Source organism: Nitrosarchaeum sp. AC2 (assembly GCF_013407385.1).
GTDB classification, from domain to species: Archaea; Thermoproteota; Nitrososphaeria; order Nitrososphaerales; family Nitrosopumilaceae; genus Nitrosarchaeum; species Nitrosarchaeum koreense.
In genome coordinates, this window is the sequence record NZ_CP030847.1 from 625134 (window position 1) to 682804 (window position 57671).

Sequence of the window (57671 nt, forward strand, 5' to 3'; positions counted from 1 at the left end):
AATTGGTATGCAAGGTCCAACTGGTGATAAAGGATTAACAGGTCCAACTGGACCACTTGGTGATAAAGGTCCAATCGGACCACCGGGTCTAATTGGAGAAAAGGGTCCACGAGGTCCTGAAGGTCCTGTTGGAGAAAAAGGTCCACAAGGTCCACAAGGCCCTGCAGGTGCAAAAGGTCTAACCGGTGTACCTGGTCCACAAGGAGAAAAGGGAGAAAAAGGTCCAGTCGGTCTACAAGGTGATAAAGGATTAACCGGTCCAACTGGTCCTGTTGGAGAAAAAGGTCCACAAGGTCCACAAGGTCCACAAGGTGAAAGAGGAGCATCTGGACCTTCTGGTGAAGAAGGCCCACAAGGTCCACAAGGTATTCAAGGTCCACAAGGCGAAAGAGGTCAAACTGGTCCATTAGGTCCACAAGGAGAACGCGGTCCTATAGGCGAGCAAGGTCCAGTTGGTCCTGCAGGACCTAGAGGTCCACCAGGTCCACCTGGAGAAAAAGGTCCAGCTGGTGGAATGTCAATTGAACAAAAGGCTCTGTTCAAAGAACTTTTAGAAATACTAACTACTAAAAATATCATTAGTACTGAGGACCAAATTAAATTAATGAGCTATCTTTACTAATGAATAACAACGTGAAATACCGATGAGTGAAAATCCCGAAAAAATAGAATTTAAGATGTTAGATTACAAACGTCTTGAAAATGATTTTGTATCTTTTGAATTAGAAGATGGAACAATCGTGAAAGTAAAAGTTGATTTAGATAGAGTTGGAATCGCTGTTAACTTTAAAAATCCCGATGGTACTCCTCATTATGCAATTAATACATCAGTAAAGCTTTCGATCACACCTCCTAACAAAACATTTACAGTTCAAAAAAATAATATCAAAGGAAAAAGCTCACAGCCACCAAGTCAAATGTTTTCTTAGAAATCATCGCGTGCCTTGTTAATTATTTCTGTGTTATGCCAAATGATAATTTGAATCGTCTAAATATTTAACTTAATAAGTTCATTAAAACTTTAGAAATCATATGAATATTGGATTGTTCATTATGGTGATGCTTTTGTCAATAACCATATCGACATTTCCAGCATATGCTACTACTTTTCAAGGAAAAATTCTGGAATCCGATTCAGTTACTCTCAAATTTGGAACAAATGTGATAGATTACAAAGGAAATATCATACCCTTTATTGAAAAAGTAGAATTAAAATTAAATTCAGATTCCATTCTAGTCAAAAACCCTGTCTTTAGAATACTGGGAAGTAGTTTTGTCATAAAATCATTTGAAGATAATATCATAATTTATGGAATAAACAAAGACTCTTCGTTTAATTTTCATACTCTGATATTTACTGATAATAACCTAATAAAGATAAACGATAATGCCAAATTTTCAACAGCAGAAATAATTCAAGAACCAACAGCACAGAAAACAAACAATCTTCACATACTTGTACAAAGCTCACTTACCACATTCAATGCTCAAGATTTTGATTTTGATATTAAGGCATTTGATAAATTGCAATATTCCGGAAATGATTTCCAAAACTTTTTTGGAAAAATCGATGGAATAAAAATTACAGCTATAACAAAAAGTCCAGAAGGTAAGGTTCTCAACAACCAAACAGGAATTACAAAATATGGACTCTATGAAGGAAAGATACACGTTCCTGCAAATCTCTGGCCAAGTGGATGGTATACTATAGAGATTTCAGCTGATGGGGATATTGGCTCAGTACAAAAAACAATCAAGTTCTATGTTGCAGGACAAACGCCTCCAAAAGGAGGATCTAATGCCCCGTAGAACATCTGTTGGTCAACAGAATTTATAATTAATTCAAGTTCATTTCAACACTCTCTTGACTTTTTCATTTGTTGCATCTTCAATAGCTGTGACTCGTAGACGTTTTTAGATAATAATACTTATTCCTAAGTTCAGTTTTACACAAAAATCCTGTATGTTAATTATTTTTACTTGATAACAAATGTTTTCTTAGAATTCTACTTTGGGCTTTTTATTCTCTTTTCTGAGTTTTTTAAGAAGCATGGATGTTTTGACTTTTAATTCTAACAATACTTCTTGCATCTCTTCTTTATAGTTCTGTTTGGCATCATCCAAATTAATCCCTTTTAGATAATTACCAAATGATGATTTAACTAATACTGTTCTTTTCTTCATTTTTTGAGACCAATTTGGCACGATCTTATTGACGTATTTTTAGAACTTCTTATGGATTTTTTTGATAATTGTAGGTTTGTTATTAGAAATTAGAAAAAGGAAAACGAATCGTCATCCTATGACGATTGTTAATGTTTTAGACGTTTTATCGTCGTTTTTTTGCTGCGGCTTTTCTTTTTGGAGCTGCTCGTCTTTTTGGAGCTGCTCGTCTTTTTGGAGCTGCTTTCTTTCCTGCAGATTTTTTTACAGATCTACGTTTAGAGGCAGCTTTTCTTTTTGTAGCCATTAATAATTCGGCATTTTCATAGTTTTTCTATAGTATGACTAAATAAAATTACACAAATTGATTACTATTTGTCAACGAAATTTTATTTTAAAAATTATTTTTGATCGGAAAAATTTTTCAAAATCAAATTATTTTTTAAATTTCATTTACCATGTAATTTTTTCTTAATTATTATTACATTTGTATTGTATTTTACGCATAAATGTTGTAGTTTCAAATAAAAATGTCTTTGATTTTATTTTTGTAACGATGTAAGATTATCTTTTTTATTTTATTCGTTGATCTATTTTATTATTAAAAATTAATTCATGCTCCACGTGTTTTAATTATTGTTAATACGTCTTCGTCTTGCACAATGTGATCTAATCCTACTCTTTGTCCACCAAATTTTACGCTTTTCCCCCAAATTAACCCGTATCTGAATTGTCTTTTCATACTTCGATGTAATTTATTACAAATGTCTTCAACTGTGTCACCTTCTCTTGCAATTAGTGGTTCTTTAAAATCTGTTTCACCTCCCTTGGGTCTCATGTATATTCTTATAAAATTGAGTTTGTCATAGATTTTCTCTTTTAGTAACTCAATATTGATATCTGAATTGGCAGACACTTCTATGACTTCTGATTTTATTTTTGTTTTCAGATCTTCTAAAAATTCTCGATCGACAAGATCTATTTTATTTAAAATTGTAAGTGATTTTGAATAACTGATATTACCCGCTATGTGATCCGCAAGCTGCTCTGATGTGATATCTTCTCTAATGACTACTCTTGCGCTAACTATTCCATAAATGTGTAAAATATCTTTAAGATGCTGTTCTGAAATTTTTGTTAGTTTTACCTGTTGTGCAACTGCAATTCCACCCATCGGGGATTTTTCAATTGTAATATTTGGTGGCAACCGATTTAATCTAATTCCTATGCTCCCTAATTCGTTAACCAATACATCTTCGTGAAAAGGCTGAAACACATCTAACATGAGTAAAACTAAATCTGCAGTCCTTGCAACTGATAATATTCTTTTACCTAACCCTTTCCCACTTGATGCGCCTTTGATGATTCCTGGTAAATCTAGAACCTGAATCTTTGCTCCTCTATAATTCATCATTCCAGGAACCACCGTTAAAGTCGTAAATTGGTAAGCTCCAACTGTTGATTTAGCATCTGTTAATTTATTTAGTAATGTGGATTTTCCAACACTTGGTAATCCAATAAACACAACTGTTGCATCTCCAGACCTCCTTACATCAAATCCGTCAGTTTTTACACCACTTTTTTGAATTTCTCTATCTTCTTGCTCTCGTTTTAGCTTTGCAATTTTTGCTTTTAGTATCCCTATATGGTGATTGGTAGCTTTGTTGATCTGAGTTTTTGCCATTTCATCTTGAATGGCTTTAATTTTTTCAGGAATTCCCAAATCTAATCACTCCTTTGTCTGTTCTTTTCAAATAAAATCCTATGATTTTTCTTTATTATCTCTATTCTTGTGATTGGAATGGTTTGAAAATTATTTGATTCTTTAATAAATTCAGGCAAAGTGGTTTCTTTAATTTTTTTAAAATCTCTGTAAAGTACTGTGTATTTTTTTGCATCATCTGCAAATCTTGCCTTGCTAAAAATTTCTTCAATCACTCCTTTTTTTGCCATCTTTCTTACTTATTTTCATTATATTGTATTGTGATTCTTAAATTGTATTTGAAATCCTGTTTTTAATCAATTACGTCGGTATTTATCCCTGATAATCGTAAAGATGCGACTTGGTTACTTGCGATAAATGTTATCATGAACATCATGATCAATGCATGGAAAAAGCTGGAATGTTCAAGTGTGATTGCAAATGTGTTGCATCTTGATTTTTTACCCTCTAAAATTTCCTTAAATCGTGATTCTTTGCTTTAAATAACAATACATTCTAAGTAAATCATGCCTCAACTACAAATTACTGCAGAAACAATGACTAGAATGAAGACAATCACTGGAATTAGCCATGTCCGCGATGGGGATTTTATGGTTAATGAGTTGATCGATATTTTAGAACAAAAAATTCGAGAACGCCAATAATTGAAATTTCTAGACTTTGCAATTCTAAAAGATGAAAAATAATTGTAAAAAAATCAATTATTCTTTATAGTGAACTAATAATGTGTCTTTCATTACTGGATGAACTGATATTATGTTTTCACCTTTTTCAGCTAGAAATTCATTAACTACGTCTTGAAGGAATACTCCTTGAGCTAAGTTCCCTGCTTCAAAATATTGTATCTTGTGAATCATTGATTAATTATCTCTAAAGTTGCTATTAACTATTCAAATTTCATATTGGAAACTAACAATAAATAACAAGGAAATGTATCTATTTTGTGCTAGCTGTAATACTAATTCCATTAATGATATCTGCAGTTGTTGGAATTATTGGTTACTTGACATATCGCTTAATAGTCTTTGATTTATGGTGTAATCACTCTGTTAATTCAACCTTAAAAAAATACAGTATCAAAAAAACCCAATATCAAATAATAAAAGAATTCTATGACAACAAAGGAGAATCAATTTCTGAAAAAAAAATATCTCAACTAGCTAAACAGTATAGGCAAAAAGAACCTGAGCAGTTTCTAGCAATGTATGATTCTATAAGAGATAAATTAGAAAAATAAAATTATTTGTGATTATCTGGTTGGAATTTGGATAAATGGTGTTCCGCCTTCTCCTACTACAAGTGGTAGTTTACCATCCCATGCTTGAACTTTGAGCCATTCTAGATAATTTGGATTCTGAGCTAATGCTTCATTGATTATTTTGATTGCTTCAGCCTCTCCTGCTGCTTCAGCCACGTTTGCTGCTGCTATTCCTTTTGCTTGTTGTTCCTGTTGTCTTGCTTCCACTTCTATTCTTCTAAGGTCATTTTCAGCCTTCAGAGCTTTTTGCTCAGCCTCTACTTTGGATTCAATAGCCTGTGAGAATAACGGTGAAAATTGAAAATCTGTAATGGATATGGCATCCGTCAATATGTTGTATGGAGTTAGACGAGCTGTTATCTCAGTTTCTATATCTGCCTTCACAAGAGGTCTTTTTGTAATTAATTCTTCTGCATTATACTTTGCAGTAATTTGTTTTACTACTTCTTCTACTGCTGGTTGAATGATTCTTCCTTCATAATCCAATCCAACTTCTTGATACAATACATTTACAGAGTTTGGAGCTGCTCTGTAATTGACAGTGACCTCAGTTGACACTGTTTGAAGATCTCTTGAAGCGCCAGATGTGGCTTTTACAAACTTGAGTGTTCTAACTTCCATGTTTACCACTTTATCTTGAAATGGAACTACAAAATGGAGTCCTTCTTGTAATGGTGGAACAGATGTATCTACTGCACTCCAATGTAGTAAGACTCCTCTATTTCCTGACTCTACAATTTGTACTGATGCAGCAGATATGGCTGCAATAATGACAAGTGCGATAATGCCTAAAATTGCTAATTTTACTTTTCCAAAATTTACATTCATTTTTGGTTGCTGATATTTTGACAACCCTTTCTATTACATTTCACTATACATATACCATGTTAATTCGATTTTTTTAAATATTATTTTGAATTTTTATTTTTATTATTTTGATAAAAAGGCAATGATGAAATAGTTACAAAATACATCGTATAGTATGGCCGAAGATGGATTTATCTGGATTTATCTGATATTTTTCTTGATCCCTCTGGCTAGAATTATCCCACGTTTGATAAAAAAATGGAAAAAACAGTCTGGTGATATGCCTCAACAATATGATTCTCAATATCATGTCTCAAATGATATTGTTTCTGAGTCCCATTCAAAAAAATCTGAAATACCTTCTAAAATTGACTCTAAACCAAAGACTACCGAGATGTTGGTATTGGGTCAACTTACTCGTGGTACAAATAATTTTGATTCTCTTCAAAAAATATTGGGAATTGATACTGATACTCTGAATTCTGTTTTAGAAGATCTGGAAAAAAATGGATTGATGCAAGTTGATCAAAAACAAGGGTTATTTGGTCAAAAAATTGAGTTGCACCCTACTGAAAAAGGAATAAAAAAATTCTATTCTTGATTACATTTTGAACTAGTACATAGAATCATAGCAAATATTATTCGGTTCTAAAAATCACTTATATGAAAACTAAAACATTTGCAGTGGACATTGATGGCACAATCACTGAAAATGGTGTTGGACGAATTAATTTAGATGCTCTTGCCGCTTTAAGACATTTGACAAATATCGGTCATAATGTGATCTTTGTTACTGGAAGATCTTCTGTAGAAGCATACTTACTGTCTGTCTTTGGCGGTACTACAAAAATTGCTGTAGGTGAAAATGGTGGATGTATCACAGTTGACACAAATGAGCATATTTTACTTGGGAACATGCAACAATGTCAACATGCCCTTAACATTATTCAAAAAGAAATTGCCAACGTTTCAGAAAAACCGGTATTTCCGAGAATGACTGAAGTTGTATTGGAGAGAACATTTGATTTGGAACTAGCAAAACAAGTGGTATTGGAAAAAAAATTGGACGTTTTGCTATCTGATAGTCAATACGCATTTCATATCAATTCTATAGGAATCGACAAGGGAACTGGATTTCAAAATGTTATGAAACGATTATCCATTTCTCGTGATGATGTAATATCTATAGGTGATAGTGCTACTGACATCCCTTTATTCAAAATAGCAAAAACAAGCATAGCCTTGGGAAATTCATCAGAATATGTAAAATCTCAGGCAACAATGACTACAAACGCTAAATCTGGAGACGGAGTTATAGAAGCATTAGATAAATTAGCACCCAAATTATCTGAGGTATAGTATTGTCCTTCAAATCATTAATTGATGAAATTGAAAATAATCTTCATAAAATATTAGAAGATATGTCGGTATCTGATATCTCATTTACTGTAGAACCTGCAAAACCCGGCTTTGGAGATGTGAGTTCAAATATCTCCTTTTTACTTGCCAAATCTCTAAAGAAAAGCCCAAAAGAGATTGTAAATCTAATGTCTGAAAAATATCGGCAATCTCAAAACATACTTGTATCAAAAGTTGAACCACATCCAACTGGATATCTCAACTTTTTTGCTGACTGGGAAAAACTAAATCAATTAATTTTATCAGAATCTAACTTGAATGAATTTGGCTCCATAGATTTAGGTCATAATTCTGAAATTGTTGTAGAACATACTAGTGTTAATCCAAATAAAGCTCTTCACATAGGTCATATTCGTAATATTGTTCTTGGCGATACCGTTGCCAGAATTTTAAAAAAATCAAATTACAAAGTTAATGTTCTAAACTACGTTGATGATTCTGGCTTGCAAGTAGCTGATATTATTGTAGGTTTTAAGCATCTTGGATTTGCTCAACAATCTCCAACTGGAAAAAAGTTTGATCATTATTGTGGTGATGATGTTTATGTTAAAACTACTGAAAAATATGAGCAAGATCCTAATTTTGAAGAGATTCGAAAAAATACTCTCAAAGAACTAGAGGATGGTGCATCTGAAACTGCTAAATTTGCAGATACGATAACAAGACGTGTTTTAGAAAATCAGCTTGAAACCTGCTGGAATTTAGGAGTTTATTATGACTGTCTTAATTTTGAATCTCAGATAATTCGTTCAGGGTTATGGAGTAAAATATTTGAAAAACTCAAAGAAATGAACTTGGTAGAATTTGAAAATGATGGTAAGAATGCTGGCTGCTGGATTATTCGTGGTGAAAATAACGAGGAAGACAAAGTAATCGTTAGAAGTAATGGAACTGCGACTTACATTGCAAAAGACATCCCATACGCTGCATGGAAATTGGGATTGATAGACGACCCATTTTCATACAAGAAATATGAAAAAACTCAACCTGGAAATAAAATACTTTGGCAAACAACCTTGACAGCAACTAATGAGCTAAAACAAGACTTTACTGGTAATAAGGTAATCACAGTAATTGATTCAAGGCAAGCCAGACTTCAAAAAATTATTACTGGACTAATGTCAAAATTCAAATCTACTAACGATGCATACGTTCATCTTGGTTACGAATCCGTAACTCTTAGTTCTGATACTGCACAAACTTTGGGATTAGATACAGATGGCAAACAAACTCAAATGTCTGGACGAAAAGGTCTCTATGTTAATGCGGATTCTGTTTATGACTTGTTAAAAAACAAAACAATTGAGGAAACCAAAAAAAGACATCCTGAAATGTCTAACTCTGAAATTGAACAAATTGCTCATTATGTTTCTGTTGGAACATTACGTTATGAGATGATTAAACAGGATCTTGATAAAATGATTACATTTGATTTAACAAAATCATTAAGCTTAGAAGGTGATACAGCTCCATACATCCAATATACTCACGCAAGAGCATCAAGAATAATTGAAAAATCTGCTAGGAATCCCTCTATTGATGTTGACTTTTCTTTGTTAAACGATGCTTCTGAATTATCTTTGATCAAAATAATTGGTTTGTTTGAAATCTATGTTTTAGATGCTGCAAAAAATCTGTCTCCAAAAGTTATTGCAAGATACTGTCATGATTTAGCAGTGGCGTTTAATTCCTTTTATGAGCATGTTAAAGTGCTTGAATTAGGTGATGAGAATCTAGAAAACTCTAGACTGTGTCTTGTACATTCATTTAAGATAACTTTGGAAAAAGCACTTGAATTACTTGGCATTACAGCACCTGATAAAATGTGATTAAAAATTTAATAAAAAAATGATTTAGTGGCTATGTCCACAGCCACAAGAATCATGACCTCCATGTCCTTCAGATGCTTGTCCTGCACATCTGGAACATTTGTCTGAACCTGTTGGTGAGAAAAATCCTATCCCACATGATACGCATTTCATATTTGCCATAATGAATTCACAAAACTGCTGTATTTATTGAATACTGATGATGTTTTTAATGGACATTTTGATTCTGATCATGGATTAATTGTGGTAGGAATTGAAAACGAACTTATAAAATTACAACTATCTCCTTCATTTGTTGGTTCGGTAAGAGGTAAAAAGAATCTCAAGGAGTAATCTCCAGGTTCGCCATTAAATGCAAATTCCCCTGTCCAGCCTGTCTGTTCTCCGATCTCACCTATTGGTTGATTCGTAAATTCAAAAGAACCAAATTCATTTCCAGAATTCATTTGAATCAAGTCATCTCCACTACTTGGAAATGAAAAATATTCTGCTACTGTAGTAATTACAACTGGATTGATCTTCTTATCTGGATCATATTTTTTGAACCATTTATTGGTAGCTGTAAACTCTTCATCAAAAAATACTATTGATAGATTTTCTTGAGTTGAAAATCCTATCTTCATTGATGCATCATCATGAATTACTCCGTTAACACATTCTCCAGTGATCTTGATCTTAACCTGTTTTGGTTTGTTTGCTTTATCTACATCAACTAATTTCAAATATACGTCTGGTATGCCATCAAAATTAAAATCTCCTTTCCCTTCAAATTCTATCATTTTCATTTTTTTTACATTAGGATCTTTTAGTGACTGTTTAATTAGATCCCATGACTTTAGAAATTTTTTCATTGCTTTATCATAATCGCTATTATCCAAAAATTCATCTCCTTGCTCAAAATTTTGTATTGCTTTATCTAGTTTTTTTAATCCCTTTTCACTCATAATTATTTCTTGAATGCTGGTAATTGCATTATCTACTAGTATCTTATCGATTTCTGCAATCTTTAGGTTGATCATAAAAATTTCATTTTTGATGATGGATGATTCTTTTTTATCTTCTAAAATGCTATCTAGTTTGTTAATCGAATTTTTATCTAAATTTAGAACTTTTTCTCCTTCTTTGATATTTAATTCTGAACCATTTTTCCAATATTTTTCATCAAGACTCTCGTTTATTTTTTGAATTGCATCATCGATATGTTTTTTAGATTTTTTAGAAATGGCATGGTTATTTTTTAAATCTTCTAAACTCTCTACAATGTTTTGTTTTTCTTGTTTTAGATCTAATCCATAAACATCATCATTATTCAAAGAATATGAAAATGAAATTAACATCATTGATAAGAAAACTACGATAGCTTTTTTCACTCTGTTCCTATGCTTTGCCTCTTTTTAATGATTATCCCATTAGATACTGTGTTTTACTTTTAGTTCAAGCAGTAGATTCTTATCTAAAATTTTCAGGAAAACTATATGGCAAAAATTAAGCAAAACTCTTACGTGTTGTTTTACTTTAACCACTCAAAAAAATGGCTTGTTAAAATTTCCAAAAAAGACTCACTTCATACTCATATAGGTGTGATAAAACATGCTGATGCTATTGGAAAAGAGTATGGCTCTAGACTAGTCACTAACAAAGACAAGTACGTCTATCTAATTGAACCCACAATGTATGACTATGTCATGAAAATTCAGCATGGCACACAAATAGTATATCCTAAAGACATTGGCTACATTATTGCAAGAGCTGGAATTGGTAGCGGTCAAAAAATTCTCGAGATTGGTACTGGCAGCGGTTCACTTACTTCCTTTATTGCAAGTATTGTAAAACCTAGGGGGCATGTCTATACTTTTGACGTTGATGATAATTTTATGAAAATAGCTGAAAAAAATATCAAAAAAGCAGGAATGTCAAAGTATGTCACTCAGCAAAAACTTGATTTGAAAACTTCAAAGAAACTTCCTGTCGAAGAAGCTGATGTGGCTTTAATTGATCTTGGGGATCCTTGGACTGTTCTGCCGCAAGTTCGTAAAATGCTTAAAGGAAGTGGCGCTATCTTTGCAATTTGTCCTACCATGAATCAACTTGAAAAATTAACTATCGCCCTAGTTGAAAATGAATTTACTGACATTGAATCCACCGAACACATCATAAGAACAATCGAAGCACGTGAAGGAAAAACTAGACATTCATTCCAAGGTATTGGTCATACAACGTACCTATGTTATGCCCGAAAGGCATTTTTTGGTAGAGGCTCAAAGAAAAAATCTGATTCTTTTGTTGAATCTGAGACTGTCTCTGACGTTGAATCTGATGCTGAATCCACCTAATTTGCATATTTTTAGATTAAAACAAGATTTATTCCTCTATCTCTAGAATACTTGGTATTGGTTAGAAAATTAATTACTGCTACTCAAGTTAAAAAATTCATCCCTGCAAGAAAAGCAAAATCTCGTAAAGGTGATAATGGAACTGTTTTAGTTATTGGAGGCAGCTACATCTATCATGGCGCACCAATTCTGTCATCAATTGCAGCATTGCGGTGTGGAGTTGATCTAGTATACACATCAGTTCCAAAAGTAAATGTAACTCCCACTAGAGCGATATCTCCAAATCTGATTGTAATTCCTCTAGTTGATCAAAAATTAACTCGAGGGGCTGTTAACAAACTTCTTGGTGCATTACCTCACAAATTAGATTCTGCAACAATTGGAATGGGACTAGCAGTTCAAGAACGTGGGTCTTTGTTGCTTTTGATAAAGTCTCTTTTAGATAGAGATGTTCGACTTTCATTGGATGCAAGTGCACTTGTTCCTGAAGTATTGCCACTATTGTCTGACAAAAATGTTGTAGTGACTCCGCATGCTGGTGAATTTAAGCGATTATTTGGGATTGCTCCATCTGATTCTAAAAAGGAAAGAATCAACCTAGTTGAAAAAAATGCTAAGGATAATGGAATTGTTGTGTTGCTTAAAGGTGCAACTGATATAATTTCTGATGGTACTACGACATATCTTAATGAGAAAAAAACTCCTGGAATGACTGTAGGTGGAACTGGAGATGTCTTGTCTGGATTAGTGGCTGGAATGCTCTCAAAGAATCGTAATGCATTAGAGTCTGCAGTTGCTGCAACTTTTATCAATGGATTGGCAGGCAAAGCAACTCAAAAGAAATTTGGGTTGCATATGACCTCTATGGATCTATTAGATGAGCTTGCAAATGCAATGAAGCCCTTTGATAGAATTGTGTGAGTAAAATGAATGCCTTAAAGCACATTGATAGTCATATGCCACGATTAGTCTCTGAATTACAAACACTAATTCAGCAACCAAGTGTTTCTGCAAAAAATGAGGGAATTGAAGAATGCGCACAATTAGTCAAAAAAATACTAGAAAAGTCTGGAATCAAATCTGAAATCTTGAGACTGAAAAATGTGGCACCCTTGGTATATGGTGAAGTAAAATCAAAGAAAAATCCAAACAAGACTTTGATGTTTTACAATCATTACGATGTTCAACCAGTAGAGCCATTTGATTTGTGGGATGATCCTCCATTCAGTGGAAAAATAAAAGGAAACAAAATTTTTGGAAGGGGTTCATCTGATGATAAAGGCGAATTAATCACTCGAATAAAGGCAGTTGAAGCATCTCTAAAAACTACCGGTGATGTTCCATGCAATATTAAATTTGTAATCGAAGGTGAGGAAGAAACAGGAAGTGCACACATTGATGATTATCTAAAAAAATACCAAAAGAAATTTTCATGTGATGGTGTAATTTGGGAATTTGGTTATGTTGATTCACAAAATAGACCAATTATCGGTCTTGGGATGAAAGGATTATTGTACGTTGAACTGTCTGTAAAAGAATCAATTCGTGATGCACATTCCAGTTTGGCAGTATTGATAAAAAATCCAGCATGGCGATTAATTGAAGCTGTTCAAACATTGAGAGATTCTGATGGAAAAATTCTCATTAAAGACTGGTATAAAGAAACAACCCCTCTATCTAAACAAGATTTGGAGATAATATCAAAAGAGCCATTTGACGAACAATCTTTCAAAAAAGAATTTGGAGTGAAATCATTTGTAGGAAATCTAAAGGGATTGAATGCAAAAAAAGCCCTTGTTGGTGGCGCTACTTGCAATATTGCTGGATTTGTTTCAGGATATACGGGAGATGGTGCAAAAACAGTTCTTCCTGGTACTGCTTTAGTGAAAATTGATTTTAGACTGGTTCCTAAAATGGATCCAAAAAAACAGGTTCTTAGACTAAAAAAACACTTGAAATCAAAAGGATTTGGAGATGTATCTGTCAAAATTTATCATGGTGAAGCTGCTGCCCGAACAAATCCTATTGATCCGTTTGTAACTAAAGTAAAAGAAGCAGCTGATCAATCTTTTGGAAAATCAATCATTAATGTTTCAAATGCTGGCACTGGTCCCATGCATTCTTTTGTAAATGTATTACATGCGCCATGCATCTCTATTGGCAGTACCTACATGTTTGCTCGTATCCACTCTCCAAATGAATTTACTAGAATCGATTTACTGAAAAAAACTACAAAATGCATTTATCTTATTATGGAAAAATTTGGAAAAGACTAGTGTAAGCATCTAGGTAATTTTTTGATAACATGTGCCAGTGATATTCTTCCCGGACCTGCTGTGATTATTAGTAATGCCCCTCCTAATATGACGAGATCAATTGCGTATCCTCCATTTCCTGTAATGTTGGAAGCTTCTTTTACTACGAATATTGCTCCAAGCATAATTATTGCAATCATTGATGCAGACAGTCTAGTAAATACTCCTATGATTAGTAATATTCCTGAAATTAATTCTGCAAGTGCAATTGGGATCTGCATCTCTACTGGTATGCCCAGATTACCAAGCATCCCTGCAAATCCTGGATTAAATTTTCCAGATCCTTGTACGATGAAAACTACTCCTATTGCGGCTCTAATGCCCCAATTTGTAATCTCATTTAGCTTTGTATTGTGGATGCTGGATTCAGTCAACACGAAATTCTGTTTTTTACCATATAAAATATTTTATCCATATTTTGAATCAAAAAAGGAGAAAGCCCTTTATTATGCTGTGAAATCATTTGAATTATGTCTATGTACATGCCCGGAGCAACAGCTGTGGGAATTACTTTTAATGGTGGCATAGTTCTTGCAAGTGAAAAAAGGATCGCATTTGGTAACTTTCTTGTAAGTAAATCTTCAAAAAAGACATTTTCAATTACTTCAAAAGTTGGTGCTGCATGTGCCGGCCTGGTAGCTGATATGCAGATTTTAACATTACAGATTGCGGCACTTGCTAAAATTAGAAAAATGGAACTCAAAAGAGACGTTCCTCCAAATACTGTTGCTAAAATGATGTCAAATATGATGTATGAAAGACGATATTTCCCATTACTGACTCAGGTAATTGTCGGTGGTGTGGTTGACAAACCTATCTTGTATACATTGGACCCATTGGGCTCTGTTCTTCCCGATGAATACGCTGCAGTTGGAACTGGTGCTGAAATGGCATTAGGTGTTTTAGATCCGCAATTCAAACCAAATATGACACAAGAAGAAGCAATTGATTTGGCAAAACGAGCTGTTAGATCTGCAGCACTTCGAGACTCCGCAAGCGGTGATGGACTTGATATCCTCGTTGTTACAAAAGACGGTACTAAAGAATTCACTGAGAAAATCTAATTAAAAATACAACGTTTAGTAATTTTGATTTCTAATTATTACTGTAAATTTACTTTAAAGTAAAAATATCTAGATTTCATTTGCCATATCAAAGTATTTCCATTCAAAAATTATGAGCAGTATCCATCATTGCAGCTGTACTTCAAACTCTGTCTGTCTGTTTCACTATTCTCAAATTCATCCAACTTCTGTAAGAACTCATGAAGTTTTCAATATTAAAAGATCAAAATAGATTATTCGTAAATCGTTTTTCCAATTTCCCAAAACTTGTCTGATATATAGTGCATATTTTTTATGACTTCGCCTTTTTCCATCTTTTCTAATTCTGCACTTGATACCAATGATTTTCCTACTGCAAGAAACTTGTGTTGTGACTCTTCAACGATGCAGACAATTTTTTCTTTTTCAAACTCATCATGGGTTTTGATTCCTGGTCTCATTACATTTGCTCCTTTACACATGAATTTCACAGCTCCCATGTCTACTGTAACATGCGGAAATTTTTCAAGCATTTGAGTTTCTGACAAAAATGGGAGATATTCATCATTAATTTTTAAAATTTTTATCCCCTGACCCATAATTATCTGCGCATCATCTGCAATCTCATGCACTTTGAGATTTTTTATTTTTGGAAACTCCATTCCCCATTTTTCTGTGACTGTTTTTAGAAGTGTAGCGGTTTCACTCTTTGAAATTAGGTTGGATTTCAAATTTTTACTATCTCTTGTCTGATGTCTAACAAATCTCTTAGGATAGAACTTGCTGTTTCCATTCCTCCGGCGCCTTTTCCGATAATTGTTTGCGTGCCGGAATGTTCTGATGTGAATGCAATTGCATTTAATGTTCCATTGACACATAATGGATCATCTACTGAGACTTCCTTTGGTTCTACTATGAGCTCTTTGTTACATGAAGCAATTAATTTGATAGCGCAATTATTTTTTCTAGCTTTTTTGATATCTTCTTCTGTAACATTACGAATTCCTTTACAATTGATATCTGGCATTGTTACTTTCATATCCATTACCCAGTTTGCAAGAATCACTAATTTTGCAGCTGCATCTAGTCCATCCAAATCTAGGGACTCATCTGCCTCCACATACCCTTTATTCTTGGCATCTTTTAGGGCAGTCTCAAATGACAGTCCATTTGCCATGTTAGTTAGGATGTAATTTGTCGTTCCATTTAGTATCCCTGAAAATGAGCTGATTCTTTCTCCTCTAAGGCTATTTTTTGCATAATCTAAAATTGGCGTTCCTCCACCTACGGTTCCACTGAATTTGAAGATGACTTGATTGTAAATGGCTAATTCCATCAATGATGGAAATGCTAATGCTAACGGGCCCTTGTTTACTGATATTACATGCATGCCCCTTTTCATTGCTGTTACTATGTGTGTCATTCCAGGTTCTGCATCTTTGTAATTACTAGCAGTAGTTTCTATGACAACATCTGCATCCAAGTTTTTGATCATGTCTATTCCCGACATGTTGTTTTTTGTATTTGCATAATTTTTTACAGTTCCAGTTTTTTTCTTTACTTCAATTAATTTCTCTAATTCTAATCCTGAGCTATCAACTGCACTGCCTTTGCTATCAAACACACCTACTACTCTTGGTTTTAATCCATATTCTGCATAAAGATCCTCTGATCTTGAATCAAATAATTTTACTAAACTTTGGCCAACAACACCAAATCCACAAAGTATTATTCTCAAATCCTTTCATTCCTTCTTGATTTATTATTGTAATTCATTTCTTTGATTTTCTTATCATTGATTGTGTTTTATTAATAATTTTTGCATGTTATTCAATCTGTGCTTAAGAGTGCCTGATATTGATGCACTCACTCATCTTTTTTCTCAAGATCCAGTGAAATTGAGTTAATGCAGTATCTGAGGTTGGTTGGTTTAGGACCATCATCAAAAACATGACCTAAATGTGCACCACACTTTTTACAGTTTACTTCAGTTCGTATCATTCCGTAAGCACTATCTGATATGTATTCAATTTTTTCATCTGAAAGAGGTTGCCAAAAACTTGGCCATCCAGAACCTGAATCATACTTTGTATCTGATGTGAATAATGGTTCTCCACAACAAACGCATTTGTAAGTGCCTTTTTCCTTGTTTTTGTAATATTTTCCTGAAAAAGGTGGCTCAGTTCCTTTATTGATGCAAACTTCAAATTGGTCTGGTGTCAGTACCTCTTTCCATTCTTGTTGTGTTTTTTCAATCTTGTCAGCCATGATTTTCTCTCTTTGTGATTATATTAGAATATTTTCTATTTTTTAAGCTTCTTTCTTTTTTCCTCTGTTCTTTTTTCTGATTCAAATCTCTCCAAATCATATTCTTTTAAATCTACAAATCTCATTATCTTGCTTAAATTTGGATGGACTTTGTTTATCTCTTTGAACATTTGTTGTGCAACTTGTCTATAGTCAATATGTCCTTGTGGTACTGTTCTTAACTCAATTAAATGACAAGCTTCTCTGAGATTAAATTTCATAAAATATGGATAATTATATGCAAAGTTTACAACATACTGCCCCTGTTCTGGATATTTTTTTCTGATTTTATCAAATGTGTATCTTGTCTTATTCATGCATTCATGATAGTCTTTTTCAATCCCTAAAACTTTGATCTCATTTGGCGTATTATATCCATGATCTGTTGTAAGCAATTGTCTTTCTAGCGTCAATGCTCTGTGTCTGTGAAAATCTCTGAACATTCCAAAATTATTTAGTAAATCAAAAGTGTAGTATACGCTCTCAAATGCTCTGGACGGTCTATGACGTCTATTTTTTCTCAATTTTGCAAACGATTCAATTATCTTTATTTTTTTAGTCTGTGGTAATTTTTTTACTTGTTGCATTATGTTAAGATATGATGTGCTTGGAGATTGCTCATAGATTATACTGGTAATGATTTTGTCTATGGCTGTTTTTTCTAATTCATAATCTACTAACTGTGTTTTAACTCCTGAAATTATTTTTGGTTTGATTCCTTTTGCTATGCTTTTAGATGCTTTTTTCAACTCTTGAAGGTAAGTCTGGAATGCTTTACCGTATTTATCATCAGCTCTTTTGACAAAAGCCTTGATTGTAACATCTAGCTCTTTTTTGATTGTTGAGGCTAAATTTTGCTCTTCTTCAAGTTCTGATGCCCCAAGTACTGTAAGGAGATACTCAAAAGCACGACCATTTCCTGTAATTCCCACGTTTGTTAAAGTTGATGCAGGTAAAAGACCACGCAAAATGTCTAACGCTTTTGCTTTTGTTGAGCCATTGTAAATCATATTTGCTGATTTGATGTCTTTTTCCTCTTTTAGTTTGGAGAATGCTTTTTCTTTTCCATCTTTTGAATCTTTGAAAGTGTATTTTTCAATTGGATATTTTTCTCGTATGTATTTTATCATTGGTTCTATATTGTTTGAATACATATCAAATGAAAAATTACATGTCTCCAAATACAAATCAGCAAATCTTGAGTTCATTAGTTGTGAATCTTTGTAGAATCTGTATTCTCCGTTAATTTTTTTATTCCATGCTACATATCTTGATGATTTTTCTAAATATGATAATCCTATTCTTCTATCTTCAATTTTTTTAACTGCAATATTGGAAAGACCTTCAATTGCAATTTGTGCTTCTCCAAGCTCTGCTACCGAATCATCTCCATATTCTAACAGAACTCGATTGTAAAATTCCTCCCCCCTATTCTCATTTTGTAAAAACTCATCTAAGAAAATTCTGCGCATATTTTTGTCTGTTCTGCTGTATCTTGACATTAATGCGCCACGATCAACTTGTCTTGGTGTGATTATTGCAAAAACATTTCCGTCAGTATTTGAAAAATGGTCTGATAAAATCTTTTTTTCATTACTTGAAAATTCTGACAATATGATTGTCATGATTTCCAATTATTAATAGTCTATTTCTTTTTCCCAATTTGAATTAGATCGGGTGCTTTATTTTTTTCTTGTCCTTTTGATTGCCATCTTAACAATACTTCTTTGAATGCATTGGCATCTCCCTCATTTTCTGTATACATTAATGCAGTTACCCACCTGCCCTTTCCTGCCTTTCCTCCTACGGAATTCATCCAAAAATTACTTGGTAATGTCTCCATTAGTTTGTTAGATGGGTCTTTTGTTACTTCTAACCATCTTTGTCCTACGAAATTCAAAATCTGTTCTAATTCTTCTTTTTGGATCATGATTTTTTTCATACAATGCTAAATTTTAAAATTTCTAAATTTTTTTCTGAGTTTTCTTTTTACATAAATTATGTGGATTTAGGCATGAAATTACTGATTTGTATGTGTGATATAATGAATAAAAAAATTATCTTAAAAATATTATTGGATCTTAAGACCAAAAACGGTTAGTTGTTTGGTGAAAGTCCCAATTATTGTTTTTTTGATGATTTAGTATTTAGATCATACTGATAATTTCTACGCGAGTCTTTTATTCTAATTTGAGATATTCTTGTTATTAGATGGGTTGAGGTTTTTTCGACCATTACCTCACACCATCTAGTTTTAACCGATTAGAAGATTCATGCCCTTCTAATCTCTTTATTACTAAAGTGATATGTTTTTTTATGTTAGACCTCTGGTGGCTCCTTTGTATTGTCTGAAGAATAATTTTCAAGATTAGTTTATAATTATGCCTAAATCAGAGCTATCAATTTGCCAATAGAATCTGGTATAGTTACACTTGAACTATGGGTTATCTTTTTTGCAATTCTTTCAGTAACTATTGCAATTGATCTTGGATTGATTCATAAAATAAAAAGAAAATTGACTAAAGCATCATCATCTGAATTAGAACATGTAATGTCTACCAAAGAGGCACTTGGTTGGACTATTACTTGGATTTCACTTGCAGGAATTTTTGCAGGAATGATCTATTTTGCACTTGGTAATGATAAGATGATTGAATTTGTAACTGGCTATGCTTTGGAAAAATCTCTTAGTGTAGATAACATGTTTGTATTTTTACTAGTTTTCACTACTCTTGGAATCCCTCATAAATATCAGCATAGAGTTCTCTCTGTTGGCATTCTCAGTGCAATTGTGATGAGAATTGCACTAATTCTGGTTGGTGCCTCTTTGCTAGATAATTTCCATTGGATGATCTATATTTTTGGTGGATTACTTTGGTTTACATCCATTAGAATGATCCTTCAAAAAGAAGAGAAAAAAATTGAACTTGAAAAAAACATTGCAGTCAGAATTTTAAAAAAATTCATGCCTGTTAACCTAAACTTGGTTGGCAACAAATTCCTTGTGTCCATCAATGGTGTAATGCATGCCACTCCATTGTTAGTAGCACTTGCAATAATTGAGCTGACTGATTTGGTATTTGCAATGGACTCTATTCCTGCTGTCTTGGCAATTACTCGAGATCCATTTATCGTAATAACATCAAACGTATTCGCTATATTGGGTTTAAGGGCACTTTACTTTTTGATTGGTGGCATGATGGAACGATTCCATTATCTGAAACCTGGATTAATCGTACTTTTGATATTCATTGGAACTAAGATGATAATCTCTGAATTCTATCATATTGAAACTGTGACTTCTTTGATTATTGTATTTGTCATTCTTGTAACTGTGATGGTTGCTTCATTGCTAAAAAAACCAAAAACTACAAAATCTGAATAATTCCTAAATTATTTGTGTTATATGCTAAATGTTAACCTAAATTGATCAAATGTTAACCTGAATTGATCAAATGGGTAGTGAAATTTATTATCTTATTTATTAAATTTAAACTCAATTGGATACATGTATGTTGAATAGAAAATCATCAGTTGGTCTGTGTTTTGGTGTATTGTTGCTGATTAGTATTGTATCAGTACAAATGGCATATGCTGAACCTACATTTTCTTTTAAATTTGGTACTTTTGGAACTGCAAATAATCAACTAAAAAATCCACATGATGTTGATGTAAGCAGTGACGGTAAATCCATCTATGTTACAGATACTGATAATCACAGAATCATCGTATTTGATGATGATGGGGATTATGATTACAAATTTGGTACATTTTGTAATATGACTTCCATTCAAAACTGCAATGATGACGCAGATGGAGCAGACAGCGATGGCGATGGTCAATTCAACAATCCATTTAGTGGAGTTTTAGATGGGATTGGAAATTTCTTTGTTATTGATTCTGATAATGAACGAGTTCAAAGATTTGATGACGGCGATGGTCAATTTGAATCAAAATTTGGCTCTTCTGATAATACAAAACCCGAGTATCTAGGGTCTGCCCAGGGAATTGCTATACAAAAATCTACAAAGAAAATTTTTGCATCTAGTGTTGAAACTGATTCCATATCTGTCTTTGATTCTACTGGGACTTTTATAATTAATTTTAAAACATTCAATGGCACTGAAACTCTAACGAATCCATCCCATATGATTATTGATGACAGTGAAGAAACTCTATATGTTTCTGATACTGGCAATGATCGAATCATAGCATTCAAACTTGTTACGGGAACAACATGTCCGGCAGGTACTACAAAAGCTGTGGATGGAATATGTTATATCAAAAAGTTTGGCTCTGCAGGTACTGCTGACGGAAAATTTGATTCTCCATCAGGTCTAGCAGTTGATTCAACAAATGATTTGCTTTATGTTGCAGATACTGACAATAACCGAATCCAAATATTCAAACTAACTACTGATACAACATGTGCTAGCGGTACAAGCAAAGTTGTTGACGGTGTATGTTTTGTAGAAAAGTTTGGATCTTTGGGTACTGCTGACGGAAAATTTGATTCTCCATTGGGACTCGCATTAGATACTACCCATAATTTACTATATGTTGCAGATACTGACAACAGTAGAATTCAGGCATTTACACTCGTATCTGCTTCACAAACTTCTGGTCCTCCAAAGAATTTAAAAACATCTCCAGTTTCTCCAACATCTGTACTGTTAACTTGGGACGAACCTGTTTTATCTACTGGCTCTCCTGCAGTAACTGGTTACAGAATTGATTACAAAACAGCAACCACTGCATATACTGTTTTAATTGCAGATACTAAGAGTACATCAACATCATTTCTTCATGAAGGTCTAGACTCTAGCAACACTTACACTTATCAAGTATATGCAATAAACTCTAAAGGAACAAGTACTCCGTCTTCTAGTTCATCAGTAAAACCTGCAGAGACTACTGTTCCAAGTGGATTGCTTGCAACTGCAATTTCTCCAAACCAAATTAGACTTTCATGGCAAGCTCCATCAAACACATTTGGACAAAGTATTGGTGGATATACAATTCAACGCGTAGTCGGACCTGATGTCTATGATAATCTTGGTTCAACAAATAGTAAAACAACTACATACACTGTCAATAACTTAACAACTGATAAATCATATTCATTTGTAGTTAGAGCAAATATTGGTTATGGCGTTACAGAGCCATCAAACACTGCAACAGCTACCCCTAAAACAACCTCTATCGATGTTCCTCAAACGCAAACATCTTCAAATTCTGCTGTAATACAAATTTCCTCACCTCCAATAAAATTAACTGCAACAAGTACTTCATCTACTCAGATTAATCTCTCATGGAGTCCACCTTCTTCTACTGGCAATACTCCTATCACTGGTTACAAAATTGAGATGAAAAAAGATTCTGGCTCTTACTCTGTGTTGGTAGCAAATACAAATAGTACATCGACTACATATTCTCATACAAACCTTATCGCAAATTCAAAGTATACATACAAAGTATATGCAATAAATGCTGCTGGTACTAGTACGGCATCTAATGAAGTTACAACAATTCCTACTACTACATTGAAAATAAATCCTTTAGGTAAATTAACTATCGACGAAGGTAAACTACTTTCTTTTGCTGTAAAGTTAACTGATCCCTCTATGAGTGGCATGGTGTTTAGTTTGGAGAAAAATCCTCCAGCTGGTGCTTCAATTAATCAAAACAACGGAATGTTTAGTTGGACTCCAAATGATACGCAAGGTGGAAAAGCCTACATCTTTGATATTGTAGCAAATCTAGGCTCGTTAAGTGATAGACAATCAATTACAATTACTGTCAATGACTCTATCAAAAAATCTGATCCTATCAAAGAGCCAGGACCACCAAAAGATGATCCTATAGATGAACCTGTTAAACTAGAAATAGCTTCATTTGTGGATCCTACAAGAGATCCCCAATCATATGTTGACAGATACAATAATGAACCAAGTTACAAAAAATGGTTTGATGATAACTTCCCAGAATACTCTTCGATTTATGAAGCAGTTGGATTAGATGCACCAAAAGGATTAGCTCCATTTGTTGATACTTCAAAGGATCCACAATCATATGTTGACAGATACAACAATGAACCAAGTTACAAAAAATGGTTTGATGATAACTTCCCAGAATACTCTTCGATTTATGAAGCAGTTGGATTAGACAAACCAAAATCTGATGAACCAAAAACGGACGAACCAAAAACCGATACACCAAAAACGGATGAACCAAAATTTGGAATATGTGGACCTGGAACAAAATTAATTGATGGCATATGTACTATTGTTGATATGCCCAAACCAAAACTAAAACCTTGGTGGCAATTCTGGTAGACTAATTAAAATATTTTAATCTTAAATTTTATGCATGAATTTTTGGATTTGACAAAAATAATGCATATTGTTGTAATTTGTATTTCATAAAGAAATTTGCTTTTGCTCTTGGGTAGTTATTGTTTACATATTCTTTAATTTCTGGCAAACTCATTTTTGCTAATTTATAAAATTCAGAATTGTATTGAGAATGTTGTATGGTGATACTCATCAAGTTATGGTTTGTTATTTTGTTTTTCCAACGATAAATCAAAAATTATTCTAATCTTTGTTAGTTTTATCAAACCAATCAGAGACTAAAAATAATATCAGTTCTCATAAATCTGTCTTTTAATGTCTGAAATATGTTCATTAAAAATTTCAATTCCAGCATCAAATAGTTTCATTGTATTTTCCACAGTGCCTGGTTGATTTTCATCAATTCTTTTGTTTGTTAGATATTGGCCCGAATCATGAATGTATTTTTGAAGAACCATTCCCAAAATACATTCATGCATGTTTTTAATATCCCACTGTTCTTTTGTTGAATTTACCAAATTGAAATACTTTGGAATTTGACTAGTCGCTATTTGTAGCAAATTTTCAAGTTCTCTAGTATCGTCAATGCTCAGTTTCATCTTACAATTAACCTGAACTGATCTTTCAAATTAATAGTTTTGATTGTCTAAAATTTGACTTTTTTATGAGGCTATTTTTTTTATTTTTGTAAAATATCTTGGTATAATTACTGTCAAAATAATATCACACTAACTTGACAGGACATGTTTTTTACAACAACTAGTGGTTCAGGCATGAGTTAACGGTATATTGATCCCTTAGAAATGTCATAAAAATAGAATATTTTCATTATAGAAAGGGGGTAACGGTGGGGACCTACCAATTTGACCTTTTTTTAAGGATTTTAAGAAGATATGAAAATGATTATAAAATGAAATTGGCAAAAAATGGTTTTTCATAAATCAAATCAATACATAATATTTAGTAGTAATACCGATAATTGTGGTTTATTTTTGGATAAAGAAGTAGCATTAACAATCATAGTAATGGTTGTCACTACCGTGGCAATTGTAGGATTACTGTGTATTTACACAAATAATGAAATTCAGCGAATGAATGAGGAAATAACAAAAACAAAAACAAATGAAGTACAGGCATTATCTTCACGTTTTGCGTTAAGACTACAGTATGTTACTGGTCTGATGGAATTGTACAGTCAAACTTCTCCAATGACGAACCCTCCGACATATTCAAATTTGATTTCTGATCAGTTAAAGGGTATACCACAAGATGCAGACATTGAAAAAAGAGAAATTGCAAGAAACATGTTTGATAAAAAACTTGAACTTGAGTACATTTTTTATGCCATGCCAAATGGTGACATCTACTTTTTAGAACCGTTTTCCTCACAAGTTAAACTCTCTCAGTTAAATTTTGCTTTTAGGGACTGGTATCAAGGTGCAATAGATACAGGCTCTACATATGTAAGCGAGGTATATGTTTCTGCTAATGAAAAACACAATGTAATAGCCATTGCAGTCCCGATACACAATGATATTGACCGCACTTTGAATGGACTCTTTGTAGGTGCACTTGATCTTGGCGCGGTTCAAAGATCATTATCCCAGATTAGTCATGGACAAAATGAATATTTTCTCATAGTAGATCACAATAATAACATCGTAGTAGATTCTCGAAAATCAGAATCAGACATTGAAATTAAAAAATTTACCTTAGATTTGATTGACCATCCATCAAAAAATGAAGTCAGCGTAATAACAAAAGAAATAGACGGAAAAGATCACCTCATAGCATTCAAAACTATACCTGTAGGGATTCATGAATGGTCAGTTATATCGATTCAACCGTATGAAGATGTGTTTGTATCATCAACAGCATTGAGAAATGAAACACTTGGAATGATCGTGACAATAGTGGCAATCACTAGTACATCTGGTTTTTTTATGATAAGAAAAATAAATATAAACATACATCTTTCAGACCGACTAAAACAAAACAACTCTGAACTAGCGCTAAAAACAGAAGAAATCAAACAGATTGATGTTCAAAAAGATGAATTCTCTGCAATGGTTACACATGAGCTAAAGACTCCTCTAATGCCTATCTTGTGGAATTGTAATTTATTAAAAAAAGGAATGACAGGAGAACTTAATGCAGAACAGATAGAATCAATAGAATCTATTGAAAAAAATACAAAGCAACTTGAGTCACTCATTAGCGATATTATGGATGTAAGAAAACTAGAGCTAGATAAAATGAAATTTAATTTTGAATCTATATCAACAGATGAATTTTTTGGCAATCTTGATTCTACTTATAGAAAAGTTTTGGCAGACAAAGGGATGTCATTTAAGACAGAATATCCACATGGAATTATCATACATACAGACAAGACAAGACTACGACAAGTCTTTGATAACATAATAGGAAATTCTATAAAGTTTATTCCTCAAAACACGGGAATAATTGAGATAGTAGTGGAGAGAAAAGAAAATGAATTGACCGCATCCATCAAGGATAATGGTTCTGGCATTCCTCCTGAAAAACAAAAAGGATTGTTTCAGAAATTTTATCAAATAGACACATCAGAGAGAAGAAAAAGCGGCGGGACTGGACTTGGGCTTGCCATCTCAAAGAAGATAATGGATAAGCTTGGAGGCTCAATCAGGCTTGAAAGCGATGGTAAGACAGGCACAACAGTTCACATTAGTTTGCCTATTGAAAATCAAAATTCTTAAAAGTATGTAATCACATATTATGAATATATGCATTTTTTATTGGTTGATGATAATATAGAGATTACAAAAATAATGTCAAAATATTTTACAAAAAAAGGTCATCTGTGTACAGTTGCAAATGATGGTCGTAATGCACTTGAAATATTACAAGGTCAGAAATTTGATGCGACAATACTTGATCTTGCGATGCCAGAATTTTCAGGCAGAGATGTAGTCATGCATTTAAAAAATAATGGAAAAATAAATGATCATAACATAGTGTGTCTTACAGCATCTTCTCCATCTGGCGAGTATGAAGATGAATTAAGAGTCATGGGAGTAAAAGCAATACTAAAAAAACCAATTGATCCTGATGTATTACTTGACTTTATGAATCAGTTTCAAATCAAGCATTAGCAATCAATATGGATGATCATATTATTAATGAACTACAACAAATAATTTTATTTCAGAAAAAACTAGAACAGATAATCAATAGTGATGAGCAAGATAAATCAGTACAAATACCCGATATAATAGATAATCTTGAATCTACAAATAACCTTACTGAAAAACTTGTAAGTGGCATACTCTCCGATAAAACAAAATTCGATAAAGTATTTTTAAGTACACTTAATCATGAACTGCGTACACCACTTGTGCCGATAAAGACGTATTCGGAAATGCTAATACAAAATAAATTTGGAAATTTAAATGAGCAACAAAAAGAAAGGCTTGACATCATTGTAACAAACACTAATCTATTGCAACAAAAAATAACAGAACTCCTTCAGCAAAGTGCAGATAAGATTTCATCAGATAAAGAGTCCCGCCACCGTCTAAAAGAAGTGGAACAAGAAAAAGTATTACTGGAAAAGTTAGACGACCTTTTAAATGATGAACTAAAACAAGACAAACAGATAATACATCGACTACAAGATATTGTGACAAAATTGAGTCAAACCCAAAAAGAGGGAAGACAAGAAGAACTGTTTTTAGATAAACTCGTAAAAGACGAAGAAAGAAAAAATGTCCTTCTTGCCAAAAAAAACCTCATAGTAATTGCAATATCTGCAATAATTGTCAGTGCGGGATTTGTAGCATATTCTACATACGTGGTAAGCGTTGTAGGCTCACAATACAAGGTAGTCAATATTGGAAACATGCAATCGGGATATGTCATTCAAAACCTTAGGGGTGATACTATAGACACATGGCTTTCATGGAGGCTAGTTGACGGCTCTACTCTTAACGTCAACCTAATTGATGGTCAAAAATATCCCGACAAGGCTGAAATTGTCAGGACTGTACTTTTATCAGAAGAGTCAATTGAGATAGATGATTCGCTACTGCACAAGGGTCCAAAGGGAGTCACATCTACATACTATGTTGGATGGGCAGGAGCACTTGCAGATGCAGCAAAGAATCCGACTGAGATGTACATTCCCCACAAATTCAACTTGATAGAGTCTCAAAAAGGCGAAGGGGAAATTACAATCAGACTTACAACTATGAAAAGCGGAGACGGTTATTCTGGGTATACAAAATCAATTGCAGACGATGTACAAAATCAGATACTAAAATCAGAGATTACAATATTTGAAGCAGACAAATTATCAAAAGCCCAGTTTGAAACCATACTGAGACACGAGCTTGGACATGCGCTAGGACTAGCACACTCCACAGCCCCCGAAGATCTTATGCATCCTACAATTGAGACAGATTATCCATACATCTCTCAATGCAACATTGATGCCATGATATCTCTCTACGATGGTGGAAAGAAAAGCGAAGTTGTATGTGAGAAGTGATTCATATTTTATTGATGAGTAAGAATCAGAAATATTTAATTTCAAAAACGGTTCAATCTGTCTAAGAATTGAATCTTGAATGATTTCTAAACTTCGAGTTCTATGATGATTGAATTTTCTGTATATTCTGTTTTTATCTTGGAACCCAAATCAAAAAATATCGTCTCATAATATGTTTTAAAAAATAAAGACCATTGTTCACCCATTTCATGAAACATCACTAATTTTGTATTGTTTTTTTCATTATACTCCTTAATTGAAAATCCTGATGATTTTGCACGTTCTTTTAAAATAGAAATCCACTCATTAACACCATATTTTCCTCGCATCGATAGTGCAATTTCTTTTGCACCACTTTCTGCAGCATCTTTTGCAATTTTGATTATGGTTTGATTATCAACATGTTTTATCAACTCCGTTGAGGCTGATTTTAGCATCACGATCCAGCCTATCTCTGAAGCATTTACATCCCAGTTTACATGAGAATCAAAAATTTGGTTTACATATGTATTGAGACTTAATTTCTGATCTTTTGATATTTTTTTTAAATTATCTAATGTGTTTGTGTTTATTCTAAAACTAGCATGCTCTGTGGGTGCTCTTTTTTTCTGAATCATTAGTAACTGAGATTGATAATTACACCATTTTAATTTAATTAAAAACAGATGATGTCCCAATCAAGATTCACATTAATTATGATTGATCTGGGCATAATTGACTAGAGTTATAATTTGTGCTACAGTGTCCCACACTGTATACTGAGAAATTATATCTATACACGATATCTTATTTTTATGTACAAGTTAATTTGCAAAAAAATTGGTTTTGATTGTAATTTTATTGCACACAACAACGATCAAAAAACATTAGCAAATGACTTTGAAAAGCATGTACGAATTAGCCACAGGCGAGATTATCCAAAAAAAGACATCTTTGATTTTATAGCTATCCAAAATACTCTGGATGATTTTGAATCTATCGAGAATGAAAAATCAGCAAGTGTTGATAACTCTGAGTCATTTAGATTAGATAAATGGCGTATAGGTCATAGAAACTTTCCATAAAAAACTAGGAGAACTAAGCAGATGGATGTTATTGCAATTATTCAATCTAGTCTTCTTACTCCATTGATCTTATTTTTTATTTTAGGAATAGTTGCAACACGTATAAAATCTGATTTAAAAATTCCTGATGCTATTTCAGAATTTTTACCCATTTACCTTCTTGCTGTAATTGGATTGCATGGGGGACTAGAGATGAGAAAGATGGGATTTGATAATATGATAATTCCGATTTTGGTTGCGGTTGGTTTGTCTATTGCAATGACTGTGAATCATTATCAAATACTAAAACGCCTTGGTAAATTCAACATTTTTGATTCCTATGCTATTGCAGCTGCATACGGTTCTGTCGGTGCCACTAGTTTTTCTGTTGGGTTGTCGTTTCTCAAAACTCAAAATCAACAATCAGAGGGATTTATGGCTGTAATTTTGGCAGTATTGGAACCAGTGAGTCTGATTTTGTGCGTATTTTTAGTAAACATGTCCATAACAAAAAACCAAAAAAAATCAAAACATTATGAAACAAAACTTCTGGAAGATGTAAAGCAAGTTCCAAATGATGATTCCATTGCAGTTGAAATCGGAGAAGTACATAATGAAGCATCAATGAAACAAGTATTGCAAAATACTATCGCAGGAAAGGCTATTGTAATTTTGTTGGGTGCAATCATTATTGGATATGTTATCGGAGAAAGTGGATTTCAATCTATAAAAATTGGATTTGAAGATCTATTTTTTCCAGCTTTAGTGATATTTCTAATTGAAATGGGAATAATAACTGGCCAAAAATTGGAGGATGTAAAAAAAGCAGGCAAGTTCTTAATAATTTTCTCTGTAGCGGTACCAACTTTTAATGGAATTGTTGGAGTAGTTGTATCTACATACATTGGATTAAGTATTGGTGGTTCAGTATTATTGGGTCTACTATTTGCTAGTGCTTCTTTTATTGCAGCACCATCTGTTTTGAGAACGGCAATAAGAAAGGCAAATCCAGGATTATACATAACATCTGCACTTGGGATAACATTTCCATTTAACATGATTGTGTTGCTACCTGCAATGTTCATACTTTCAACAATCCTTCATAATCCTGAAACGCTAGACCTGAGTAGCTACTTTGGTGAGGGTTTGAAGTGAAACTCTACAATACCAAACTATTGACAATTATTTGTGAGGCACCTGTACAAAAAAACATCACAGATATTCTTGAAAAGAACAATATCTCAGGATACACGTTTTATGAGGTTGGTGGGAATGGTTCTAAGGGCATTCGTGGACAAGGATTGCAAAACGAAAAAAATATCAAACTAGAAGTAATTCTGCAAGAAGAGAAACTATATCGCATATTAGAAGAGATTGCAAGAACACTGTTTTCAGATTATGCTATAGTGACATATGTTAATGATGTTGGTGTGATCCGTATAGAGAAATTTTCTTAAGATTGTCAAAAAAATTCTGAAAATGTTACAATTATTGGCACAGGTGCATCTTATACTGATGAGTCACTTCAAAGCCCTGCAACAGATGTCAAAATAATACCTAAGGATATAATTTGTAAAGATAAAGTTTGGATTGAGAATGCAAAGGGAAAACTTGTTTGCACTACTGAAACTGCAAAAAAACTTGTTGAACGTGGTTGGGGAACAATACTAGAATAATATTACTTCATGAGTTTAGGAACAAACATGTACACTATCAAAATTATCTCAACCCTTCCTAGAATCGCCATGAATCCGAAAACCATCTTCATTAGAGGATCCAATTCGTCACTTAGAACACCCGTACTTAGTCCGACAGTTGTAATTGCAGAAACCCCATCAAAAAATGAGTCTTGAAAATCATAACCCCTTGATTCCAGATGTCCTGCAATTAATAAAGGAATAATGATTGAAACTCCAAGTATTATGATTCCTGCAATGATGTCTTTTTTGCTTGATTCAGATAACTTGTTACGTGATCCCCTGTAGAAAATATATCTGATCTGTGCAAACGTGACAAGCCGAAATATTTTCAATCCTCCTCCCGTTGAAAATCCACAGGCCCCTATAATCATCGCAATTGTCATTACTGTAAATGGTAGTGGAGCCAGTTTTTCAAAGCTTATTGTGGCATAACCAGTAGTAGTACTGCCTGACACCATATTGAATATGCTATCTAACGGTGATGAATCCATTGAGAGTGCAAAGATAATGCAAAGCACTATCAAGAGAGAAAGATAAACAATGATCTCTTTTGTTATGTCTATTGAAAGAAATTTTGCCCTTACAAATGCGTAATGAAAGTTAAACGGCAGTGCTCCAAGTATCATTATAATGATTATTACCAAATATTCAGGCGGAGTAAATCCCTGAAAAGATTGAGAGTCTGGAATCCAACCGCCAGTAGATATACCGCTTAATGCTAGGGCAAAATTATCAAATATGTCTCTGTCACTTAGACTAGACAGAGCTGCACCAGCTATTATCGCATAGATGGAAAATATGATGGTAATTGTTGAAAATAATTCTCGCAAATGCAATGTCTGACCGGAAATAAAGCCTTTCATTTTGCGCAGGTGGGTTTCTGAGTAAAACACAGTTACAATCAGATAGATGAAACTGAGTCCTCCGACAAACTGTGTGTATGCACGATAAAATGTAAAGGTTCGTGGAAGTTCTTCTGGATGAGATACTATTGACAATCCTCCAGTAGTAAACCCAGCGGCACTTTCATGGAATCCATTTGCAAATAATTCAAGCGGGTCTACAGTATCAAATGGAATTACAAACAACTGCGGGATCATTCCAAATAATACCAATGCCATAAAGCTTGAAAACACCAGTATTGCAGTTCCTCGTAGTGTGAGGGGCTGTTTCTCACCATGAGAGTTTAGGAAAAATCCAGTGACCAAAAGCATGATTGACATTAGAAATATTCCCGAAGCAACTGCTGAATCTCTTTGTACAGCTGCAACAATTCCGGGCACTAGCATCAAGGCACCTGCAAACTGCATAATTATCCCAAGATTCCATATGACCCCCCACAGAGAAGATTGCTTGGGACGTTTTCTTATTGATTGACTGACCAGATTCGAAATTATACTCTGATAAATCATTCCAACTATTTTTCCATCATCTCCTGTGACGGCAATCTTTCTTACATTATTGTCCCTCATGATCTTTAATGCATTTTGTAATGTATCATCATGTTTGATTACTATCAAAGGAAATGTCATGATGTCATCCAATCTTGTCTTGACTGGATTTGCATATTGTTCTCCAATTTTTTTAGTATGTCTTGATCTGTGACAATCCCTATTGGGGCATCATCATTATTTACAACAATGATTTCATCTTTATCTTTTTTTTGCATTATGGCACATGCAGTTGGCATCGAAGTAGAGTCTAAAAGTTTTAAAAATATTGAGCTCATGTGTTGAGAAACCTTGCTTTCAAGAATCTTAGTCACAGAATTTTTGCTTGCGTGTGACATGTTTTTTGTATGTTTTATGAATAATAAATCATTTTTGAAGAAATTTATCTTTTCTAATGTATTCTTGATAATTACACAGAATTCAAAACTTCGTAGTTAAAAACTAAATTGAATAGATGAATGGTTATGCATAAATTTTATCTTAAAGCAACATATTGTCGTATATGTAAAGACTATAGTTTCAAGTAACATTCGTAATGTAATTACTATTTACTTTTATTGAAAAATTCATTACTCGTATTTGGATGCAAATAATCTTCCCCTGTGGATGTAGTATTGAGGATCATAATGGAGTCCTGATAAAAGAATGCGAATCACACAGGGAAGGATATTTTATGAAATAAAACTACAATTTCACACCTATCTACGTCAAATTTATTGTCCATAATTGTAGGTGAATCCCTGTGAAGTTGAATCCCAATTTGCACAGATTAATATTTCAAAATTTTGAGATTCTAAAAAAAGTATCGATTCTAGTCTAATAATTTTCATTTTTTGAATAATGTGAAAAGATAATTTCCTTGGCTCGAGCTCAAAATAATCTTACCAAAACTAGTAACCTTTCTCACACTTTCCCGGTTATACGAATCCCTAAACCACTACACATGACACACGACGATATCGATATCATCGGTAAAAACGTCAAAGACATGTACGGAACATTCATGGGTAAAGTCATTGGAACAATAACTGACATTGATGGAAGCATCCAATCAGTTGGCGTTGACTGCGGTGCTCAAGGATTACAGCAAATCGCATACGAGCAATTAGTAGTTCAAGGCAGTGTTGTTATATTCATTCCAAAATGGAGACTAGACTCACAAAGACTTCTACGCGAAAAACAACTAACACTGCGTCGTCTAAAGGCCTTGATTGATATTGTTTCTGAAAATGATGACATGAAAGAAGATGCCGAAATAATTCATGAAAAATACAAGTCAAAACTTGAATCATTGGATGAACTAGAAAACAAAATCAAATCAAAGCTAGATGCAAGACAAGCAGCGCTAGAGGAACAGCTAAAGTCTACAAAGATGTTGTTATTTGATGCAAAAGTACAATACAAGAGCAACGAAATCTCAGAGACTACATTTGAGACCGTGAAATCATGCGCTACAGAATTAATTGAGCATGTAACTCACGAATCTGCCGAAATCTCAAACGTAAAGAGAAGAATTGCAGACCTTGATGCAGAAGTAATAACTGTGACGACACCTCCAAAAAAAGAAATCCAAGAATCCGCCGTTTCATATCTGGGCAATTCTGAACAAGAACAACTAGTTCAGAGCATACTTCCAGAAGCACCAACAGATCCAGTCATTCATTCAGAAGCAACACGTGCTGATGAAACCGAATCACATCTACCAACACCTCCCAAAGAGGTTAAAAAAGAAACATCTCACTACGACGACTGGCTTGGCAGAATGGAAGCATCTTAACTTTTTTTAAATTATTTTTCTTTAACATTTACAAGTCTGAATCTCTACACTATTTTGATGTCCGAATTTAATATCGGCCTTGGAAATAATGATACTCAAACAAGGAAAGATGCATCTTTAGATTTTGTTTCCTTTTGGGATAAACAGGCAAAAAATCTCAGTTGGTTTTCCACTTGGGAAAAAACATTGGACTGGAATCCTCCATTTGCTAAATGGTTTGTAGGAGGTACAATTAACGCATCATACAATGCCCTTGATATTCATCAGAAAAACAAGGCTGAAAAACCTGCTATATTGTGGGAAGGCGAGAATGGCGATTCACGCGTTCTTACTTACAATGACATGTGGAAACAAGTCCAAAAACTTGCAAACGTCCTCAAATCACTTGGCGTTAAGAAAGGCGATCGAGTGACTATCTATCTTCCAATGATTCCAGAATTGCCAATATCGATGCTTGCATGTGCAAGAATAGGTGCAACTCATACTGTTATTTTTTCTGGATTTAGTGCAGCAGCAATTAAAGATAGAATTGAAGATTCAAAATCAAAAATAGTAATTACTGCTGATGGTGGATATAGACGCGGAAGTGTAATTAAACTAAAAGAAGTAATCGATGACGCAATCAGTGATCTTGATTTTGTTCAAAACGTAATTGTAGTTGAAAGAACAAAAAACAAAATCCCTCTTTCTTCAAAAGACAAGCTTTGGAATCAATTAATGGGAAATGCATCTGATGTATTTCCTGCAGAAAAATTAGATAGTGCTCATCCTCTTTACATTTTGTATACCTCTGGAACAACAGGAAAACCAAAAGGCGTGCTGCATGGAACTGGAGGTTATCTGACCCACTTACATTCTACATTCAAGTGGGCATTTGACATTAAAGATTCCGATGTATTTTTTTGTACAGCTGATATTGGTTGGGTCACAGGACACAGCTATGTTGTTTATGGCCCGCTTTTACATGGTGCAACAGAAGTAATGTATGAAGGTGCACCAGATTTTCCAGACGCATCACGAATGTGGGATATAATTGAAAAATACAAAGTTACTATTTTTTACACAACCCCTACTGCACTTCGAATGTTTATGAAATTTGGAAACGACCTTCCAAATTCATTTGATCTCTCATCTCTTAGACTTTTAGGAAGTGTTGGTGAACCAATTAATCCTGAAGTGTGGCGATGGTATTTCAAAATAATTGGAAAAGAAAAATGTCCGATAATTGATACATGGTGGCAAACTGAAACTGGTGGTATGTTGATTTCTGCTTTGCCTGGCTTGGAAACAATTCCGTTAAAACCAGGCTCTGGAACTCTGCCTATTCCAGGATTACAAATATCTGTAGTCGATGAATCTGGAAATGAAGTACCTGCAAACACAAAGGGATATTTGCTAATCAAAAATCCTTGGCCTGGGATGCTTTTGACTTTGTGGGGAGATGATAAGAAATACCGTGATGTATATTGGTCAAAGTACAAAAATTGTTACTATCCAGGTGATTATGCACTAAAAGATTTAGATGGCTATTTTTGGTTACTTGGAAGAGCCGATGATGTACTCAAAGTATCTGGTCATAGAATAGGGACTGCTGAGCTTGAAAGCTGCCTTGTATCTCATAATGATGTTGCAGAATCAGCTGTCTGTGGAATTCCTGATGAGATCAAAGGTGAAATCATAATTGCTTTTGTAGTCTTAAAACAAAATGTAACAAAAGATGCATCACTTTTAGAAAAAGAATTGTCTATAAAAATAAGAAATGATATTGGTGCAATTGCTACCCCACAACAAATCTATTTTGTATCAAAATTGCCAAAGACTCGTAGTGGTAAAATTATGCGAAGACTGCTAAAAGCAATAGCAAACAATGAGACTATCGGCGATGTCAGTACTTTGGAAGACGGAGCTGCAGTATCTGAAATCCAGTCTGCATTTGATGAACTACAAAAATCAATTCAAAATAAAACAAAATAATTTTATTTTTTTAACAATCTTAAATCCGTTGTTACTAGCATGTCAAACATTTTCTTTAACCCGTCATATTCTGACTTTGAATTTTCATCTAAATTGTTATATTCACTTTTTTTAATCTCATCAAGCTTTTCTTTAGCTTCTTTAAAGTAATCCTCAAATTCTTTAATTTTTTTGTCATTTAATTCTGTAAGATCAAAAATTACCGTATTACTTCCAAGCAAGTTTTTCTTCTCATCATAAAGACTCACTGCGTGTAAGATTCCTGGAAAAGTGCTTCCATCTTGTTTCTTAAAGGTAATCTCCCTATCTGTGACATTTCCAGTTTCAAACCATGTTTTTAGCGAGTCATTCATTGCTTCCCAAGCGTCTTTAGGCACGTGCTCAAATATTGTTCTGCCTAGAATCTCTGTCTTTGCGTAGCCTAATTTACTAGCATAAGTTGAATTGCAATCAAGAATAATTCCAATGGAGTTGATCCGTCTCCACATTATTGGGGCGTCCTTGAGAATTTTACGTGCTTCTGTTTGTGGCATTTTTTCTTTTACCTTTGACTAGTTATTAAATTGAAATCTTGTCAAATAATATCTGCTGACTTTTTGATATTAAATCATATTCTGTGTTTTGAAGATCAAACCAACTAAAACCCTAGTATGAATTAAATTCCTAAAAATCAATTATGATATTGCACAGCTTTCCTTTTATGCCATATTTGCATAATTAACTCATGTCAGCAATAGGTGGAAACACAAAGAAAACCTCAAAAAATAATTCAATCTTTATCGTTGGTGGTATTATCGCAGCTGGCGCTCTGTTACTATTTGCATATCTGATGTGGTATGTGGCTCCTGCAGAAAACATGGAGCTAGTTAGAATTGTTGCGGTAACCGAGTCAGGTTGTATTGCAGAAACATCAGATGGATTTGCAGTAAATATTGGTGAATGTAGAGGAGAACCAAATCAGTATGTTATGGCACCAGTAGATAAGAAAGTCAGAGAACGTGCAGCATTAATGAATCCTACAACTTAGCTAAACCACTGATCTAAATTATGACTCTTTTTTTCTAATGCTTTTCTAAGTCGATTCAAAGAAGACTGAATTCTGTCTTCAGAAAAACTTCTCTCTTTGACTAGATAGTTTGTCATTCCTTCATAGTCTACTTTTCCAAAGACTATCTCATTTACATCTGTTACAATCGGTTCAAGAAATATTTTACGAATCTTCTCATACTCGATTGTCTGCAACTGTTCTTGAATTTGCGGAATATCTTCTAATCTTGAATATTGTTTTATCATCTTTAATGCAGTTTTTGGTCCTATTCTGTCAAATCCATTTGGATTAAAATCTGTGCCAATTAAAATTCCAATATCTACTATCTGTTCTCTGGTAATTTCTAACGAATCTAGTGTTTTTTGAGTCTCAATAATCTCTGGCTCGATTTCTACATACGTGTTTCTATTTGGAATCTTTCTTCTTCCGCTGTTTGTAAAATTTCTAATCAGCCTCTTTGCTCCACAAAGTATGGAGTCAAAGTCTTGACTTGCAGAGGCATAAGCTTGTCCAGTATTTGTTAGATGGGCTGCAGTTGCTTCTCCTTCGGATGCCGCATCAATGTATGGAATTCCAAAGTATGATAAAATTTGTTTTGACTCTTTAACCATTCCGTCTTTCATGCTAGTTGTTTGTTGCGCAAACTTTCTTGCATCTTCTAAATTTCCCTCTGCAATTGCTTTTTCATATTTTATTGTAGCATCTTTTTGATCTGCTTTCTTCTTTCAATCTCTGCAGTTTTCAACGATGGTGGTTTTCCATCAAATACATAAACTGGTTTTATCCCTAATGATAAAAAATTGATATTTCTATAAAGTAACCCGCTAAGATGACTCGTTATCCTGCCCTCAGAATCAGATAGCTGTAATCCATCTGGACCTCTAATGCTTGCCAAGAACTGATAAATTGCATTATACGCATCAATTGCTATCACTTTTGATGAAAATGATTCTAGAGTTGTCTTTTCTCTTACTACTAACTCTTTGAGGTTTAATCCCATTGATTGTTGTTGATTTTTGAGCTATTTTGTCTTTATCGTTTGAAATACAGATCGTAATAACTGCAATGGGATATATAAAAAAGAAAAATCTAATCACATGGTGAATCATTTGGATTTGTCTGTAAACTTGAGAGAGAAAATATACGACATTAAAGAATCCCAAAATAATTTTTTAAAAATTGTTTCATACTTTCCTTTATCTGATGATGAAAAACAATCTATTTTGAAAAACTCTGAATCTGTTGAATTTCGTTCAATCTTCTCTGATAATGTATCTGAAGAAGAGTGGAATAAAACCAAACATCAGATAATCAAGCGCTTTCAGAATGAATTATTTGATATAGATTCAGCATAAATTATTTTTAAAAATTGTTTCTGATTTGCTTTATTATGTGGTATTTCCAAGATTTCTTGCCAGGTTAGCCAAGTGGAACGGCGGCCGTCTCGAAAACGGCTACGCGCAAGCGTGCAGGGGTTCGAATCCCTTACCTGGCGTTGATTATCTCAAATAAAAAATGAATTTTAAGCAGTTTGAACTTAATTCTGCCAGGTATCTGACCAATTTGATCGACTTCATCCATGGCACATATGTGGATTAGATTGAACAAGTATGTCTTTTTTAGTTGGGGTTAATTCTAGTCCAACCCCGATTTTCAAGAATTTTTGCTGTGGAATGCTTCACACATACAGATTTCTCTGGATTTTTGAAGATCAACTCAAATCCGTCTTTACAGAAAATCTTTTCTGCATCTACTTTGATAGTCTGAATTGGTGGAGCGAGTTTTGTTTTCTCTTTGATGCTTTGGTAATAATCATCAAGTAAAACAGATATGCAGTTTGGGCATGAGGTTGCAAATTTGTTATCCATCATGACAAGATAGTATTGTCTAGGTCCATCAAAATCTAATGGCATATTGGATTCTATTTGTCTGACATCAAAACAGACAGACAAAGTTTTTGTTTGATTTATCCTAAGATTATGATTTAGTAATACACATTCAGATAATTCTGGAGGTAATGATATATCTTGGAATCTGAGCTTAAAATCTTCAATATACTGAGGATAGTAATTATCTACAATGTAGTCTCGATTGGTTTGTTTTATTTCCTTAAACTCTTGGCGAGGATCTACAACGTCTATCTGAAACATATTTTTGTATACTGAAAAATTTTCCAATCCGTTATTGGTCACATTAAATTTTATTTTTAAAATGTCTGAATAATCCCCCGGCTCGTTAATCCATTTAGGTATGAACATTTTTTTAACATCTAACACAGTAAAGTTCAACTGTTTCATATCATGGTATTGCGCCAAACTTCCACCTTGTCTATATCCGTCATATGCAAATTCATAATCCATCCCAAAAGCCTGATTTGTTGAAATCAGCAATATCAGAATTGCAAAAAGAGATGATGACATTTTATGCCTAGTAATTGTAACCATGTATTAATAGTGCTTCTTTGATTAGCGATTGTGGAAAAGCCCCCGGGTTGGTTAAGAATAGCTCAAATTGTTTTGGGAGCAATCGCCATAGCATTATCCGGATGGGTTATTACAAATCCAGCTGAGACAGCCTTATTGTATGTCGCTTTTCTTGGTATTGCCTTGATAATGGTAGGAATCTCGAAAATTATTGAAGGGTTTGTTTTACGTCAGATTCCAAAATCTACAAAAGCAATCAGTATAGCAATAGGAATTATTTCAATTATAGGTGGAATTTTCGCTTTAGCTAATCCAATTGCAGCAATTGCAACATTAATCATGATAGTATCGATTGTGATTTTAATTCACGGATTAGGACTCATCGCAACTGGTGCAGCAGACAAAAGTCTAGGTAAAGGTCCAAGAATTGCCAATATTATTTTAGGTATTCTAGCAGTTGCGGTTTCAGCATCAATTCATGCCATGCCTGGATTAGCTGTTGCAATGATGCTTATTCTAGTTTCAATCGGATTGTTATTCCATGGAATTGCCAGCATTATTGCAGGAATAATTGGACAAAAATTATCAGTTACAAAACTATAGGGGCTTGTTTCATTTTTTCTAAAATAATTTACATATGACACAAAATAAATTTCTTACATTCCAAATTTACACTTTTATGAGGTTTTGTTTTGGAGGTGTTTGCAAACAATAACCCAAAATTATCCTTACTACAAAAATTTAATCTCAACGTGATAAAAAAAATCCTATTTTATTATATCATAATCTTTATGTTTATTCTATTTCTATTAAAAATGATTGAAATTATTCACTAGACCAATATTGTTTGTAATGGTCCTAATTTTGACCGTTTCATCAATTTGTTCTGTTTCTGCGCAAAGCGATATTGAAAATATTCAGAAAGACATCCGTATTGAAAAAAGTCTTTCTCTTGACAATATATTGAATCCCCAAATAGCTGCAACATTAACTGGACTTTCCCTTACTGGTGGAACATTTCTAGTAAACTTGACCCGGAGTAATAATGATGACAACACATACCACATTAACGTGGCAAGAAAATCCTTCATCAAAGCTTTCTTTATGTTTCTTATTTGTACCATAGTTTTATTTTTGTTTGATTTTCTTGAAATAATAGATGAAAAAAATGCTGTAATGTATACTTTTATTGATGTAGCCGTGTCCTATGCTCTTTTTGGATTTGGTGCTTTATTTCTTGTATCTGCAGCAAAACATCTATACGGAATATATGGAAAAAACTAACGGCATAGCATATATCAAGATAACAACCATGAGAATTGAAACTAGTTATTTTTATGAAGAATTTACATTGCCATCGGCATCAAGTAAGTTCCCACATATCTGACATTCCCATCTTTTATCAGGCATTAACTGATCAACGTCTGTTATTCTTGATGCGTTACAGACTTTACATCTGGTTGACATTATTTTGATTTTACTGTATGTGTTTTTTCGTGCTCTCGTACTTGCTCAAATGTATCTGACGTTCCTTCCCACTTGAAATTGCACTCTTTGCAACTATATCTCATTTCTCTTCACTGGCTTGCTTCTTCCATACATTACATGCAGGACAGCGACTAATGGTTTTGGATAATATCTTTTTTGAGAATACATTACCACAGTTTTCACATGTTTTCAAATCGTTTAGAGTAACCATTATGATGTTGCTTCCATCAAAATTGTTTTTGTGTTTTTCAAATGTGTCTTTTCATGAATTAAAACCTGTTCAAAAGTATCCATCCATCCTTCCCAATGAAATTTACAATCTTTGCAGTTATACTTCAATTTTGTTTCGTCTCTTTAGATTCTTTGAATGCGTTTACGTCGTTAGATGTCTTTTTTTGATTTCGTTGTAATTTTGCAAATAGCTTTTTTAACATACCCACATAGGTCATATCTTACATATAAGGCAAGGATTCTAACAAAATAGATTTTTTTTCGTAGCTGAGTAGTTAATTCAGTCCTTCCTTTCAGATATGCAAACTCACACTACTACGATGTTGATAATACATCGATTTTACTTATAGTGTTTTCTCAAATGCGGGTTAATTAGGATGAAATGATATATGAACATCATGAATACATTACCATCTTATTGGCAAAAAATATGCATTGATTGCAAGAGAGTGCATTGCCAAAAGGGATGTAATTGCGATTGTCATTGGGAGCCATAGTTGTATTTTGCCATATTCAACTGTGACTCAAGATACATGTCCACATGATGCAAAAGTAAAGATGGCAGGATATACTGGAATGTATGAATGTACAAGATGCCATAAATTTATTCGTGATGATAAGTAAAATTACCTATATTTTTCTACATTCTTTTGTTACTGTGCACTCAATTCATAATTCCTAGTTTCTAACTATTTTCATGCTTGTATGTGTTGATTATTGGATCATATGAGTTTCAAACATACACATCTATGATTAAATGGATTTTTTATGTTAAATGTTGTAATTATGCTTGAAATTCAATCGTAACAGAATCTTCAGTGATAGTTGTTTTACTGGATTTATCCAATGATGTTCTAATCAATGACTCCAAGAAATATTTGATGTATAATGACCCCTTTTCTTTTAGATCATGGTGTGCACTAAGAACCACTTTAAATGAATCCACAACAATATCGTATCTTCCAAAACCACAAACATCAAAAAATATTTTAATAAAACCAGTCACGCTTTGCAAGTTTAGTTCTTTCCATTTGAATAAAATAAACTCTTTTGCTTCAAGACTTCCTGCTCTGATGGCAACATCGACTATAGTTTTATCGTCAAGCTCTGCTAAAATACGCCTAAAAGAATCTGTACTTAGTTTTAATGTGCCAAATTTTTGCAAGTATACTTCGGTTTCGACATAATTGCCTAAAATGTGATTCACAAGTGTGTTTAAGCTGATTTTTTGTTCATCTGCTATCTTTCGTAATACTTTATCGTGTTTTTCATCTATTCGAAAAGTAACACTGTCCGATTTTTTTGCACACAAGTAATTTCATAACTCATGTTGTATCTTATCAGTTTACCTGCAAATGCGTGCATTGTATCCATGTTGTTTTTATCTTAAATTCACTCTTTAAGAATAGGTGAAAAAAATGAACCAAATACAAGAAAAGAAAAGTCCGAGACTGAAATTCATGGCATTGATTGCAAGTGGACTGGCTGTAATACTAGTTCTTACAATAGCACCATGGAATTACGTTCCAGTACTAGTAACTGAAAATGTAGTGGTAATTGCAGTTACCGAGCATGGCTGTGTTGGAGAATCTCAATATGGTATAAGCGTAGTTATGCCTCAATGTGATGCCAAAGTCGGAGACACTATTTCAGCGTCATTTTATGTTCCATCAAAGGAGCTAAATGGCTACTATGATAGAATCCAAGACAAACTAGCAACTGTCCAACCATAGATTCTATCTTTTTTATTGACAAAGAATTTACCTATTGATTTTAAGACTTTTTGTGTATCCTCAAAATTGTATCTAAGTTAAATCTAAATCGATGAGTAGATTAACTGTGTTGTATGCTTACATAGCATTCATACTTGTATTAAATTATAATTATAAAAAATGGTAAATTTCTAATCATCAATACCTGCTTTGCCCAAATCTCCAAGTCCATACTCTTTTTTAACCTCTTGACGAGAAGATTCAAACATTTTATCGTATTCTTGTTCTTTAGCTTCATCTCCTTGGTAAACTGTTTTCACAGGCCATGGGATTTTGATGCCATATTTTTTGAATTCGTGGTAGATCATCATTCTCATATGTGATTTTACTTTGAACTGAGATGTATAGTCTCTTACAAATAACCATAAATCAAATTGCAGAGATGAATCAGCAAACTCACTAAATCTTACTGTCGGCTGTTCTATATCTACAAGAATGTCTTTATCACATCCACAGCTTGGAAGATTTTCTTCAAGATAAGGACATTTTTCTTGAACAACCATATGTTGCCCTCTTTCATCTTTTATCTCATTCATGATGCGTTTACCTATTTTTATTAAAATGGATGTAACATATTCGGGATCATGTATGTATGATACTCCTATCTTTATTTTAGCAGGAACAATTTTGAAATCCTTTGAATAATTTACAATTTTTGAAGTTATTAGTTGATGAGTTGGGAAAATTGCAATCGACTCGTTTAAACCATGTTTGATGTAGGTAACTCTTGGAGTGATTTTATATACAATCCCATTATATCCTTCAATTTCTATTCTATCTCCTTCCTGAATAATTTCCTCTTTACGAATTTGTAAATATGAAAAATAGTTTTCCATAGTTTCTTTTAAAGCAAATCCAACTGCTATAGATAAACCCCCGCTTGCTGTGGCAATAAGTAATAGATCGATTTCCCACCAAGCAGCAATCCCTAAAACTAATGAAACGAATAAACCAATTGAAATTACATTTCTAACGGATTTTGGGGCAAACCTGGCAATTCCTTTTATGTGTCCTGGTTGAGTATTGCCTGGAATTATTGCTTGATAATTTTCTCGTCGTTTAACATATCTCCAATTTTCTATAGTGTAAACTTCTTCTGGTTTTACTCCAAGCCGAAGTTTACGTCCTGCTTGATTATTTCCACTAATGCATGATTCAAGATATCTTTCGTATTTTTTCCGTTCATTCTTTTTCCATTCGTTAAATGGATTTTTGACCCTCTCGGAATAACTGCCAATCATAAGACCTCTTTTAGTACGATATCTTTCAAGAATTTTTTTCCATTATCTGTTTTTAAATAATTTTTAAATTGTTCTTCAGATATTTCTCTTGGAGGTGATACTGGAGGATTCCATTTGTATAATTTGTAAAAAAGATTATCTTCGTCATCATCAAAACCTCTCATTTCTAGCCAACGTTCGAAATCTTCACGTTCAAGAGTTGATTTTTCACGTTTGCTTAAAACAACTGGAATAAACTTTGCAATTACGACTCCAGATACAAGAATTGTTCCACTTTGAAGAATTTTAGAAAAAAATTCTCTTGGGGTCATTTCCTGACTTGCTTCAGCAGCTTTGATGTAAACATCACTTGTAAACAATTCGTAGGTGTGGATATAATGAGTACCAAAATCAACGCTATAATTACAATAGATGGAAAAAATAATCTTTGAATAATATTTGCGAGATGGGTTCTTTTATATCTAAATTTTGTCGATTCAATCCAATGAGAGAATCTGTAATGCCCTATGGTGATTCCGACAATGCCTCCAATTAGAACCGCAAGAGCTAACTGTAATGAAGAATCTGTAGCTATTAGTTGATTTAGCGGAATAAATTGAGTATTGACTAATTCAGTCACTGTTTCTTCTGCCATAATTATTTTGATGACTACTTCTATACTAAGATTTTTTCATTTTTTGAAATAGCTTAAACACTGTTTTTCCTATTTTGACTTGTTTTATAATTTTCAAACTAATTTTCAATATTTTAAATCCAACAAAAACAGGCATAAGTACAAGCATAATTATTTCAAGCCAATACTTTTTTACAAATGATTTTGCATTTCGTATCTTCAAATATGCTATCAACAGTTCCAATGTCAGAAGACCTACTATTGCCCAAAAAATAATATCAAAGATAATGATAACTTGTTCTGTGATTGCAAATAATGGCTCAGAAATTCCTAATGATGAATATTCAATATTTACTAATCCAAAAATAAATATCACGATTAATGAAAAGGTAACAAAACTTAGTACTTTTTTGAATAATGGAGAAAATAGTATTTTCACAACAATGATTATTTCTGCAAGATCAATATAATATCATTCTGGAGTTTTATTTTCGATACTTAGTTTGTACTGGATATTTTTTGTATCCATAATATTCCTGAGTTTTTTATCTTGTATCATAAAATATCTAATGTCGACTCATCGATTTCTAATTTTATGATGTATGATTTTATCCTAAAAATTCAATTCTATCCGATTGTAATGCCATGCAAATATCTAATGGTGTAATCACCTGATCCTGGAAAATTATGTATGGGTGGGTCATTCCGTACATCATCTTTGATACTTCTGTCAAGTTGATGTCTTTGGAAATTTTTTTGCTTCTTCTAGATTAATTGATTCTGAAAACTTTAGATCCAAAAATTTAACATTTCTAAAAAAATCAAATTTTTGTGCTATGCTTTGAATAATTAAACGATCACTGATGAACATGTTTGAATTTTTTAATATTAGTTTTCTAGTGTTGTTTTGAAGCATTAGGCGAATGATGTCTTTTAGTGTATTATTATGATCAAATGTGATGATTTCTTTTTTGGGTAATTCTGAAATAGTGATATTTGTAGTACAGTTTGCACCGATTTCAAGTAATTTTCTTCCAGATATTGCAGAATATCCTCCTAAACTGTTGGGTATTATAGAAAATGCTCTTCTTGTTTGCTTCCACATCTCGAGTAGTTCCCCAAGTGTAACTTTTTCAGATATGATCATGAGATTCTTATCTGTGACTTGTTCTACAGTAGTTTTATCAAAAAAATCTGAAGATGGATTTTTAAAAATATTCTCAATTACTTCTCTGCCGCCAATAACTCCTACTGGTTTTTCATCTTCTCCTGTTACAACAAGGGAATCTGTAAAAGATTCTAAATAATGCATTAACATGCATGTAGCTATCCACATTTTGTTCTCTTTACGAATACTTACAGCAGGAGTAGAACTCAAAGAAAGTGGCAATAGTTCCTTTAATGTTTGATTGTAAATAGCCATAATTCTTCAATGAATTGAATGTAAAATAACTTATCTATGTAAAGATGATTCTCATCTTTGAAATCACTGAATTATAAAAACGATCTTGATTATTAAAAATAGAAATCAAAACAATCCTAATGTATGAATTCTAAACTATGAATATCTATGAAGATTGATGATATTGATCCAGATTATGAAACAGTAAAGATTGATCAGATTGGAATAATTGATTCTCATACAGGCGCTGTTGTATTCAAAGATGAATCAGTTGAATTTACAATGTCTGGTTTTTCATCTGAAGTAGCAAATATTATTTATAATTTTTTAGAGGAAAAACGTGACGATCCACCTACAATATATCGTCTAATTGAACAAATCTGTGAGGAAAATGAACTATTTTTAGTCAAAGTCAAAATCTATGAAAGTGGAGGTATCTTCAGAGCAAATCTGTATTTTACTGGAAAAAAAGACTTGGTATTTAGAAATTTTAGGGCATCTGATGCAATAGCATTGGCAACATATTACAGCATTCCAATTCTGGTAAGAAAATCAATGTTAAAAGAAATTCAAAAGAAATGAAACTTTAAAAAAGTTATTTAACAATAATCCGTCTCATGATTTCTTGTTATAGTTTATGAGCGTGCTTTAGGACTTAATTGGTATCAATAGCGATTCTACATTCATTTTTTGCATTTAATATCATATCAAATATCTTACTGTTTACTTGATTGCCCCCTTGAAGTACTTGGAATTTCTCTTCGGGTTCTTCATTTGGATCTACTGAGAATCCTGGAATTTTTTCCCATAATTTTTCTAAAATTGGACCTGATTTTTTCAATTTTTTTAAACGCTCAGTTTCTGTACTTACCAAAACATGAATTGCTTCTTGTATTGGCAATGCTGAGAATTTAATTGGATGTTCAAATGTTGCAGAAACTATTCCTTTGTTTTGTAATGCAGTTAACAAATGATATGTTTCGCTTCTTGGAATATCTGCAGCTTTGGCAATATCTGATGCTGATCGTTGACCTACCTTTCCAAGGTAAAAAAATACTTTTACTTGATTTGGGGTCAATCCAAATGTACTGAAATATTCTTTTATCTCTTCATAATTGGCTTTATCTACGGGAAAATTGCCTAATTGTAGCATGCTTGTGGCTGTTTCCATTATTGGAAATGATTATTTTTTTGCTTATAACTCTGATCGCGTAATTGTGTACACATACATACACTTCACTACATTTGAATTATTTTCTGAATCATTCATGCCTGTTTTATCTTAAAGTAAAATGAAAATGATCCGTATTTTTTATAATGCATTGAAACTGATTTTATGAAATTATTTTTGAGCCTAATTTCATTATGTGGTAATGATGGTATTTTTTAGGATTAACCTATGCCTGAATTTGGAAATACTTGACTGACCTTTTCAGCAACTTTATTGTGAATCCATTTAGAAACGCTAGATGTTTTTCTCTTCTTTGTAAATGACACATGGTTTGTATGAGTGCTACTGCTAGTTTTATGCTTTGGAACAATATCTTCTGTCCCTGCAAGTCTATTTCTAAGTAAAAATATTCCTGATAATACTAGAACTACTGATATGATATCTGTGTACGTAACTACTTCTACAAGAATTAACCCTGAAAAAATAATTCCAAATACCGATGTTGTTGAATATAACAATACTGTTCTTACTGCTCCTATTAGCTTTAGACCCATCAGGAAAAACAATGTAGACATCCCTGTGCCTGCTATTGACATTACCAAAATGTTTGGAACTTGTGCCAATTCTATGTTCATTGGAATCTGAAATAGTGCAATAATTGAGATTGTAATTGCAGCACATGTAAATGATATTATCTGTACTGTTTTTTTCACGTCAAATCGTTCACTTAGATATTTACACAAAGTTATGTCTATGGCGTATAATAATCCTGAAAATATTATTAATAAATCTCCTGTTACTAAACTAAAACTAAAATCATTCTGATAAAGATCATTTCCTATTGGAATTATCATCATTCCTATGATGATCATTGAAAAAGGTATGCATTCTTTGATGTGTAGTCTTTCTTTGAATACTAACATTGCAATAACTAGTGCAAAAATGATTTCACTATTGCTAAATATTGATGCGTTTACTGCTGTAGAGGTACTTATTCCATAAAAATAAGTAATTAATCCTGCACCTTCTGCAATTCCAATTAACAACATAAATGTGATGTCTCTTCTGCTTATTTTGGAAATTTTAGGTGATTTTTTTACAAGTGGTGTAAAGAATATTCCACAGATAAAATACACTAAAAATGCCATGACGATAGGATTAATCTCAACTTGACTAGTTCCAACTTCTAACATTGGTTTACTTAGTACATGAACTAATGCTGCTAATGCTGCCGCTATGATAATGAAGTAATACCCATAATGGGATTTCCTTACAGTATCCAGTACGCTCATTCCCATATTTGGAAATGTGCCGATCCTTAAGAATATTCTCCTTTGAGTCTAGAAAATTTGAGTTTTCTTGAGCCTAGGCTTTCTATTCATCTCCTATTTTGACGATTTCAAATGAGAACCCTTGACTGTTATAGTCCTCATTGATGATTCTATACTCTATCTCGTTTAGTATTGAATTCATCTGTTTAATTATAAACAATGGCCAATTCTTGCCAAGATCATGTTGAATGATGATTTTAATTGAAGTGTTTATGGGGATAATTCTTAACTGTACGTTCATGCTTTGACATCTTTTCTTGAAGAGATCTAAAATTGAATCTAGATTGATATGCCCATAAAAGTAGTTCAATGAATTTTTCAGATCAATTGTTCCAGTGGTTTCAGCAATTTTTTGAATTTTTTCTTTTGTATTTGAATCCATTAATTCTCTAAATGTAGATCTGAACATGGATACCCATCCCATCTCATTTGCTAATTCATTCCAGTTGACTTGTTTTTCTAAAAGATGATTAATCAAAGTGTTGAGACTGATTTTTTGCTCATTTGATTTTTCATGTAGCTTGTTACTGAGGTCCGAATCTATTCTAATAGATACATTATCTGTCTTTCTTAGTATGCCATTTTCTTGTAATGTCAATTAACCCGATCTCCTTTTCTATATGCTAAATTCATGTTTCTAACTACTTATTTCCACTTTTGGTGATATGCATTGGTATGTTATGTTGAGACACTTACTACTTTGTACAAATTACTACATAATGCCCACTTGTGTTGAAATGTAATTATGTGTGTGTGATCATCTAAATTATTTGCAACTTTTTTAAGCGATCATTTTTAAAAATATACGTCTGTTAATAATTATTGTATTATTTTATGATATTTTTTCAATGTGTTATTTCAAAATAATTATGACAATTAGTTTAATAGATATGATGTTTACTTACGAACATTGACAAACAGTTTAGATAATTTATTGGCTCCAACGCTACGTAAATCGATCGAAATTAATCTTGGTAAATCAACACTAAATAAAATTGAACAGCGTTTAATGGAACGTCATGGATTGGGTCTTGTTCAGGCAATAAAGGATTTTCATAAATTTGATGGTGTTTTAAGAGAATTTTTTGGAGCTGGTGCGGATGGATTGGAAACAAAATTCTTACAAAATATAATTGATCTTAAACAACAAAAGAAAGCAATTGATAACTGGATTATAATTAAAGATCAAGAATTAGCAAAAGTATTTTTAGAATCATTTGCAGATGAAGACAAAAAAGCAATTATTGGATCTGTTCTAGATACTTCTCTCATAATCGCCGATATCTTATCTGTTTGTAATGTGCCTCAAACATCTGGTTATAGGAAAATAAATCAATTAATTGATTCCGGACTATTGATTTCAAATGGATATGAGATAGCATCTGATGGTAAAAAAATAAAAAAATATGAATCTATATTTGATAATGTAAAGATGGATATTGAAAAAAATGTAGTTGTAGTTAAGGTTCAACTTAAAAAAACATCTATCCAAGAAAGTGTAGTATTACAAGTTATTTCAAATTGATATTGTATTAAACTCTGAAATTTTTCACGACTTTCTCTCTCAACTGCTAATTATTAATGCGTGTTTTAGATTATATTATTTTTTTATGTTTGAGTAATGCATATGCAATTATCCAATAACCTGCATACCAAAGAATGTTTACTGGATGTGTAAGATCATAACTCTCTATGATCTCTAAGTAATAATACCAATCATCCGCAAATGTTAATGCCAAAACTCCGAACAGTAGAATCCACCATGATTTACCTAATGCCCCCTCTTTGAAAATTCTAGTGCCTAGAATGGTTAATGTTAATGCCACTGATGTTGCTGCTACAAAAATAATTCCATAATAAAAATCAAAATTAGCTTCGCCAATTTCGTTTATTGAAAGTATTCCATATGCTACAGTAATCATAATTGGCACTGCTATAATTCCTATTTTGGTGAGGTTTTTTATTGATGGCTGAAAAAATCTAATATTTATTATTAAATGTGCAATCAATAATGGAATATATGCGAAAAAGAATATGTCTGCAATTGAAGGATATGGTTCAATTTCTAGAATTAAATCATAAACTGAATATGTTACCTCTGCAACAAAAAGTGAAAAAAATCCTAAACTTAAAAACAAATATGATTTCCCAAATATCAGTGAACCCTTGTATCTATATGCTAGGAAAAAACCAATAATTGCAACAGCTAATGGGTTTAATAACGAAACTATTGAAATAATGAGATCGCTTTCATCAAAACTAAATACAAAAGTTAATGTTAATTGGAAGCAAATTGCGGCAAGTATTATTCCAGCTAAAATTTTATAATTTATTGGAGAATCTACTTTTTCTGCAACAATGTCTGGCGTTTTCAACTATTTTTTATTTTTAATTGTAACGTTTAAACTTTTTATGGTCTTTTTTTGATCTGACCTATTTTCTTGATAGTCTACTTTGATATGTAAAAATTTTACTTTCCTTAGTATTTCATATCCAAAAGCTTTTCCACTTTGGTCTAATCTCTCATTGTTTGTGAAATATTCTAATTCGTCTATAGTTTTTGAAGTTAACCATTCGCTTTCAAATGATTCGAGAATTGATTCTGTCCACTTCCAATTTGAATTAGGATTACATGCATATACTATCCAGGTATACTCTCCATTAATTTTGTAAATATCAAATGGAAATATTTTACAATCAAATGGTCTGATCTGATATATGCTACATCCTTTTTCAGAATCAAAAAATATGCATTCGTCTGAATTTCTTTTTGTTTTCATTATGTATTTTAATTCGTTATTTATCTCTCGCAAAGTGACAAAATCATCAGAACCGGTGAATTCTTGTATTTTTTTAAACTCGTCGTTAGACACAAATGGGGGTAAATGATCACTGCAACAAGTTTTTGCGTGACAACTGCTACATAACTTATTCCATCCATTAGGTTTGTCTCCTTCCAACATCTTCATATTCACTAAATGACGGAAAAACGTTTCTGTTTTTGGAAATATAATTTTGAGCCTAAGTATCACATTATCATATGTTATTAATTCGTTAGTTTTAAAAACACCTATTCCCAAGTATGGGAATGGGAATAGAATTACTTGATGAAAACAATATTCGTTCACTCCCCTCTGATGAGCGATTTTTAAAATGTGAACAAATTTTAAAAAACGAAACTGACGAATCAAAACGTTGGGACGCTGTTTGGCTAATCGGTGAATTAGCAGAAAATAAAGAACCAAGTGATCCTATGTTTCAAAAAGTTTCTGATGTTCTTGAATGGGTGCTACAAAATGATACTAACGGTGTAGTAAAACATGAAGCATGCTTTCAAGTAGCTGCAAGAAACATGAGGGATAAAATTCCAGTGTTAGTAAATACTGCATTGCATAACCACAGTATTTTGGCAAAACATGAAGCCATTGAATCCCTTGGATTGATGAGAGCATTTGAGGCAGAGTCATTAATCAAAAAAGCATTAGATGATCCTAGCACAGATGTCCGAGAAACTGCATCATTTGTTCTAAAAAGATTTGATCGTTTACGAAATCGTGGGGTTTACAAACCTTCTGATATTCTATAGAAAATAACTCAAATCTATAATTATATTTTTTAAATCATTTATAATTTTTTAATTATCTTTTAATTTTTTTTGATATAATTTTTTACATCAAGTGATGTTATTGGTTGTGCAGTATCCCACAAAAGACTACACAGACTATGTATGTTGCTTACCATTTCAGATGAATTCGTACACAAAGAAAAATCTGATTCTGAATTTGAAGACATTTGACTAGCAGCTGTTGAATCTGACATGATCATTTGTTTGTCTTTTTGAACAACCATTCTTCCCTTTGATGGTAGTTTACAAATTTTAGTTTCAGTTGCGTTGAATCTTTTAACAAACGAAATTAATTTTGGATCATCTAGTTCTACAAGTAATCTCACTTTACCACCTTTTTTTTCACACACGGTGATCTTTTCAGGTATCGCACTATGATACATTCTGGAAATATCTTCAAGTGTAGTTGAAATGTATATTATTCCTGATGAGTTTTCAATTAGTTGTGCAATGTCTGCATAAATATTCCCCCTTCCTTGTACCACTCTAAATGTAGGCACGTTTGTGCCTTGTTTAGTTGTAATTTCACTATTGATTTTTTCAATAATTGCTTCTCCATCTTTTTTAATTCTGTTCACTTCATCTTCTTTTTTTCTTAATGCAATTTTTAATGCATCTTGTGGTTCTGCAGCAATACATAATTTTGGACTAGATAATGTCGTTGAAATTATATTTCTACTTACTAGCTTGTCTACCGTTCTATACATTCTTGCTCTGTCTATATCAAGCTCTTTTGCTAGTGCACTTGCTGTAATTGGTCCAGCTCGCAATAAATTCAAGTATACTTTGGCCTCTAATTCATCAAGATCCAAAATCATTTCTAACTCTGATGCAATGCCTGTTATTTGATCTTGAAATGTCATCAAATTAATTTTTCTCCTGTATTTCTTGCATGAGAATTTTTAGTGTGATTGCATTTAGCACTTGCGCATAATTCCCCAGTTTGACCATTTTCATCTATGTTCAATAATTAATCGATGAGAACTAAAGGATCAGTCTGTTAGATCATCTACTAACAACTTGTTGAATAAAATTTTATGACTGTTAATTACATTTCATACATTTGTAATCAAAAATGTCTGAAATGAAACTATGATACATTAAATGCAATTACTGCCATGATTATCATTACCACAACATGTTTTGTTCCTGCAACATACGATCCAGATCCTATCTTTCCTGCAGCTACTCCTCCAAAGACTGCTTCAATTATTGCCATGTTAAATAATGCTGATTCTAATTTTGATACATCCATATCTGCCAATGATCCAAACAATCCATCTTTTCCACTACCTGCAGCTAACAATCCATCTTGAACTTTTTCAATCTCGGTGAAAAAGCTAGTAGTTAGTAATACTGCAACTGCTAAAAACACTGCAAATGAAATGTAAATTGTATATGTATATGGCTGCAAAGCTGACTTTCTACTTTTTTCAATGTTTTGCATCTCTGAGACGTGTTTTTGAATCATCTCCAAGTTCTCACTGACATCTCCTCCTATCTTCATGGCCATCTCAAGTAGTACAGTTACGCGTCGTGATACTCTTGTGCCTGTTCTCTTTGCAAAATTTTCAAACGCATCTTCTAACGGCGTTCCCCAACTGATGTTTGCTTTGAGATTCTTTAATTCAGGAGTTAATGCTCCCAAGTTTCTATCTGCTGCTTGTTCTATTGCTTTGATAAGATTAGAACCGCTTTGAACAGAACTTAATAATGCTAATAGAAACACTGGCATGTTTCTATCTACACTATCTCTTCTTTGCACTTCTCTTAATTGATGAATTGTTAATGGAATGACTCCAACCATAATTCCAAATATTATTCCGACATCTTTGATCATAGTTGATTCAACTACACTTGAGATTTCTAAACTAATTATAATTACACTAATTGATGCAACAATTGAAAACATAATTGATTTTACAATCTCATTTTTTAAAATGGATTTTTTTGGCATTATTTCATTTGCTGATATCTCTTTTTGGTTTCTATCGATTTTTTGCATGTTTTACCTCTTTGGCACCATGGTATCCATCATTACTAACATCAATACTCCACTTAGTGGAATTACTGCAAATGTGAGTATGTTCATTAGTGTTAGCAAGTCAAAACCTCCTAAACTTGGACTCATAATGCCCATGATTGATAACATGATCACTGCAAGCAGTGGAAATACTATTAAGAGAATTGTATATATTTCTGCTACAGAACCCAACGATTCTGTAGTTTTTTGTAAGAGCATCTTTTTTTCTTCTAGCTGAACTTTTGCTGTAGCGTTAAAGTATTCTTTCAAATCACCACCTGACTGAGATGTGACAATAGCTCCTTCTAGTAATTCTGAATATGGTCCTGGTGGTGTTCTATTAATTAGATCTTTTACTGCTGTGATTAAATCCATTCCAAGAATCTCAATGTTTCTGGTAATGAAACGTGCATCCTTTACAATGTCTTCATCTGTCTCTTCTTTTGATATTGCTTTGAAAATATCTTCTAATGATAACCCACTTGTTGCAAGCGTCGACATATATCCAATAAAATGTGGAATTTCTTCTAACAGTTTTGTTGATCTATTTTTTACTTTAACTGGAGGAATGATTTGTAGAACCCCAAATGTCATTGCCATTAAGACTAATCCTGCAATTGGAGGAAGAAGATAACCAACAATCCCAGGTTGTATGTTGATTAATTGCGATGCAATTAGCCCTATTATTGTACCGCAAACTCCACCAATAATGCTAAAGAAAACCATGCTTGAAACGTATACTTCAAAAGGAATTGGCATCATTGCTTGTTTGATTGATTTTTCTAGTGGTTTGAATTTTGGATATAGAAATTTTATATGCTCATTAAGTAATTTGTAGCTGTAAACATGAATGACTCCCACTGATTCTTCTTGTTGTTTTTGTTTTGTTTTTGTCATATTACATCTCTAACCTCTTTCTTTCATAGTATCTTTCAGGATCCGAGTAATACTCCATGATGTTATTTGAGACTTCTTTGTGATCACGAATGTCTTTTTTTGCCATCCATTCTAATGCTAGTCGTCTTTTTGTTAATTCATAATTGATCTTTTCATCTGTATCTCCATCTCGTTCTTTTATTTTACTAAACACTACACTATCTCCCATGAATTCATGTCTATCTTCTTTTGGGTTCCATTTGAATATCTCATGAGTTTTAATTTCTCCAGTTTTTTCATCAATACCGTTTATTTCTGATACTTGAATTATTCTTCTTGCCGATTTTTCACCAATTCTGATTTTTAGCTGTAATGTGATCAAATCAAGACTGTTTGAAATGAGAGATTTTGGAACATCCATTGGCGAAGATGTTAATCTTGTTAATGTTGCATCAACTGAATCAGCATGTATTGATGAAAATCCTCCGTGACCTGTCGCCATTGCCTGAAATAATGTATAAGCCTCTCTTCCTCTGGTTTCTCCTACAATAATTATGTCTGGTCTTTGTCTAAGTGCTGCTCTGAGTAGATCAAATTGATTGATTTCTCCAATCTGTGTATCTGTAAAACTCTGCCTTGAAACAGCTGGAATCCAATTTTCATGAGGTAGATTCAATTCTTGTGTGTCTTCTATGCTGACTACTTTTTGTCCAGGTCTGATAAATGTCGCAAGAGCGTTTAGAGCAGTAGTTTTTCCACTTGCAGTACCTCCTGCAATAAGCATTGTAGCACGTTTTTCAGCGAGATACCACATGTATGCCGCAATATCTACTGACATTGTTCCAAATTTGATTAAATCAATTACTGTAATTGGATCTGCTCTGAAACGTCTGATTGTAAATGTACTTCCCCTTTTTGTAATTTCATGACCCAGTGTTAGATTGATTCTGCTTCCACCTGGTAACGATGCATCTATGATTGGATCTGCAACTGATACATGTTTTCCACAAACATATGCCATTTTTCTTGCAAAATTATTTAATTCAGCTTCATTTTTGAAGATTATATTTGTTGGAATTGATTCATGTTCCCTATGCCATACATAAATTGGAATATTTGTCCCGTCACAACTTATTTCTTCAATCATATGATCTCTCATAAGTGGTTCAATTTTTCCAAGATACACGAAATCTCGCACTGCAAAATAATTTATCCTTTCAATATTTTTTGGTGGAATTTTTAATCTGTATTTTTTAATCATTATTGCGATTTTATTTTTTAGTCTTCTCTCTGCATCTTTTTTTGATTTAATGTCTCCCAGTGATACTGAAAGTTCTGTCATTAACAGTTTTTTAATAATGTCAAAAGCTTTTTGGTCTCTTTCTGTTAATGCTGGCTCTATAACTTGATATCTTAATCCTCCTTTTGCTGTTGGATCTTTTATTATTCCTGCATGAATCTCATTATTATCCCAATCTAACTTTGAAAGTGTCATAAATTGTGGAATTTTCTTTTCATTTTCTTTAACAGGTTGAGATATGTCTTCTATTTTATTTTCATTTGATTTTACAATATTTTTATGGTCATACTGAATTTTTTGTACTGCTGAAATTTTATTCTTAAATATATTTAGCCTCATTTTTAGGTATTTTTATAACCGCTTTGTCTTTTAACGCTTGTTCGTTCATTTGAACAACATTTTGCTTTTACTGTGGTTTTAGTTAATACATGTAGCCATGGTATGTGTTATGCTCTTATCTTATGAGGTAGGTACTTGATGTTTGGACGAAAACCTAGTGGATCTAAATCCAAACCTGATTCTAAATTTCCACACGTTGGTGGGATTTCTTCGTTTTTAAAAAAGGAATCCGATACTAATGAAGAACCTACCCCAAAAGTAAATTTTGAGCCTGATTTGCCTAGACCCTCAACTAGCAAATCTGTGAATCTGATTCAGGAGGTACAAAAATTAGATGATAAAACGATTAAACCATTCATTGATTATACCAAGGGTCACATCTACTATCCAATTCTGTCCAAAATAGGAGAACCTCATGACAATGTATTGTATTTAGATGATCTAGTCTCAGATGGAATTTTAGCTAAACACATCTATGAAAAATTAATCGTCTGCCCATTACATCCTACAGTTTTTTCATCAAGCATGAGACTGTATTGTCCTAAATGCCATTCTATGAATGTAGAAAAATTAAACTTGTTTGAACATAAAAAATGTGGTTATATCGCTGAAAGCAAGAAGTTTGATTTTTCAAACACCGCGCATTCAATTTGTCCTTCTTGTATGAAAGAAATCAAAAATTTTGATAAAGAAATTCGTGTTCCTGCAATGTGGTATCAATGTGAAGACTGTATAGAGAAATTTGATAATGCAGTTATAAAACTT

The 57671-nt window shown here is 33.0% G+C and carries 68 protein-coding genes, 1 tRNA gene and 1 pseudogene (2 of these 70 cut by a window edge); 32 read left to right on the forward strand and 38 right to left on the reverse strand.

The window, feature by feature from the left end; genetic code table 11:
- The 3 genes from DSQ20_RS10965 to DSQ20_RS03665 form a co-directional block, all read left to right on the forward strand.
- On the forward strand, positions 1–622 hold the final stretch of the coding sequence (locus DSQ20_RS10965) for a collagen-like protein (protein WP_179366303.1). The gene continues 983 nt to the left of window position 1, outside the view; the window shows 622 of its 1605 coding nt (coding positions 984–1605); the start codon falls outside the window, past its left edge; the stop codon is at positions 620–622.
- A gap of 22 nt (positions 623–644) precedes the next feature.
- On the forward strand, positions 645–929 hold the full coding sequence (locus DSQ20_RS03660) for a hypothetical protein (protein ID WP_007550195.1): 285 nt from the start codon (positions 645–647) through the stop codon (positions 927–929).
- 136 nt (positions 930–1065) lie between these two features.
- Positions 1066–1809: a hypothetical protein gene (locus DSQ20_RS03665; RefSeq protein ID WP_179366074.1), complete on the forward strand. Its 744-nt coding sequence runs from the start codon at positions 1066–1068 to the stop codon at positions 1807–1809.
- 189 nt (positions 1810–1998) lie between these two features.
- Here the strand turns inward: DSQ20_RS03665 and DSQ20_RS03670 are convergent, their stop codons facing one another.
- The 4 genes from DSQ20_RS03670 to DSQ20_RS03685 form a co-directional block, all read right to left on the reverse strand.
- The gene (locus tag DSQ20_RS03670; RefSeq protein ID WP_179366075.1) at positions 1999–2205 is read right to left on the reverse strand and encodes a hypothetical protein; all 207 of its coding nucleotides are present in this window, start codon (positions 2203–2205) and stop codon (positions 1999–2001) included.
- 124 nt (positions 2206–2329) lie between these two features.
- Positions 2330–2470, reverse strand: a complete 141-nt coding sequence (locus DSQ20_RS03675) for a hypothetical protein (protein WP_179366076.1) — start codon at positions 2468–2470, stop codon at positions 2330–2332.
- A gap of 306 nt (positions 2471–2776) precedes the next feature.
- Positions 2777–3886, reverse strand: a complete 1110-nt coding sequence (locus DSQ20_RS03680; RefSeq protein WP_007550201.1) for a GTP-binding protein — start codon at positions 3884–3886, stop codon at positions 2777–2779.
- Positions 3887–3888: 2 nt separating this feature from the next.
- On the reverse strand, positions 3889–4116 hold the full coding sequence (locus tag DSQ20_RS03685) for a DUF504 domain-containing protein (RefSeq protein WP_179366077.1): 228 nt from the start codon (positions 4114–4116) through the stop codon (positions 3889–3891).
- Between the two features lie 276 nt (positions 4117–4392).
- On the opposite strand from DSQ20_RS03685, the gene DSQ20_RS03690 reads away from it, so the two are divergent.
- Entirely contained in the window at positions 4393–4530 is a 138-nt protein-coding gene (locus tag DSQ20_RS03690; protein ID WP_007550203.1) for a hypothetical protein, read from the forward strand.
- Between the two features lie 57 nt (positions 4531–4587).
- Here DSQ20_RS03690 and DSQ20_RS03695 read toward each other — a convergent pair whose 3' ends face one another.
- Positions 4588–4743: a hypothetical protein gene (locus tag DSQ20_RS03695; protein ID WP_007550204.1), complete on the reverse strand. Its 156-nt coding sequence runs from the start codon at positions 4741–4743 to the stop codon at positions 4588–4590.
- A gap of 86 nt (positions 4744–4829) precedes the next feature.
- Between DSQ20_RS03695 and DSQ20_RS03700 the strand changes: the two genes are divergently transcribed.
- Positions 4830–5123 carry a hypothetical protein gene (locus tag DSQ20_RS03700; RefSeq protein WP_179366078.1) on the forward strand — a complete coding sequence of 98 codons (294 nt, stop codon included), beginning with the start codon at positions 4830–4832 and terminating at the stop codon, positions 5121–5123.
- Positions 5124–5135: 12 nt separating this feature from the next.
- Here DSQ20_RS03700 and DSQ20_RS03705 read toward each other — a convergent pair whose 3' ends face one another.
- Positions 5136–5996: a prohibitin family protein gene (locus DSQ20_RS03705; protein ID WP_179366079.1), complete on the reverse strand. Its 861-nt coding sequence runs from the start codon at positions 5994–5996 to the stop codon at positions 5136–5138.
- A gap of 130 nt (positions 5997–6126) precedes the next feature.
- Between DSQ20_RS03705 and DSQ20_RS03710 the strand changes: the two genes are divergently transcribed.
- The 3 genes from DSQ20_RS03710 to DSQ20_RS03720 all read left to right on the forward strand — a co-directional run bounded on the left by DSQ20_RS03710 (position 6127) and on the right by DSQ20_RS03720 (position 9199).
- A complete protein-coding gene (locus DSQ20_RS03710; RefSeq protein WP_007550209.1) occupies positions 6127–6552 on the forward strand; it encodes a hypothetical protein in 426 nt (141 codons plus the stop codon).
- Between the two features lie 62 nt (positions 6553–6614).
- Positions 6615–7310, forward strand: coding sequence for a phosphoglycolate phosphatase (locus DSQ20_RS03715; RefSeq protein ID WP_179366080.1), 696 nt, complete (start codon positions 6615–6617; stop codon positions 7308–7310).
- A gap of 2 nt (positions 7311–7312) precedes the next feature.
- Positions 7313–9199, forward strand: a complete 1887-nt coding sequence (locus DSQ20_RS03720) for an arginine--tRNA ligase (protein WP_179366081.1) — start codon at positions 7313–7315, stop codon at positions 9197–9199.
- A 24-nt stretch (positions 9200–9223) separates the two neighbouring features.
- On the opposite strand, the gene DSQ20_RS03725 is transcribed toward DSQ20_RS03720, so the two are convergent.
- Both DSQ20_RS03725 and DSQ20_RS03730 read right to left on the reverse strand, forming a co-directional pair.
- Positions 9224–9361: a hypothetical protein gene (locus tag DSQ20_RS03725; RefSeq protein ID WP_007550213.1), complete on the reverse strand. Its 138-nt coding sequence runs from the start codon at positions 9359–9361 to the stop codon at positions 9224–9226.
- A gap of 68 nt (positions 9362–9429) precedes the next feature.
- The gene (locus DSQ20_RS03730; RefSeq protein WP_179366082.1) at positions 9430–10569 is read right to left on the reverse strand and encodes a hypothetical protein; all 1140 of its coding nucleotides are present in this window, start codon (positions 10567–10569) and stop codon (positions 9430–9432) included.
- A gap of 105 nt (positions 10570–10674) precedes the next feature.
- Here DSQ20_RS03730 and DSQ20_RS03735 point away from each other — a divergent pair, with 105 nt between their 5' ends.
- Genes DSQ20_RS03735 through DSQ20_RS03745 form a run of 3 tightly spaced genes read left to right on the forward strand, consistent with a single transcriptional unit; the run spans position 10675 to position 13808 of the window.
- Entirely contained in the window at positions 10675–11532 is an 858-nt protein-coding gene (locus DSQ20_RS03735) for a tRNA (adenine-N1)-methyltransferase (protein ID WP_179366083.1), read from the forward strand.
- 57 nt (positions 11533–11589) lie between these two features.
- Positions 11590–12453: an NAD(P)H-hydrate dehydratase gene (locus tag DSQ20_RS03740; RefSeq protein ID WP_179366084.1), complete on the forward strand. Its 864-nt coding sequence runs from the start codon at positions 11590–11592 to the stop codon at positions 12451–12453.
- A gap of 5 nt (positions 12454–12458) precedes the next feature.
- A complete protein-coding gene (locus DSQ20_RS03745) occupies positions 12459–13808 on the forward strand; it encodes a M20/M25/M40 family metallo-hydrolase (protein WP_179366085.1) in 1350 nt (449 codons plus the stop codon).
- Here the strand turns inward: DSQ20_RS03745 and DSQ20_RS03750 are convergent.
- Positions 13805–14221 carry a DoxX family protein gene (locus DSQ20_RS03750; protein WP_179366086.1) on the reverse strand — a complete coding sequence of 139 codons (417 nt, stop codon included), beginning with the start codon at positions 14219–14221 and terminating at the stop codon, positions 13805–13807. The two genes, DSQ20_RS03745 and DSQ20_RS03750, sit on opposite strands and share 4 nt — an antisense overlap.
- Before the next feature lie 96 nt (positions 14222–14317).
- Between DSQ20_RS03750 and DSQ20_RS03755 the strand changes: the two genes are divergently transcribed.
- Positions 14318–14911, forward strand: coding sequence for a proteasome subunit beta (locus DSQ20_RS03755; RefSeq protein WP_007550219.1), 594 nt, complete (start codon positions 14318–14320; stop codon positions 14909–14911).
- Positions 14912–15144: 233 nt separating this feature from the next.
- Here DSQ20_RS03755 and DSQ20_RS03760 read toward each other — a convergent pair whose 3' ends face one another.
- From DSQ20_RS03760 to DSQ20_RS03780, 5 genes are all read right to left on the reverse strand, one after another.
- Positions 15145–15621 (reverse strand): PUA domain-containing protein, encoded by a 477-nt coding sequence (locus DSQ20_RS03760; RefSeq protein ID WP_179366087.1) that lies wholly within the window; start codon positions 15619–15621, stop codon positions 15145–15147.
- Positions 15618–16628: a homoserine dehydrogenase gene (locus DSQ20_RS03765; protein WP_179366088.1), complete on the reverse strand. Its 1011-nt coding sequence runs from the start codon at positions 16626–16628 to the stop codon at positions 15618–15620. Before DSQ20_RS03765 ends, DSQ20_RS03760 begins: the two co-directional genes overlap by 4 nt.
- A gap of 128 nt (positions 16629–16756) precedes the next feature.
- A complete protein-coding gene (gene msrB, locus DSQ20_RS03770; RefSeq protein WP_179366089.1) occupies positions 16757–17158 on the reverse strand; it encodes a peptide-methionine (R)-S-oxide reductase MsrB in 402 nt (133 codons plus the stop codon).
- A gap of 35 nt (positions 17159–17193) precedes the next feature.
- Positions 17194–18822, reverse strand: a complete 1629-nt coding sequence (locus tag DSQ20_RS03775; protein WP_179366090.1) for an FAD-dependent thymidylate synthase — start codon at positions 18820–18822, stop codon at positions 17194–17196.
- A 20-nt stretch (positions 18823–18842) separates the two neighbouring features.
- Entirely contained in the window at positions 18843–19127 is a 285-nt protein-coding gene (locus tag DSQ20_RS03780) for a hypothetical protein (RefSeq protein WP_048110350.1), read from the reverse strand.
- 474 nt (positions 19128–19601) lie between these two features.
- Between DSQ20_RS03780 and DSQ20_RS03785 the strand changes: the two genes are divergently transcribed.
- Positions 19602–20582, forward strand: coding sequence for a TerC/Alx family metal homeostasis membrane protein (locus DSQ20_RS03785; protein WP_179366091.1), 981 nt, complete (start codon positions 19602–19604; stop codon positions 20580–20582).
- 127 nt (positions 20583–20709) lie between these two features.
- Positions 20710–23532 (forward strand): fibronectin type III domain-containing protein, encoded by a 2823-nt coding sequence (locus tag DSQ20_RS03790; protein ID WP_370464193.1) that lies wholly within the window; start codon positions 20710–20712, stop codon positions 23530–23532.
- Between the two features lie 308 nt (positions 23533–23840).
- Here DSQ20_RS03790 and DSQ20_RS03795 read toward each other — a convergent pair whose 3' ends face one another.
- Positions 23841–24149, reverse strand: coding sequence for a hypothetical protein (locus DSQ20_RS03795; RefSeq protein ID WP_179366092.1), 309 nt, complete (start codon positions 24147–24149; stop codon positions 23841–23843).
- A gap of 393 nt (positions 24150–24542) precedes the next feature.
- On the opposite strand from DSQ20_RS03795, the gene DSQ20_RS03800 reads away from it, so the two are divergent.
- The 3 genes from DSQ20_RS03800 to DSQ20_RS03810 are packed head-to-tail and all read left to right on the forward strand — an operon-like array spanning position 24543 to position 28078.
- On the forward strand, positions 24543–26288 hold the full coding sequence (locus DSQ20_RS03800; RefSeq protein ID WP_179366093.1) for a sensor histidine kinase: 1746 nt from the start codon (positions 24543–24545) through the stop codon (positions 26286–26288).
- A 27-nt stretch (positions 26289–26315) separates the two neighbouring features.
- Positions 26316–26684: a response regulator gene (locus DSQ20_RS03805; RefSeq protein WP_179366094.1), complete on the forward strand. Its 369-nt coding sequence runs from the start codon at positions 26316–26318 to the stop codon at positions 26682–26684.
- An 8-nt stretch (positions 26685–26692) separates the two neighbouring features.
- Positions 26693–28078: a histidine kinase dimerization/phospho-acceptor domain-containing protein gene (locus tag DSQ20_RS03810; protein WP_255458329.1), complete on the forward strand. Its 1386-nt coding sequence runs from the start codon at positions 26693–26695 to the stop codon at positions 28076–28078.
- An 86-nt stretch (positions 28079–28164) separates the two neighbouring features.
- Here the strand turns inward: DSQ20_RS03810 and DSQ20_RS03815 are convergent, their stop codons facing one another.
- Complete coding sequence (locus tag DSQ20_RS03815; protein ID WP_179366095.1) at positions 28165–28695, reverse strand: hypothetical protein; 531 nt, start codon at positions 28693–28695, stop codon at positions 28165–28167.
- 177 nt (positions 28696–28872) lie between these two features.
- Between DSQ20_RS03815 and DSQ20_RS03820 the strand changes: the two genes are divergently transcribed.
- From DSQ20_RS03820 to DSQ20_RS03830, 3 genes are read left to right on the forward strand one after another with little or no spacing between them, the layout of a single operon-like run.
- The gene (locus DSQ20_RS03820; RefSeq protein WP_179366096.1) at positions 28873–29142 is read left to right on the forward strand and encodes a DUF1059 domain-containing protein; all 270 of its coding nucleotides are present in this window, start codon (positions 28873–28875) and stop codon (positions 29140–29142) included.
- 21 nt (positions 29143–29163) lie between these two features.
- Positions 29164–30276 (forward strand): sodium-dependent bicarbonate transport family permease, encoded by a 1113-nt coding sequence (locus tag DSQ20_RS03825; protein ID WP_179366097.1) that lies wholly within the window; start codon positions 29164–29166, stop codon positions 30274–30276.
- Positions 30273–30578, forward strand: a complete 306-nt coding sequence (locus DSQ20_RS03830; protein WP_179366098.1) for a DUF3240 family protein — start codon at positions 30273–30275, stop codon at positions 30576–30578. The genes DSQ20_RS03825 and DSQ20_RS03830 overlap by 4 nt, the downstream gene beginning before the upstream one ends.
- A 221-nt stretch (positions 30579–30799) precedes the next feature.
- Here the strand turns inward: DSQ20_RS03830 and DSQ20_RS03835 are convergent, their stop codons facing one another.
- Positions 30800–32353 (reverse strand): potassium transporter TrkG, encoded by a 1554-nt coding sequence (locus DSQ20_RS03835; RefSeq protein WP_255458330.1) that lies wholly within the window; start codon positions 32351–32353, stop codon positions 30800–30802.
- On the reverse strand, positions 32350–32610 hold the full coding sequence (locus DSQ20_RS10605) for a CBS domain-containing protein (RefSeq protein WP_255458331.1): 261 nt from the start codon (positions 32608–32610) through the stop codon (positions 32350–32352). Before DSQ20_RS10605 ends, DSQ20_RS03835 begins: the two co-directional genes overlap by 4 nt.
- A 605-nt stretch (positions 32611–33215) precedes the next feature.
- Here DSQ20_RS10605 and DSQ20_RS03840 point away from each other — a divergent pair.
- The gene (locus DSQ20_RS03840) at positions 33216–34049 is read left to right on the forward strand and encodes a CdvA-like protein (RefSeq protein WP_179366099.1); all 834 of its coding nucleotides are present in this window, start codon (positions 33216–33218) and stop codon (positions 34047–34049) included.
- Positions 34050–34106: 57 nt separating this feature from the next.
- Entirely contained in the window at positions 34107–36023 is a 1917-nt protein-coding gene (gene acs, locus DSQ20_RS03845; RefSeq protein WP_179366100.1) for an acetate--CoA ligase, read from the forward strand.
- Positions 36024–36025: 2 nt separating this feature from the next.
- Here acs and DSQ20_RS03850 read toward each other — a convergent pair whose 3' ends face one another.
- On the reverse strand, positions 36026–36556 hold the full coding sequence (locus DSQ20_RS03850) for a PAS domain-containing protein (protein ID WP_179366101.1): 531 nt from the start codon (positions 36554–36556) through the stop codon (positions 36026–36028).
- A 191-nt stretch (positions 36557–36747) separates the two neighbouring features.
- On the opposite strand from DSQ20_RS03850, the gene DSQ20_RS03855 reads away from it, so the two are divergent.
- On the forward strand, positions 36748–37050 hold the full coding sequence (locus DSQ20_RS03855; RefSeq protein WP_255458332.1) for a hypothetical protein: 303 nt from the start codon (positions 36748–36750) through the stop codon (positions 37048–37050).
- Here DSQ20_RS03855 and fen read toward each other — a convergent pair.
- Positions 37047–38071 (reverse strand): annotated as a pseudogene (gene fen, locus DSQ20_RS03860) (flap endonuclease-1). The gene DSQ20_RS03855 and the pseudogene fen overlap by 4 nt on opposite strands.
- Positions 38072–38171: 100 nt before the next feature.
- Here fen and DSQ20_RS03865 point away from each other — a divergent pair.
- Positions 38172–38426: a hypothetical protein gene (locus DSQ20_RS03865; protein WP_370464194.1), complete on the forward strand. Its 255-nt coding sequence runs from the start codon at positions 38172–38174 to the stop codon at positions 38424–38426.
- A gap of 58 nt (positions 38427–38484) precedes the next feature.
- Positions 38485–38566 (forward strand) — tRNA-Ser (locus tag DSQ20_RS03870).
- A 124-nt stretch (positions 38567–38690) separates the two neighbouring features.
- Here the strand turns inward: DSQ20_RS03870 and DSQ20_RS03875 are convergent.
- Positions 38691–39491, reverse strand: coding sequence for a hypothetical protein (locus tag DSQ20_RS03875; RefSeq protein ID WP_179366103.1), 801 nt, complete (start codon positions 39489–39491; stop codon positions 38691–38693).
- Positions 39492–39545: 54 nt separating this feature from the next.
- Here DSQ20_RS03875 and DSQ20_RS03880 point away from each other — a divergent pair, with 54 nt between their 5' ends.
- Positions 39546–40097, forward strand: a complete 552-nt coding sequence (locus DSQ20_RS03880) for a DUF308 domain-containing protein (protein ID WP_179366104.1) — start codon at positions 39546–39548, stop codon at positions 40095–40097.
- A 216-nt stretch (positions 40098–40313) separates the two neighbouring features.
- Positions 40314–40778, forward strand: a complete 465-nt coding sequence (locus DSQ20_RS03885; protein WP_179366105.1) for a hypothetical protein — start codon at positions 40314–40316, stop codon at positions 40776–40778.
- Positions 40779–40829: 51 nt separating this feature from the next.
- Here DSQ20_RS03885 and DSQ20_RS10610 read toward each other — a convergent pair whose 3' ends face one another.
- From DSQ20_RS10610 to DSQ20_RS03890, 4 genes are all read right to left on the reverse strand, one after another.
- A complete protein-coding gene (locus DSQ20_RS10610; RefSeq protein WP_255458333.1) occupies positions 40830–40961 on the reverse strand; it encodes a hypothetical protein in 132 nt (43 codons plus the stop codon).
- Positions 40962–41061: 100 nt separating this feature from the next.
- Complete coding sequence (locus tag DSQ20_RS10615) at positions 41062–41193, reverse strand: hypothetical protein (protein WP_255458334.1); 132 nt, start codon at positions 41191–41193, stop codon at positions 41062–41064.
- Positions 41193–41321, reverse strand: a complete 129-nt coding sequence (locus DSQ20_RS10620; RefSeq protein ID WP_255458335.1) for a hypothetical protein — start codon at positions 41319–41321, stop codon at positions 41193–41195. Before DSQ20_RS10620 ends, DSQ20_RS10615 begins: the two co-directional genes overlap by 1 nt.
- A gap of 676 nt (positions 41322–41997) precedes the next feature.
- Positions 41998–42525 (reverse strand): hypothetical protein, encoded by a 528-nt coding sequence (locus DSQ20_RS03890; RefSeq protein ID WP_179366106.1) that lies wholly within the window; start codon positions 42523–42525, stop codon positions 41998–42000.
- Positions 42526–42631: 106 nt separating this feature from the next.
- Between DSQ20_RS03890 and DSQ20_RS03895 the strand changes: the two genes are divergently transcribed.
- A complete protein-coding gene (locus DSQ20_RS03895; RefSeq protein WP_179366107.1) occupies positions 42632–42946 on the forward strand; it encodes a hypothetical protein in 315 nt (104 codons plus the stop codon).
- A 170-nt stretch (positions 42947–43116) separates the two neighbouring features.
- On the opposite strand, the gene DSQ20_RS10625 is transcribed toward DSQ20_RS03895, so the two are convergent.
- The 4 genes from DSQ20_RS10625 to DSQ20_RS03910 all read right to left on the reverse strand — a co-directional run bounded on the left by DSQ20_RS10625 (position 43117) and on the right by DSQ20_RS03910 (position 46262).
- Positions 43117–44226: a mechanosensitive ion channel family protein gene (locus tag DSQ20_RS10625; protein ID WP_255458336.1), complete on the reverse strand. Its 1110-nt coding sequence runs from the start codon at positions 44224–44226 to the stop codon at positions 43117–43119.
- Positions 44223–44585, reverse strand: coding sequence for a hypothetical protein (locus DSQ20_RS10630; RefSeq protein ID WP_255458337.1), 363 nt, complete (start codon positions 44583–44585; stop codon positions 44223–44225). Before DSQ20_RS10630 ends, DSQ20_RS10625 begins: the two co-directional genes overlap by 4 nt.
- Positions 44586–44885: 300 nt before the next feature.
- Positions 44886–45278 carry a hypothetical protein gene (locus DSQ20_RS03905; protein ID WP_255458338.1) on the reverse strand — a complete coding sequence of 131 codons (393 nt, stop codon included), beginning with the start codon at positions 45276–45278 and terminating at the stop codon, positions 44886–44888.
- A gap of 291 nt (positions 45279–45569) precedes the next feature.
- The gene (locus DSQ20_RS03910; protein ID WP_255458339.1) at positions 45570–46262 is read right to left on the reverse strand and encodes a CBS domain-containing protein; all 693 of its coding nucleotides are present in this window, start codon (positions 46260–46262) and stop codon (positions 45570–45572) included.
- Between the two features lie 147 nt (positions 46263–46409).
- Between DSQ20_RS03910 and DSQ20_RS03915 the strand changes: the two genes are divergently transcribed.
- Complete coding sequence (locus DSQ20_RS03915) at positions 46410–46823, forward strand: bifunctional nuclease family protein (RefSeq protein ID WP_179366108.1); 414 nt, start codon at positions 46410–46412, stop codon at positions 46821–46823.
- 73 nt (positions 46824–46896) lie between these two features.
- On the opposite strand, the gene DSQ20_RS03920 is transcribed toward DSQ20_RS03915, so the two are convergent.
- From DSQ20_RS03920 to DSQ20_RS03930, 3 genes are all read right to left on the reverse strand, one after another.
- Positions 46897–47412, reverse strand: coding sequence for a TrmB family transcriptional regulator (locus DSQ20_RS03920; protein WP_255458340.1), 516 nt, complete (start codon positions 47410–47412; stop codon positions 46897–46899).
- A gap of 221 nt (positions 47413–47633) precedes the next feature.
- A complete protein-coding gene (locus DSQ20_RS03925) occupies positions 47634–48704 on the reverse strand; it encodes a DMT family transporter (protein WP_255458341.1) in 1071 nt (356 codons plus the stop codon).
- An 82-nt stretch (positions 48705–48786) separates the two neighbouring features.
- Positions 48787–49341, reverse strand: a complete 555-nt coding sequence (locus DSQ20_RS03930) for a hypothetical protein (RefSeq protein ID WP_179366110.1) — start codon at positions 49339–49341, stop codon at positions 48787–48789.
- Positions 49342–49653: 312 nt separating this feature from the next.
- On the opposite strand from DSQ20_RS03930, the gene DSQ20_RS03935 reads away from it, so the two are divergent.
- Positions 49654–50268 carry a transcriptional regulator gene (locus DSQ20_RS03935; protein ID WP_255458342.1) on the forward strand — a complete coding sequence of 205 codons (615 nt, stop codon included), beginning with the start codon at positions 49654–49656 and terminating at the stop codon, positions 50266–50268.
- Between the two features lie 70 nt (positions 50269–50338).
- Here the strand turns inward: DSQ20_RS03935 and DSQ20_RS03940 are convergent, their stop codons facing one another.
- Both DSQ20_RS03940 and DSQ20_RS03945 read right to left on the reverse strand, forming a co-directional pair.
- Positions 50339–51118 (reverse strand): histidine kinase, encoded by a 780-nt coding sequence (locus DSQ20_RS03940; RefSeq protein ID WP_179366111.1) that lies wholly within the window; start codon positions 51116–51118, stop codon positions 50339–50341.
- A complete protein-coding gene (locus DSQ20_RS03945) occupies positions 51119–51706 on the reverse strand; it encodes a YkgJ family cysteine cluster protein (RefSeq protein ID WP_179366112.1) in 588 nt (195 codons plus the stop codon).
- Between the two features lie 125 nt (positions 51707–51831).
- On the opposite strand from DSQ20_RS03945, the gene DSQ20_RS03950 reads away from it, so the two are divergent.
- Positions 51832–52329: a HEAT repeat domain-containing protein gene (locus DSQ20_RS03950; RefSeq protein ID WP_179366113.1), complete on the forward strand. Its 498-nt coding sequence runs from the start codon at positions 51832–51834 to the stop codon at positions 52327–52329.
- A gap of 59 nt (positions 52330–52388) precedes the next feature.
- Here DSQ20_RS03950 and DSQ20_RS03955 read toward each other — a convergent pair whose 3' ends face one another.
- The 4 genes from DSQ20_RS03955 to DSQ20_RS03970 all read right to left on the reverse strand — a co-directional run bounded on the left by DSQ20_RS03955 (position 52389) and on the right by DSQ20_RS03970 (position 56906).
- A complete protein-coding gene (locus tag DSQ20_RS03955) occupies positions 52389–53231 on the reverse strand; it encodes a TrmB family transcriptional regulator (protein ID WP_179366114.1) in 843 nt (280 codons plus the stop codon).
- A gap of 227 nt (positions 53232–53458) precedes the next feature.
- Positions 53459–54373 carry a type II secretion system F family protein gene (locus DSQ20_RS03960; protein WP_179366115.1) on the reverse strand — a complete coding sequence of 305 codons (915 nt, stop codon included), beginning with the start codon at positions 54371–54373 and terminating at the stop codon, positions 53459–53461.
- Positions 54374–54376: 3 nt separating this feature from the next.
- Positions 54377–55288, reverse strand: coding sequence for a type II secretion system F family protein (locus DSQ20_RS03965; protein WP_179366116.1), 912 nt, complete (start codon positions 55286–55288; stop codon positions 54377–54379).
- 1 nt (position 55289) lies between these two features.
- On the reverse strand, positions 55290–56906 hold the full coding sequence (locus DSQ20_RS03970) for a type II/IV secretion system ATPase subunit (RefSeq protein ID WP_179366117.1): 1617 nt from the start codon (positions 56904–56906) through the stop codon (positions 55290–55292).
- A 138-nt stretch (positions 56907–57044) separates the two neighbouring features.
- Between DSQ20_RS03970 and DSQ20_RS03975 the strand changes: the two genes are divergently transcribed.
- On the forward strand, positions 57045–57671 hold the 5' portion of the coding sequence (locus DSQ20_RS03975; protein WP_179366118.1) for a hypothetical protein. It continues 495 nt past the right edge of the window; 627 of the gene's 1122 nt are visible here — the first part of the coding sequence; its start codon is at positions 57045–57047; its stop codon lies beyond the right edge, outside the window.

Bases quoted from the DNA above. Each gene is read 5' to 3' on its own strand.
- DSQ20_RS03780 (WP_048110350.1), bottom strand. From the start codon at position 19,127: ATGATCCAAAAAGAAGAATTAGAACAGATTTTGAATTTCGTAGGACAA.
- DSQ20_RS03925 (WP_255458341.1), bottom strand. From the start codon at position 48,704: ATGAGCGTACTGGATACTGTAAGGAAATCCCATTATGGGTATTACTTC.
- DSQ20_RS03805 (WP_179366094.1), top strand. From the start codon at position 26,316: ATGCATTTTTTATTGGTTGATGATAATATAGAGATTACAAAAATAATG.
- DSQ20_RS03875 (WP_179366103.1), bottom strand. From the start codon at position 39,491: ATGTCATCATCTCTTTTTGCAATTCTGATATTGCTGATTTCAACAAAT.
- DSQ20_RS03690 (WP_007550203.1), top strand. From the start codon at position 4,393: ATGCCTCAACTACAAATTACTGCAGAAACAATGACTAGAATGAAGACA.
- DSQ20_RS03715 (WP_179366080.1), top strand. From the start codon at position 6,615: ATGAAAACTAAAACATTTGCAGTGGACATTGATGGCACAATCACTGAA.
- DSQ20_RS03685 (WP_179366077.1), bottom strand. From the start codon at position 4,116: ATGGCAAAAAAAGGAGTGATTGAAGAAATTTTTAGCAAGGCAAGATTT.
- acs (WP_179366100.1), top strand. From the start codon at position 34,107: ATGTCCGAATTTAATATCGGCCTTGGAAATAATGATACTCAAACAAGG.
- DSQ20_RS03970 (WP_179366117.1), bottom strand. From the start codon at position 56,906: ATGAGGCTAAATATATTTAAGAATAAAATTTCAGCAGTACAAAAAATT.
- DSQ20_RS03915 (WP_179366108.1), top strand. From the start codon at position 46,410: ATGAAGATTGATGATATTGATCCAGATTATGAAACAGTAAAGATTGAT.
- DSQ20_RS03815 (WP_179366095.1), bottom strand. From the start codon at position 28,695: ATGATTCAGAAAAAAAGAGCACCCACAGAGCATGCTAGTTTTAGAATA.
- DSQ20_RS03945 (WP_179366112.1), bottom strand. From the start codon at position 51,706: ATGTTGGAAGGAGACAAACCTAATGGATGGAATAAGTTATGTAGCAGT.
- DSQ20_RS03820 (WP_179366096.1), top strand. From the start codon at position 28,873: ATGTACAAGTTAATTTGCAAAAAAATTGGTTTTGATTGTAATTTTATT.
- DSQ20_RS03775 (WP_179366090.1), bottom strand. From the start codon at position 18,822: ATGACAATCATATTGTCAGAATTTTCAAGTAATGAAAAAAAGATTTTA.
- DSQ20_RS03965 (WP_179366116.1), bottom strand. From the start codon at position 55,288: ATGACAAAAACAAAACAAAAACAACAAGAAGAATCAGTGGGAGTCATT.
- DSQ20_RS03840 (WP_179366099.1), top strand. From the start codon at position 33,216: ATGACACACGACGATATCGATATCATCGGTAAAAACGTCAAAGACATG.
- DSQ20_RS03755 (WP_007550219.1), top strand. From the start codon at position 14,318: ATGTCTATGTACATGCCCGGAGCAACAGCTGTGGGAATTACTTTTAAT.
- DSQ20_RS10625 (WP_255458336.1), bottom strand. From the start codon at position 44,226: ATGATTGGCAGTTATTCCGAGAGGGTCAAAAATCCATTTAACGAATGG.
- DSQ20_RS10605 (WP_255458331.1), bottom strand. From the start codon at position 32,610: ATGTCACACGCAAGCAAAAATTCTGTGACTAAGATTCTTGAAAGCAAG.
- DSQ20_RS03735 (WP_179366083.1), top strand. From the start codon at position 10,675: ATGGCAAAAATTAAGCAAAACTCTTACGTGTTGTTTTACTTTAACCAC.
- DSQ20_RS03910 (WP_255458339.1), bottom strand. From the start codon at position 46,262: ATGGCTATTTACAATCAAACATTAAAGGAACTATTGCCACTTTCTTTG.
- DSQ20_RS03850 (WP_179366101.1), bottom strand. From the start codon at position 36,556: ATGCCACAAACAGAAGCACGTAAAATTCTCAAGGACGCCCCAATAATG.
- DSQ20_RS03695 (WP_007550204.1), bottom strand. From the start codon at position 4,743: ATGATTCACAAGATACAATATTTTGAAGCAGGGAACTTAGCTCAAGGA.
- DSQ20_RS03710 (WP_007550209.1), top strand. From the start codon at position 6,127: ATGGCCGAAGATGGATTTATCTGGATTTATCTGATATTTTTCTTGATC.
- DSQ20_RS03920 (WP_255458340.1), bottom strand. From the start codon at position 47,412: ATGGAAACAGCCACAAGCATGCTACAATTAGGCAATTTTCCCGTAGAT.
- DSQ20_RS03835 (WP_255458330.1), bottom strand. From the start codon at position 32,353: ATGACATTTCCTTTGATAGTAATCAAACATGATGATACATTACAAAAT.
- DSQ20_RS10610 (WP_255458333.1), bottom strand. From the start codon at position 40,961: ATGTCAACCAGATGTAAAGTCTGTAACGCATCAAGAATAACAGACGTT.
- DSQ20_RS03895 (WP_179366107.1), top strand. From the start codon at position 42,632: ATGAACCAAATACAAGAAAAGAAAAGTCCGAGACTGAAATTCATGGCA.
- DSQ20_RS03660 (WP_007550195.1), top strand. From the start codon at position 645: ATGAGTGAAAATCCCGAAAAAATAGAATTTAAGATGTTAGATTACAAA.
- DSQ20_RS10615 (WP_255458334.1), bottom strand. From the start codon at position 41,193: ATGGTTACTCTAAACGATTTGAAAACATGTGAAAACTGTGGTAATGTA.
- DSQ20_RS03745 (WP_179366085.1), top strand. From the start codon at position 12,459: ATGAATGCCTTAAAGCACATTGATAGTCATATGCCACGATTAGTCTCT.
- DSQ20_RS03725 (WP_007550213.1), bottom strand. From the start codon at position 9,361: ATGGCAAATATGAAATGCGTATCATGTGGGATAGGATTTTTCTCACCA.
- DSQ20_RS03825 (WP_179366097.1), top strand. From the start codon at position 29,164: ATGGATGTTATTGCAATTATTCAATCTAGTCTTCTTACTCCATTGATC.
- DSQ20_RS03960 (WP_179366115.1), bottom strand. From the start codon at position 54,373: ATGCAAAAAATCGATAGAAACCAAAAAGAGATATCAGCAAATGAAATA.
- DSQ20_RS03950 (WP_179366113.1), top strand. From the start codon at position 51,832: ATGGGAATAGAATTACTTGATGAAAACAATATTCGTTCACTCCCCTCT.
- DSQ20_RS03855 (WP_255458332.1), top strand. From the start codon at position 36,748: ATGTCAGCAATAGGTGGAAACACAAAGAAAACCTCAAAAAATAATTCA.
- msrB (WP_179366089.1), bottom strand. From the start codon at position 17,158: ATGGCTGACAAGATTGAAAAAACACAACAAGAATGGAAAGAGGTACTG.
- DSQ20_RS03790 (WP_370464193.1), top strand. From the start codon at position 20,710: ATGTTGAATAGAAAATCATCAGTTGGTCTGTGTTTTGGTGTATTGTTG.
- DSQ20_RS03795 (WP_179366092.1), bottom strand. From the start codon at position 24,149: ATGAAACTGAGCATTGACGATACTAGAGAACTTGAAAATTTGCTACAA.
- DSQ20_RS03955 (WP_179366114.1), bottom strand. From the start codon at position 53,231: ATGACATTTCAAGATCAAATAACAGGCATTGCATCAGAGTTAGAAATG.
- DSQ20_RS03675 (WP_179366076.1), bottom strand. From the start codon at position 2,470: ATGGCTACAAAAAGAAAAGCTGCCTCTAAACGTAGATCTGTAAAAAAA.
- DSQ20_RS03810 (WP_255458329.1), top strand. From the start codon at position 26,693: ATGGATGATCATATTATTAATGAACTACAACAAATAATTTTATTTCAG.